Annotated in this window: 48 protein-coding genes and 4 pseudogenes; 49 read left to right on the top strand and 3 right to left on the bottom strand. The window is 40.9% G+C overall.

Going from position 1 to position 46,164, the window contains the following annotated elements; genetic code table 11:
• The 20 genes and pseudogenes from G5B06_RS13325 to G5B06_RS13235 all read left to right on the top strand — a co-directional run.
• Window positions 1–96: pseudogene (locus G5B06_RS13325) on the top strand (type II toxin-antitoxin system antitoxin, RelB/DinJ family); the annotation flags it as partial.
• A gap of 216 nt (window positions 97–312) precedes the next feature.
• On the top strand, window positions 313–1,275 hold the full coding sequence (locus G5B06_RS13320; RefSeq protein ID WP_110925766.1) for a S1 RNA-binding domain-containing protein: 963 nt from the start codon (window positions 313–315) through the stop codon (window positions 1,273–1,275).
• 91 nt (window positions 1,276–1,366) lie between these two features.
• Window positions 1,367–1,819 (top strand): zinc-finger-containing protein, encoded by a 453-nt coding sequence (locus tag G5B06_RS13315; RefSeq protein ID WP_055066318.1) that lies wholly within the window; start codon window positions 1,367–1,369, stop codon window positions 1,817–1,819.
• Between the two features lie 18 nt (window positions 1,820–1,837).
• On the top strand, window positions 1,838–2,494 hold the full coding sequence (locus G5B06_RS13310) for a hypothetical protein (RefSeq protein WP_117592333.1): 657 nt from the start codon (window positions 1,838–1,840) through the stop codon (window positions 2,492–2,494).
• A 68-nt stretch (window positions 2,495–2,562) separates the two neighbouring features.
• The gene (locus tag G5B06_RS13305) at window positions 2,563–3,252 is read left to right on the top strand and encodes a hypothetical protein (RefSeq protein WP_173772259.1); all 690 of its coding nucleotides are present in this window, start codon (window positions 2,563–2,565) and stop codon (window positions 3,250–3,252) included.
• A complete protein-coding gene (locus G5B06_RS13300) occupies window positions 3,212–3,715 on the top strand; it encodes a hypothetical protein (RefSeq protein ID WP_049940373.1) in 504 nt (167 codons plus the stop codon). The genes G5B06_RS13305 and G5B06_RS13300 overlap by 41 nt, the downstream gene beginning before the upstream one ends.
• A gap of 113 nt (window positions 3,716–3,828) precedes the next feature.
• On the top strand, window positions 3,829–4,056 hold the full coding sequence (locus tag G5B06_RS13295; protein ID WP_005423033.1) for a cold-shock protein: 228 nt from the start codon (window positions 3,829–3,831) through the stop codon (window positions 4,054–4,056).
• A 476-nt stretch (window positions 4,057–4,532) separates the two neighbouring features.
• Window positions 4,533–4,664 (top strand): hypothetical protein, encoded by a 132-nt coding sequence (locus G5B06_RS19265; RefSeq protein ID WP_005423021.1) that lies wholly within the window; start codon window positions 4,533–4,535, stop codon window positions 4,662–4,664.
• Between the two features lie 18 nt (window positions 4,665–4,682).
• A complete protein-coding gene (locus G5B06_RS13290) occupies window positions 4,683–5,795 on the top strand; it encodes a hypothetical protein (RefSeq protein ID WP_055066314.1) in 1,113 nt (370 codons plus the stop codon).
• Between the two features lie 56 nt (window positions 5,796–5,851).
• On the top strand, window positions 5,852–6,370 hold the full coding sequence (locus G5B06_RS13285) for a hypothetical protein (protein ID WP_055066313.1): 519 nt from the start codon (window positions 5,852–5,854) through the stop codon (window positions 6,368–6,370).
• Window positions 6,371–6,386: 16 nt separating this feature from the next.
• Window positions 6,387–7,100 carry a hypothetical protein gene (locus G5B06_RS13280; RefSeq protein ID WP_055066312.1) on the top strand — a complete coding sequence of 238 codons (714 nt, stop codon included), beginning with the start codon at window positions 6,387–6,389 and terminating at the stop codon, window positions 7,098–7,100.
• Window positions 7,101–7,136: 36 nt separating this feature from the next.
• Window positions 7,137–8,297 carry an ERF family protein gene (locus tag G5B06_RS13275; protein ID WP_161284353.1) on the top strand — a complete coding sequence of 387 codons (1,161 nt, stop codon included), beginning with the start codon at window positions 7,137–7,139 and terminating at the stop codon, window positions 8,295–8,297.
• Window positions 8,298–8,361: 64 nt separating this feature from the next.
• The gene (locus G5B06_RS13270) at window positions 8,362–9,627 is read left to right on the top strand and encodes a hypothetical protein (protein WP_173772257.1); all 1,266 of its coding nucleotides are present in this window, start codon (window positions 8,362–8,364) and stop codon (window positions 9,625–9,627) included.
• A gap of 155 nt (window positions 9,628–9,782) precedes the next feature.
• On the top strand, window positions 9,783–16,301 hold the full coding sequence (locus G5B06_RS13265) for an LPXTG cell wall anchor domain-containing protein (protein WP_244094572.1): 6,519 nt from the start codon (window positions 9,783–9,785) through the stop codon (window positions 16,299–16,301).
• Window positions 16,302–16,369: 68 nt separating this feature from the next.
• Window positions 16,370–17,158 (top strand): class B sortase, encoded by a 789-nt coding sequence (srtB, locus tag G5B06_RS13260; RefSeq protein WP_173772255.1) that lies wholly within the window; start codon window positions 16,370–16,372, stop codon window positions 17,156–17,158.
• Window positions 17,159–17,267: 109 nt separating this feature from the next.
• Window positions 17,268–17,450, top strand: coding sequence for a hypothetical protein (locus G5B06_RS13255; protein ID WP_173772253.1), 183 nt, complete (start codon window positions 17,268–17,270; stop codon window positions 17,448–17,450).
• Window positions 17,451–17,567: 117 nt separating this feature from the next.
• Window positions 17,568–18,470 (top strand): hypothetical protein, encoded by a 903-nt coding sequence (locus G5B06_RS13250; RefSeq protein ID WP_173772251.1) that lies wholly within the window; start codon window positions 17,568–17,570, stop codon window positions 18,468–18,470.
• 132 nt (window positions 18,471–18,602) lie between these two features.
• A complete protein-coding gene (locus tag G5B06_RS13245; RefSeq protein ID WP_026649345.1) occupies window positions 18,603–18,992 on the top strand; it encodes a BlaI/MecI/CopY family transcriptional regulator in 390 nt (129 codons plus the stop codon).
• A gap of 6 nt (window positions 18,993–18,998) precedes the next feature.
• Window positions 18,999–20,747, top strand: coding sequence for a M56 family metallopeptidase (locus G5B06_RS13240; protein WP_173772248.1), 1,749 nt, complete (start codon window positions 18,999–19,001; stop codon window positions 20,745–20,747).
• A 57-nt stretch (window positions 20,748–20,804) separates the two neighbouring features.
• Entirely contained in the window at window positions 20,805–21,671 is an 867-nt protein-coding gene (locus G5B06_RS13235; RefSeq protein WP_059085782.1) for a DUF2971 domain-containing protein, read from the top strand.
• Between the two features lie 274 nt (window positions 21,672–21,945).
• Here G5B06_RS13235 and G5B06_RS13230 read toward each other — a convergent pair whose 3' ends face one another.
• The gene (locus G5B06_RS13230; protein ID WP_059085783.1) at window positions 21,946–23,388 is read right to left on the bottom strand and encodes a DUF4367 domain-containing protein; all 1,443 of its coding nucleotides are present in this window, start codon (window positions 23,386–23,388) and stop codon (window positions 21,946–21,948) included.
• Entirely contained in the window at window positions 23,385–23,864 is a 480-nt protein-coding gene (locus G5B06_RS13225; RefSeq protein WP_055056121.1) for a sigma-70 family RNA polymerase sigma factor, read from the bottom strand. The genes G5B06_RS13230 and G5B06_RS13225 overlap by 4 nt, the downstream gene beginning before the upstream one ends.
• A 506-nt stretch (window positions 23,865–24,370) precedes the next feature.
• On the opposite strand from G5B06_RS13225, the gene G5B06_RS13220 reads away from it, so the two are divergent.
• From G5B06_RS13220 to galT, 13 genes and pseudogenes are all read left to right on the top strand, one after another.
• Entirely contained in the window at window positions 24,371–24,895 is a 525-nt protein-coding gene (locus G5B06_RS13220; protein WP_244094571.1) for a hypothetical protein, read from the top strand.
• 245 nt (window positions 24,896–25,140) lie between these two features.
• Entirely contained in the window at window positions 25,141–25,473 is a 333-nt protein-coding gene (locus G5B06_RS13215; protein ID WP_055056119.1) for a DUF3784 domain-containing protein, read from the top strand.
• 100 nt (window positions 25,474–25,573) lie between these two features.
• Window positions 25,574–25,777: a PF20097 family protein gene (locus G5B06_RS19820; RefSeq protein WP_055056118.1), complete on the top strand. Its 204-nt coding sequence runs from the start codon at window positions 25,574–25,576 to the stop codon at window positions 25,775–25,777.
• A gap of 85 nt (window positions 25,778–25,862) precedes the next feature.
• A complete protein-coding gene (locus G5B06_RS13210) occupies window positions 25,863–26,840 on the top strand; it encodes a hypothetical protein (RefSeq protein ID WP_055056117.1) in 978 nt (325 codons plus the stop codon).
• A 58-nt stretch (window positions 26,841–26,898) separates the two neighbouring features.
• Window positions 26,899–27,087 (top strand): hypothetical protein, encoded by a 189-nt coding sequence (locus tag G5B06_RS13205; RefSeq protein ID WP_055056116.1) that lies wholly within the window; start codon window positions 26,899–26,901, stop codon window positions 27,085–27,087.
• Window positions 27,088–27,146: 59 nt separating this feature from the next.
• The gene (locus G5B06_RS13200) at window positions 27,147–27,479 is read left to right on the top strand and encodes a DUF1648 domain-containing protein (protein ID WP_055056115.1); all 333 of its coding nucleotides are present in this window, start codon (window positions 27,147–27,149) and stop codon (window positions 27,477–27,479) included.
• A 92-nt stretch (window positions 27,480–27,571) separates the two neighbouring features.
• Entirely contained in the window at window positions 27,572–27,952 is a 381-nt protein-coding gene (locus G5B06_RS13195; RefSeq protein ID WP_055056114.1) for a DUF4825 domain-containing protein, read from the top strand.
• A gap of 80 nt (window positions 27,953–28,032) precedes the next feature.
• Entirely contained in the window at window positions 28,033–28,227 is a 195-nt protein-coding gene (locus G5B06_RS13190) for a zinc ribbon domain-containing protein (protein ID WP_173740084.1), read from the top strand.
• 61 nt (window positions 28,228–28,288) lie between these two features.
• The gene (locus G5B06_RS13185; protein ID WP_059085791.1) at window positions 28,289–28,768 is read left to right on the top strand and encodes a hypothetical protein; all 480 of its coding nucleotides are present in this window, start codon (window positions 28,289–28,291) and stop codon (window positions 28,766–28,768) included.
• A 25-nt stretch (window positions 28,769–28,793) separates the two neighbouring features.
• Window positions 28,794–28,892, top strand: a complete 99-nt coding sequence (locus G5B06_RS19815; protein WP_158565314.1) for a hypothetical protein — start codon at window positions 28,794–28,796, stop codon at window positions 28,890–28,892.
• Window positions 28,893–29,319: 427 nt separating this feature from the next.
• Window positions 29,320–29,499, top strand: a pseudogene (locus G5B06_RS19645) (AraC family transcriptional regulator); the annotation flags it as partial.
• A 1-nt stretch (window position 29,500) separates the two neighbouring features.
• Complete coding sequence (locus tag G5B06_RS13170) at window positions 29,501–29,851, top strand: DUF2500 domain-containing protein (RefSeq protein WP_173738945.1); 351 nt, start codon at window positions 29,501–29,503, stop codon at window positions 29,849–29,851.
• Window positions 29,845–31,335: a UDP-glucose--hexose-1-phosphate uridylyltransferase gene (gene galT, locus G5B06_RS13165; RefSeq protein WP_015524999.1), complete on the top strand. Its 1,491-nt coding sequence runs from the start codon at window positions 29,845–29,847 to the stop codon at window positions 31,333–31,335. The genes G5B06_RS13170 and galT overlap by 7 nt, the downstream gene beginning before the upstream one ends.
• Before the next feature lie 110 nt (window positions 31,336–31,445).
• On the opposite strand, the gene G5B06_RS13160 is transcribed toward galT, so the two are convergent.
• Window positions 31,446–31,859 (bottom strand): hypothetical protein, encoded by a 414-nt coding sequence (locus G5B06_RS13160; protein WP_044961941.1) that lies wholly within the window; start codon window positions 31,857–31,859, stop codon window positions 31,446–31,448.
• A 531-nt stretch (window positions 31,860–32,390) separates the two neighbouring features.
• On the opposite strand from G5B06_RS13160, the gene G5B06_RS13155 reads away from it, so the two are divergent.
• The 16 genes and pseudogenes from G5B06_RS13155 (at window position 32,391) to G5B06_RS13085 (ending at window position 45,889) form a co-directional block, all read left to right on the top strand.
• Window positions 32,391–33,839, top strand: a complete 1,449-nt coding sequence (locus G5B06_RS13155; protein ID WP_173772244.1) for a L,D-transpeptidase family protein — start codon at window positions 32,391–32,393, stop codon at window positions 33,837–33,839.
• A 97-nt stretch (window positions 33,840–33,936) separates the two neighbouring features.
• The gene (locus tag G5B06_RS13150) at window positions 33,937–34,116 is read left to right on the top strand and encodes a hypothetical protein (RefSeq protein ID WP_015525005.1); all 180 of its coding nucleotides are present in this window, start codon (window positions 33,937–33,939) and stop codon (window positions 34,114–34,116) included.
• Between the two features lie 126 nt (window positions 34,117–34,242).
• The gene (locus tag G5B06_RS13145) at window positions 34,243–34,572 is read left to right on the top strand and encodes a hypothetical protein (protein WP_015525006.1); all 330 of its coding nucleotides are present in this window, start codon (window positions 34,243–34,245) and stop codon (window positions 34,570–34,572) included.
• Between the two features lie 33 nt (window positions 34,573–34,605).
• On the top strand, window positions 34,606–35,622 hold the full coding sequence (locus G5B06_RS13140) for a PDDEXK nuclease domain-containing protein (protein WP_110103119.1): 1,017 nt from the start codon (window positions 34,606–34,608) through the stop codon (window positions 35,620–35,622).
• 43 nt (window positions 35,623–35,665) lie between these two features.
• Window positions 35,666–36,043: an SdpI family protein gene (locus G5B06_RS13135; protein WP_015525008.1), complete on the top strand. Its 378-nt coding sequence runs from the start codon at window positions 35,666–35,668 to the stop codon at window positions 36,041–36,043.
• 45 nt (window positions 36,044–36,088) lie between these two features.
• Window positions 36,089–36,589 (top strand): GNAT family N-acetyltransferase, encoded by a 501-nt coding sequence (locus tag G5B06_RS13130; RefSeq protein WP_110103120.1) that lies wholly within the window; start codon window positions 36,089–36,091, stop codon window positions 36,587–36,589.
• Between the two features lie 24 nt (window positions 36,590–36,613).
• The gene (locus G5B06_RS13125; RefSeq protein ID WP_173772242.1) at window positions 36,614–37,009 is read left to right on the top strand and encodes a DUF6483 family protein; all 396 of its coding nucleotides are present in this window, start codon (window positions 36,614–36,616) and stop codon (window positions 37,007–37,009) included.
• 119 nt (window positions 37,010–37,128) lie between these two features.
• Window positions 37,129–37,242: pseudogene (locus tag G5B06_RS19810) on the top strand (helix-turn-helix domain-containing protein); the annotation flags it as partial.
• Window positions 37,240–37,509: pseudogene (locus tag G5B06_RS13120) on the top strand (AAA family ATPase); the annotation flags it as partial. The pseudogenes G5B06_RS19810 and G5B06_RS13120, both read left to right, overlap by 3 nt.
• Window positions 37,510–37,782: 273 nt before the next feature.
• The gene (gene tnpA, locus G5B06_RS13115; protein WP_192925805.1) at window positions 37,783–38,193 is read left to right on the top strand and encodes an IS200/IS605 family transposase; all 411 of its coding nucleotides are present in this window, start codon (window positions 37,783–37,785) and stop codon (window positions 38,191–38,193) included.
• Between the two features lie 54 nt (window positions 38,194–38,247).
• Entirely contained in the window at window positions 38,248–39,504 is a 1,257-nt protein-coding gene (locus tag G5B06_RS13110) for an RNA-guided endonuclease InsQ/TnpB family protein (protein ID WP_244094570.1), read from the top strand.
• 103 nt (window positions 39,505–39,607) lie between these two features.
• Window positions 39,608–40,387 (top strand): CPBP family intramembrane glutamic endopeptidase, encoded by a 780-nt coding sequence (locus G5B06_RS13105; protein WP_243006113.1) that lies wholly within the window; start codon window positions 39,608–39,610, stop codon window positions 40,385–40,387.
• Between the two features lie 170 nt (window positions 40,388–40,557).
• A complete protein-coding gene (locus tag G5B06_RS13100) occupies window positions 40,558–41,217 on the top strand; it encodes a response regulator transcription factor (RefSeq protein ID WP_015525013.1) in 660 nt (219 codons plus the stop codon).
• Between the two features lie 2 nt (window positions 41,218–41,219).
• Complete coding sequence (locus G5B06_RS13095; protein ID WP_118069960.1) at window positions 41,220–42,479, top strand: sensor histidine kinase; 1,260 nt, start codon at window positions 41,220–41,222, stop codon at window positions 42,477–42,479.
• Between the two features lie 110 nt (window positions 42,480–42,589).
• Window positions 42,590–43,972: a DUF6034 family protein gene (locus G5B06_RS13090; protein ID WP_173772239.1), complete on the top strand. Its 1,383-nt coding sequence runs from the start codon at window positions 42,590–42,592 to the stop codon at window positions 43,970–43,972.
• Between the two features lie 123 nt (window positions 43,973–44,095).
• Window positions 44,096–45,889 carry a DUF4209 domain-containing protein gene (locus G5B06_RS13085; protein ID WP_173772237.1) on the top strand — a complete coding sequence of 598 codons (1,794 nt, stop codon included), beginning with the start codon at window positions 44,096–44,098 and terminating at the stop codon, window positions 45,887–45,889.
• Window positions 45,890–46,164 lie beyond the last annotated feature (275 nt).

The raw sequence follows: 46,164 nt of genomic DNA, 5'->3' as shown, positions 1-46,164 counted from the left end.
GTTGCTGCCATGCTGGAAGCGGAAAGGATTGCAAAAGACCCGTCTGTAAAGGGCTTCAATGACCTTGACGAGTTGTTTGCTGACCTGAAAAGATGAAAGAAACCGATATGCGACGCTATTGCAATTAAGGTAATATTGACATAGAATTCCATGTATTATAGAATGGTATCTGTAAAAAGAAGGCATGAAGAAAGCAGCTTTAAACGGGCTGCTTTTTTTGTGTCTTCTTTTGTCTTTCCTGAGTACCGGAGGAAAAGGAGTTTTCTGGATGGAGCAGAGAAGACAAAAATAAATAAGAACAGGAGGAAGTATATGGAGGATACCAAAAAAACAGTTTTGGCGGGAAACGGGGAAAAAGATGTTCCGCGTGCAGTCTACGATGGTGTTTTGACAATCGATGTAGACGCGCAGGTTGAAAGCATGGAGGAACAGGAAGAAGCCAGATGGCATCAGCTTTTGAATGCACATCGTACCAGAAAGATCCTGACGGGCCAGCTTGGGGGCATTGAAAAACTGGAGAGTGGATGGATGGTTGCTGTTACATACTTTAATGGTTTCCGGATCATTATCCCAATGAATGAAATGATGATCAACCTTCAGGGAGACGGGCGTGAAAACGCGGATACCTTAAACCGTCAGGTCCGTATTGCTAACAACATGCTCGGCTGTGACATTGATTTCATCATCAAAGATCTGGATAACAAGAGCCGGAGTGTTGTAGCATCCAGAAAAGATGCAATGCTTAAAAAGAGGCAGACTTTTTACCTTGGGGAAGATACAGAAAAACCAATGCTTTATGAAGGCAGGATCGTAGAAGCAAGGGTTATCGCGGTAGCTCCCAAGGCAGTCCGCCTGGAAGTCTTTGGTGTAGAAGTATCTGTCCGGGCCAGAGACATGGCCTGGGAGTGGATGGTAGATGCCGGAGAAAAATTCCAGGTAGGTGATCTGGTGCTGGTCATGGTCAATAAGGTGGAAGCAAGCTCTGTTGACCAGATCATTATAGAAGTGGATGCAAAGAGTCCGACAGCCAATATCAATAAAGATAACCTCCGGAAATGCCATAAACAGGGAAAATATACAGGGATCATTACGGAAGTCTATAAGGGAACCTATTTTATCCGCCTTGATATCGGAGTCAATGCCGTGGCACATTCCTGCAATATGTCCGCACTTCCGGGAAAGAAAGATAAGATCGGATTTGTGGTGACCCGCATCAACGACAACTATGAAGTGGCAGAAGGCATTATCACAAGGCTTATCAAAAGAGCTTCCTGAAAATGTTTTTATGATTTTCAAAGAATTCTGTTGACACAGAAAAAGGGATTTCTTTAACATCGGAGATAAAGATGGAAAGGAGTGACGTCAGATGGCAAAAAAGAAGAAAAAACAGATGCGGGAAACCTTGTACTGTCCATATTGCAAAAGACCCGGGGTACTTAGGCCGGCAGCCTATGTCTATGGGGATAACAACCTGGATCCGGAGAAATACCTGTATGTATGCAGCGGCTATCCTTCCTGTGATTCATACATTGGGGCACACAAAAAAAGTATGCGTCCCATGGGAACCATGGCTGACAGCAATCTGCGTAATAAGCGGATCGAAGCACACAGAGCTTTGGATGCAATCTGGAAAAATGGTTATATGACCAAACACAGCACATATATCTGGCTTCAGAACCGTTTGAATCTCCGGGAAAAGGACACACATATCGGGAAGTTTTCTTATTACCTGTGTGAACAGACCATCCGGGAATGTACAGACTATATAAAAAGCCGAGAGGAAAAAAAGAAATCCCCGGATAAAATAAGCGTGGCATGACGGAAAGGATGGATGCCCTTGAGACTACAGGCGACAGAAGATGATGTATATCATCTGATGGACCTTAAAGAACAGTATTTTATTATGACAGCAATATGCAGTGTGGCAGAGGGAATCAGCGCATACTTTTTCATATACCAGAAAAGATGCTGGGATCTTGCATATTTGTGTACTGCACTGGCGCTTGCGATAATCCTGCTTCTTCGTCAGGCCATAAAAATCAGCCGGAGGATCATGGAGGCAGAAAACTGTTATATGGCACTTGAAGAGGACAGCCTGGCAGTCTGCCAGCCGGAAAAAAACGGAAAATATGAGTCCTGCAGGATCTTTTACGATGAGATGGATAAGATCGTAGAAGGAACCAGACGGGGAGTTCCGGAATTTTATATCGTGATCCGAAAAGAAGGGAAAGAACAGAAAAGCTTTTTCCTTTTGGATGAAGAAGAACAGGAACGGGATGTTTTCTGTGTACGATCCTTTGGCTTTGACAATCAGGGATTCATGGAGTTTTATCGGAAACTCAGGTGGATCGTACCGGGAAGAACAAGGATTATCGGGACCAAAACACAGGAAGTATGGAAACTGCGACGGCCGAATATCGGAATCTGTACGGCAGCAGGCATGCTTTTGGGGTATGTACTTCCAAAACTCCTGGAAATGATGATGTATGGGTAACAAGTTATGAAAGAAAACAGATCAGAAGCAGAGATTAGAAAGAGTGAAAATGACAAGGAGGAAATGTCATGAGATGGTATACAGCAATCGGAATGAAAAAAGATGATGCAGATGGAAGGTTTTGTGTCTGGGTAGATGGGGAAGAAAAAGTACTTACAGAAATGGAAACTATTTTGTGGGCTGCGCTCACCTGGTCTTTCTGTGAAGAGGATAAGGTCCATTCCCAGATGCATCGTCTTCTTGTATTTAGCCTTGGAGAAAAACAGGCACAGGAATGGGCGGACAAAGAGGATTTTCAGTTTTGCCTGAACCGTCTGGTAAAGCGGGGCCTGGTTGTGCTGACAGAAGGATGTACCAGAGAGGAAGCTGTATACAGCATTATCAGCCGGTCAGTCATGTCTCCCATGGCCTTTTCACGGACAGAACGCATGAAGCATTTTATGGAAGCCCTTTCCATGGGAAAAGGACTGAAGTTTTCACTGAGGGCTTTTAAAAAGCCGCTGCTTACAGAAGAGGAATACCAGATACTTTCCAATCTTCAGAGAGAAGGGGATGTTTCCTATCATCTGAAATGCTTAAAAGAAAAGGCAAAAAGCAGGGAACCCAATTTGGCAGATTCCCTCCAGGAGCAGATACAGAGGGAATTTATAATCCGCGTAGCGCAGCTTTACTATAAGAAACAGCTTGTGATCGACTACATAAGAAGGGAGGACTGCCTTGAAGCAAACGGAACATCCGTATTGGCACAGGCTGTATAGATGCTTGGAAGATTTTGGAACACGTTATCAGAATATACCGGATTTTTTTAAGGACAGGATCCAGCGATATGGTATCCTGTCTCTTTTTATCCTGCTTTTCGGATCATTTATGGGAACATGGATGAAAGATAAAACTTTTATTTTCTGGTCTTTTCTGCTTGGGATTATCGGGTTTATAAGAACATATCTTATTTTCCGCACCGCGGATAAAAAGACCTATGAAATCGTGGAAGGGCTGGTAACCGGGATAGACGGGAAAAATCCCTTTGCAAGATTACGGAAGATCCGGGTAAGTGATCCGACCGGACGGCAGAGTGAACTTTTGCTGGATAAAAACGTAAAAGTTTTGGAGGGAAAACGCTATCGGTTTTATTTTGGCATAAATGAAAAGAAGCTGGTAGGAATCCGCCGGGTGGATGCAGCGCTCAATAACGGGACTTTTTTGGGAAACGAAGAAATATAAGAGGAAGAGATTCCTTTTATAGCAGGGAGGGGAGCACCAGGCATGGTTCGATTCCATGCTGCCCTGTTTCCGCAAAAGATTATTGCGGGAAATACAGCAAAGGAGAGAAGGATATGTCAGAAACACTACAGGGAACCGTGAAATGGTTCAGCGCACAGAAAGGATACGGTTTTATCACCGGTGAAGACGGGATTGATTATTTCGCCCACTTTTCGGAGATCCAGATGGATGGATACCGGAAATTAAGCGGTGGCCAGCCGGTCCTTTTTGAAGCAGGGACGGATGCCAACGGGCGAAGCCTTGCCAAAAATATTTCCCCGGCGGATCCAAACGCTGAGTAAGACGTTTTCATAGTGCATGTACAGATTACCTATTCCCCTCAGATACATGCATTTATGCAGACGGATGAAAAGACAGGCGGTATCATGCCGCCTGTCACAACATGTAGCAGAATAATAAAGATAACTCACGCAATAACACAATATATAGTTAAAATTAATTGACAACCACAAAATGTTGTGGTAGTCTTTAAATGAAAAATAATTTAACAGTCTATAAAAGACTGTGGTTATTCTTTAGTTCCGGACATTCCGGAAGAAACACTTTGGGGCGGTCTTGCCCTTAATGAGAAAAAATGGATATGCAAAATATAAGGAAGATGCAAGAAGGAAAGAAGATTCTTTTTGTGTCTTTTTTTATTGCATAAAAAGCAGAAAGGAGGAGCACGAATGAAACTGTCAGTTAAAGAAACTGCAAAAAGAAATACCTTAAGAACATCAAAAAAAGAAAACACATTGTAAAATCAGGAGGGTCGATTATGGAGACAATTAAATGGGAAAACGCAAATGCACTGGAAATTGGAATGCTTATGGAGATGGCAGAAGACGGCTATGTATTTTGCATCGAAGATGGAAAGATACAGGCTGTTGAAGTCCGGATTTTCAGCTAGCGTGGAAAGGCGGACATTATGTATTATAAAGATGACTTTTATAAGGAGTTCCGGACAGAAAAGGAACTGTGCGAGTGTCTGGAAGAGATAGACAGCCGGGCAGAATGGATCCGGGTCACCAGTAAGAAATTAAAGGTGGCAGCTGCAGGAGAGGAAACCTGTACAGAGGTTCCGGGCATTTCCCTGGAAGCACTGGAAAAAGATACCTTATCTCATTCCAGGCTGGTTCTTATCCTGCCCGAGAGGATCTGTTATATAGGAAATTCAGCAATCAAATCGTTGAAAGGACGGGCCAGGATTGATGGCAAAGCCCTGGCAGATGTCGATAAGAAAACACTGGCAGAGATCTTGAATAAATGCCTGAAGGTTGCAAGAGGAAGAGCACTGATCCGTTTCTGTGAAGGAAAAGTAAGGGCAGTCCTGTCTGGTGATGAAAAAGATTATGCCATCATATCCATGCCGGATATGTACATGGTTACCTCGGCATATATCCATGGGGACTATGAGAAGGCAACGTTTTTAAACGGCTATGCAGATCATTATTCTGTTACGGCGTCCTGGCAGCTGGAAGATACGAAACTTACAGATGTTTATAAGGAACTGATGCAGAATTATGGAAGAAAGACTGATAAGGACATAAAAGCAGTTGTACGGATCACTACGTCAGACGTTGGTGTGTCCGGAGCGAATATTTTTTATTCCCTGCAGGAGCCGACAAGAAATGTGATCCTTGGCAATGCCCTGAAGGTTACGCACAAAAACTGTAAAGGAATGGAAGATTTCACGGAAAACATAGAGTCGATCTTCGATTACTACCGGGAAGTCTTAAAAGGGGTCATGCGGCTGTGTGATATCTGGATCGAGCATCCGGCAAATGCCATGGCAGGGATCATGAAGCAGGCAGGATTTGGCAAAAAACTGCTTGCAGAAACCGTGGAGCAGTTTAAGGCTACTACTGGGGATGAGCCATGCAGCGCATACGAGATCTACTGCGGGATCTGTGAATCCATTACCATTGCAAGGCAGGAAAAGACGAATGAGAGAGGACTTTTAGCTCTGGAAGAAAAAATTGCCGGCTGTGTGTCAAAACGCTGGCATGAATATGATATTCCTGGCACTGTAAAATACTAACAGGATTTAAAAGAATGGAGACAGCATGGACTGTCTTTTTTTGATGGGAGGAAAACATGAAGGTTACGAATGGAAAAGATGTGGCAAGGCTGCTGGTAGATGAATACTTGAACTGCCATCCCACCGGACACAAAAAATTTATGGAGTCCATGGCAAAAGAGCAGCAGGAAATAAAAGACAATTACACTTATCTTGGGTTTGCCTGGCTAAAAGGTCTTTCAGAGGTCAGATATTACGACCTTCGAAACGAAGCATCGAAACTGATGGCCGATGATCTGTGTCTGCATGTAAAGGAACAGCCAGAAAGGGTGCGCCTGGTGTATGAAGGTGCAGAGGAAATGGAGATCAATCCTTCAGATGAAGAGCAGATGGCAAAAATGTTTACCTGCTACCTGCTTGCAGGAAGTATGGACGGATATGGGGAATTTGTGGATTATGCCCTTGATACCCACCGGACACTGCAGCAGAACCTGACACGGTTTTTTGTGGAATGGTTTGCAAAAGCAGAAAAAGGCTCTGCATTTTTAAAACGGGCAAAGATAGTGTATTCCAGGTATTCCCTGCCATATATCTAAATTACGGAGGTATGTGATGGATAGAAAACTTCCGGACTGGTTAAAAGAGAGCAGGGAGGCAGAAAAACTGATCGCATGGCTGAAATCGCCGGATTGTGAAGTAAAAGAATTTTCCGGACAGCTGTTTATAAAGGCAAGATATGGAAACTGTTTCTTTTTCTTTGACTGTTTAAAGGAAAACAGAAAAACAGACCGGAACTGGTGTGCCGTGATCCACATGCCGGAGTATTCCCTTTATGAAGCAGAAGATCTTTTTCTGAAGCCGATCGGGATACCGGATGATTTTGGTTTTCCTGTGCGTGAGGATCTGATCCCGAAACTGGAAACACAGATAAGCCGCATTGGAAAGAAACTTATCCGGGAACAATGGGATGAACTTTTGTTAAAAGGCGGGTATGCAGCTGCACAGATGATCCCGGAAATCAGCAGGGTTTATATCCAGCTAAATGCAGACCGTTTTATTAAAAAAGGAAAGCGGCCGGAGGATCTGATCTATCAGCCGCAGTTTCATTTTGCGGATATGAAGTGGGAATTTTCTGACTGGATGTTTTTGGAATATTTAAGCAACCCACAGCGGGCAGCAGAGCTTTTCGCCCAGAAGTGGCTGCTTGAAAAACTTCCGGAGATCTCAAAAAAGAAGATCTGTATCGGATGTATCCGGGAGGAAATGGAAGAAATGTTAAATAAGACTGGGACAGGGCCGGAGGCAAGCCTTCCGCGTTCTGCTTAGTATAAAAAATGAAAAAATCAGGAGGAAACGAATAATATGGGTAAATACAATTACATGAATCTGAACCAGAAGATGATCAGGATCCGGAAGAAAGTGCCGAAGCTGATCCGCAAAAGGTACAGTGAGGACGTTACTTATGATTTTGTAAAACTGGATGATATCTATGAATGCCTGACACCGGCCCTTAATAAATACGGGGTCGATTTTGACATCTTAAGTGAAAGGCCGACACAGATGGACGAACAGGGCAATTCCGTGTTTTTAAAGGAAATGGGAGCACTCTGGAGATATGAGGCTGACCTGGAGCTGTGCTGGACCAATGCAGACCGTCCGGGAGACAAGGTACGGAGCTTTTTGCATGTCATTGGAACCAATGAAGCACCGGATAAAGCAAAAGGTGCGGCATGGACGTATGGCCTGAAGTATTATTTCTTAAATAAATTCAACATCATGCAGGCATCCGGAATAGACGATCCGGACATGCGTGGGACGGAAAAAGAAGAAATGCCGAAGCAGGAAGCTTCCGTAAAACCGGAAAAACCGAAAAAGAAACAGGAAAAGGCAGAAAGAAAAGAAACCGCAGCAAAGCAGGAGCAAACGGAACCGGTCAGGGAAAAGAAAACGGACCGTAAAAAACTGCGTGATGGAAATGCCATATCAGAAGGTACTGTAAAAGTGGAATATGCAGTGACGGATACAGAAGAAAACCTTCCTGGACAGATGACTTTTGGAATGGAAGAAAGTGAAAGCGGACTGGAAGAATTTTCCGCTGAAGAAACCAAAGCGGAAGATCCGGTTCAGACCGAGGAAATCTCCGTAGATGAGGAAATTACTGCCGAGACGGATGCAGACGGTTTCCGTGCAGTAGAAGAAACGGATGAAGTTCCATTTGATGAAGATGATGAGATTTCTTTTGATGCAGAAGAAGAGGAAGAAACACCAGAAGAGACTGCAGAGGAAGTGTTGGAGGATATGGCTCACGAAGAGGATGCAGAGGATGAAGTGAAATGGGCAGGAAAGGTTATCTGCAATTTTGGTGTCTATGCCGGGACCCCTCTTGGGGAAATGATGCAGGATGCCAGAGGTTACCAGACGATCAAATGGCTGGTACAGCGTTACAAAGGCCAGAATCAGGAAATACAGAAAGCTGCGAAGATTCTTTTGGATCATGAAAAGGAAATGCAAAAAGCAGCCTGAAAACAGAGAAATAGTTTGAGGTGGCTCCGGGAACGGGGCCATCTTTTATGAAAAGGAGGAAGGCATGTATGCCAGAGAATCGTTTACGATCGCAGAAGTAGCAGATCTTTTATCAATCCGAAGACTGAGTGATTCTTACCAGGACGAATTTCCGGTGGAATGTCCTTTTTGCGGGGATTTAAGAGGAAAATGCAGTTTTTGCATCCGCAAAAATGGAGAACTGAAAAATGTTTACCATTGCTATCATTGCGGAGCATCCGGAAACATGCTGACACTGTATGCGGAACTATCCGGCATTTACGGGAGAAACCGGTATAAAGAAGCCTACCGGGAGATAAAGCAGGCATTTTCTTTTTCTGGAACGGATAAAAGGCAGCAGTCCACGACACGAAATGGGTTCGCTTCTATCGTTCCTAAAAAGAAACGCATTTCCCTTACGGAAGAGGAATGGGATTACCGGGACCATGTATATAAGGAAATGCTCACTTTTCTTAAGCTTAAGGAAACACACCGGAGGAACCTTCTCCTGCGTGGGCTGACGTTAAATGAGGTCAGACAGATGGAAGAACGAGGTTTTTTAAGTACGGATGAGGAGAATTCCGTGGCCATTGCCAGAAAGCTCTTAAAAAAGGAATTTCGCCTGGATGGGATTCCTGGATTTTTCATCAACCGGGATGGTGACTGGGAAGCTGCTTTTTATAGGAAGAATAACGGGTATCTTTGCCCGGTCCGGGATGGGAAGGAACGGATCATAGGATTCCAGATCCGGCTGGATGTTCCTTTAAAAGAACGGAAGTACCTCTGGTTTACCAGCAGCGGCTTAGAAAAAGGCACATCAAGCGGCAGCCCGGCAGGAATGTTTGGGGAAATAAAGGATGGCACGGTTTACGTAACGGAAGGGATCTTAAAGGCAGAGATCGCATGGATGTGTACAGGAAATCCTTATATCGGAGTCCCTGGAGTTTCCAATCATAAAGGACTGGAAACTGTCTTGCGAAAACTGAAAGAGCAGGGGTTAAAAAGAGTTTACGAATGTTACGACATGGATAAAATGATGGAATTGTCCTGTAAGCACGATGAAAAAAGTGCGTGCCGGCAATGTGAACATGGAATTTATCTGTATCATGGAGAATGCCCCAGAAAGCGCAGAAAGCGGGACATGATCCGAAAAGGCTGTATAAAACTATATGAGATCTGTGAGGAACTGAACGTATCCTGCAAAAGAGTCACCTGGGATACCGATGCATCCGGTACCTGGATGGAACACTACAAAGGCGTGGATGACTGGATCCTTCGAAAAGAGGAAAAAGGAAACAGAAAGACGGCATAAAATGGTTTGGTCAGATAAAAGGGAAACTGGAATTTTTTTCAGTTTCCTTTTTATCTGGCTGAAAAAGCCGGAAGAAAGGAGAAAGCGATGCAGATAAGAGACGGACCAAAAGAAAACTGCAGGGAAAAAAGCGATCATGAAAGGAGAACGTGCACTTGGAAAAAAACTGGAAGAAAAGATGGATGGCGGGTGCGATGGCTTTTGCTCTGTGCTGCACTACGCTCTTGCAGACGGGAGCTTCTGCAGTATCCGCCGCTGAGGTGGGAGGCGTTTCCGCACAGAGCGAGACACAGATCGAGGTACAGACAGAAACGCAGACAGAAACGCAGACGGAGAAAAGCGAGGAGGAACTGATCGAGGAAACCGTTGCTGATCCGGAACTTGCGCTTATGGTTACCGAAGGGGAAGCCTTTGATATCCAGAATGATTTTACAGGACTGAAACTCTCTGACGGAGACCATGTGGAACTGAAAAAAGCAGCAATGGAAGACGGGACTGTATTTGATTATAACCATGCGGGGACCTATAAATGCGTATATCTTGTTACGCCCGCATCGGGGGAAGCCTATCTGGTTGCCAGAAACATTACGGTGACACCAAGGGAAGCAGAAACAGACGGATCCAATGGCGGCCAGGAACAGGAAACCGGCGATGACGAACCGGAGGCAGACCCCGTCCTCCCGACCATAAGCCCGGAAGATGCCCCGGAAACTCTGGAAGAGCCGGAAGAAACGGAGGAGCCAGAAGAAGAGGAAGCAGAAGAATTTTCCGATGAGGAAACAGAGGATGGAAGCCATCAGGTTGACATTGTACAGGGAAATGAATTCAATATTGAACTGGACCACGAGGACGGACGTTACCAGACGGGGGAGACGGTCAACTTTTCCGGTGATATCCCGCAGGGAAGCCTGATCGCAGTGGGAACAAGTCTTGTCGAAGCAAACCAGACAGAGAATACCGAAGATCTTCTGTATGCAGAAGTAAGCTACGATGAGGGAACAAATTCCTTCAGCTTTGAGATGCCGGAAGATGATGTTGCATTAAGTGTGCTATATGACCAGGCTGAGGGCGGTATTAGTACCATGGCAGCTTCCGATGGAGACTTGTGGGATGATTCAACAGACATTGAAGCTAATACCTATTACTATTATTCAGATGGAAAACTGCATCCTTTTGATTCTGTAATGGGACAGGGCGGAAATGATTCCTATAAGTATATCCGTTACAAAGCAGGCAGAAAGACTTATACCGTCTATGCATACTGCATGCAGCACAGTAAACAGTCCCCGCCAAGTGGAACGACTTATAAAAATATGGTCGAACTGGATGAAGGCGGCGATGACCGTTATTTAAGGAAGGCCATGTTTTACGGATATGGCGGTCCCGGATGGGGCGGCACATTCAACGGCTATAATATCAAATCCATCATGGAAAAATACGGCTGTTCCTCCGAGACCCGTGCAATGCAGCATTATCTGGTCGATTATTTATATGACGGGGAATCCGGATTTGGAGGATCCCTTTCGACAACTGCCAAAAATATGTTAAAAGAGATCAAGGCAGCCCTTGCAAAGATGCCGGATCCAACGACCATGGAGCTGACACCTGGGCTCAGTGCTTCTGCAAATGGAAACCAGAGCCCGACCTTCACATGGAAGGCAAACGCAGCTTTTGTGATCACAATCCATCTTGAAAACGGGGTCTCCCTTGTAAATGAGACGACAGGAAAAACCGGGACCGGAAATGTGAGCGTAAAGGGCGGTGAAAAATTCCATCTGGAAGCAACCACCCAGAATATTGAAAGCCTGAAAGGAAAATATGCGATCACATCCAACTATCCGCTTAATTTCCATGCCATGCTCTTAAAGCTGGCGAACAGCCAGGATATCGGCTTTGGATATTATACAGATACACTGGAGCTGAATCTGGAGGTAGACTGGCCGGATGAAGCAACGGTCAAGATCATCAAAAAAGATAAGGGAAGCAACGCGCTCCTTGCAGGTGCCGTTTACGGCATCTATGCAGATGAAGCCTGCACGAAACTTATCAAAAAAATGCCGGCAACAAATGCAAAAGGGGAATCCGAAGTAAAGATCACCAAAACACAGGATACCGTTTACCTTCGTGAAATCTCAGGCCCATCCGGATATGTGCTGGATACGAAAGCCTATGGGGTAAAACTGGTCGTGGGGCAGACCGCTTCCAAGAACTTAACGGATAAAGAGCAAAAAGGTGCACTCACCATTTATAAAGAAGGAGAAGTGCTTACCGGAGCGACCGTCACGGAAGATGGTGTGACCTTTGCCTACGAAAAACGGAAATTGAAAGGAGCCGTTTACAGTGTTTATGCAGGTGCAGATATCAAGGCGGCAGATGGCACCCTCATCTATAAAAAAGGTGCACTTGTCAAGGATAATCTGGTTACCGGAGATGACGGAAGCGTTACGTTAAAGGATCTCTATCTTGGCACCTACACAGTAACCGAGACGAAAGCTCCGGATAATTATGTATGCAAAGGAGAGTCTAAGACTGTTGAGCTTGTGTATGCAGGCCAGACCGTAGAAGTGCAGACTGTCAGTGCAACATTTTTAAATGAACGCCAGAAGGCTACAGTCCGTGTGGAAAAGCAGGACGAAGAGACAAAAAATCCGCTCTCCGGAGGCATCTACGGGCTGTATGCAGCAGAAGATATCAAAGTTGACGGTAAGACCGTTGTTCCCAAAGGAACCCTGATTGAAAAAGCAACGACCGGAGCCGATGGAAAAGCTTCTTATAAAGCGGAACTTCCGATTAATTACAGCTACAGCATCCGGGAGATCCAGGCACCGGAACTTTACCTTAGAAACAGTGAGGATACTTACATCTTCACTTTTAAGTTTACCAATGATAAGGAAGAAAAGGTAAACTTTAGCCATACCTTTACAAATAAGCGTGTAAATGCAACAATTGACCTGGTAAAAGAAGACAGCGAGACAGGAAACAGCGCACAGGGAGATGCCGTATTTGAAGGAGCCATTTACGGGCTCTATGCAAGGGAAGACATTAACCATCCGGATGGCAGGAGCGGAGTCCTTTATAAAAAGGACGAGCAGGTAGCTACCCTGATGACCGATAAAGAGGGAAAAGCAAGCGTAAGCAACCTGTATCTTGGAAAGTATTATTTGAAGGAGATCACGCCTCCAGTAGGTTATCTTCTGGACGAAGAGGAGCATGATGTAAACTGTGACTACGAAGGAGACCAGGTAGAGACGGTAAAACGAAATACCGTTTCCAAAGAAGACGTGATCAAACAGCCATTCCAGTTGATCAAAGCAGCGGATAATGATAAGACCGATGCGGATCTTTTAAAAGGTGCCGGATTTTCTGCTTATCTGATCAGCAGCTTGACTGTAAAAGACGATGGAAGCTATGACTTTACAAATGCGACCCCGATCGTTCTTACGGAAGACGGAAAAACAGAAATGTTTACCGATGAACGCGGCTATGCGTGCAGCATCCCGATTCCTTATGGACGCTACATTGTCCGTGAGACTACAACACCGCATAATTTCATGCCGATAGATGATTTTATCGTAACCGTAACTGAGAACAGCAGTACACCGCAGGTATGGAGAGTCCTTTTGGACGATGAGTTCAAAGCAAAGCTTAAGATCGTGAAACAGGATGATGAGACCAAACAGCCGGTCCTCCTTGCCAATACAGAATTCAAAGTGTATGATCTGGATGCGAAAAAGTATGTGGAACAGGTAACGACCTATCCAAATACGGTTGTCCATAAATCCTATTTTACGGACGAAAATGGTTACCTGATTCTTCCGGAATCCTTAAAATGCGGAAATTACAGGATCGAGGAAGTGAGCGCGCCGGATGGCTACACCCAGAATACCCAGTATGTGGAGATCAAAGTTGATAAGAATACAGCTTATCAGATGGATTCCGTCAGCGGGGATGCCATCATTACCGTGACCTATGAAAACCATCCGGTCAAGGGCAAACTGGTGATCCATAAATCCGGTGAAACCTTAAAATCCTTTAAAAAGGATTTTGTATACGAAGAAACTTCCCTGGAAGGGGCAGAATTTGAAATCTACGCAGCAGAAGATATTTTCACACCGGATCATCAGGTGGACGAGCAGGGAAACCGTCACGTGATCTATGCAAAGGATACCCTGGTAAAAACAGTGACCACTAATAAAAATGGGGAAGCTGTTATCAAAGACCTTCCGCTTGGAAAATACCGTGTGAAAGAAACAAAAGCACCGGCCGGATTTGTCTTAAATCCAGACAATCAGGAAGTATCCTTTATCTATAAGGATCAGAACACACCGGAGATCGAAGAAAAACTGGAATTTTCCAATGAACGCCAGAAAGTAGAGCTGAGTGTGGAAAAACAGGATGCCGAGACCGGAAAGGCTTTAAAAGGTGCAACCTTTGGATTATACAATAAAGAAGCAATTTCTTCCGGCGACAAGGTGGTCGTAAAAGCAGATACACTGCTTCAGGAGATCACAAGCAACGAAAAAGGTAAGGCAGCGTTTACGCTGGATCTTCCGCTTGGCAGATACTATGTGAAAGAACTGCAGGCGCCGGCGGGTTATGTATCTTCCGATGAGATCCTGGAATTTGATGCCACATACCAGGGCCAGGACGTAAAAACGATCAAATTAAAATCCGTGAAGAAAAACCAGCCGACAACGGTAGAAGTAACAAAAGCAGATATCACGACCGGAACAGAACTTGACGGGGCTTCCATGAGTGTACTGGATAAGGATGGCAACGTGATCGATTCCTGGACATCCGTAAAAGATTCCCCACATGTGATCAAGCGACTTCAGGTTGGAAAAACTTACATTCTGCGTGAAGAGCTTGCACCATATGGCTACTTACGTGCAACAGACGTAGAGTTTACGATCTCTGATACTGCAGAAGTACAGAAAGTCAAAATGGAAGATGAAGTCCCGGTAGCAAGACTTCTGGTAAACAAGAAAGGGGAATTCTTAGACAGCGTATCCCTTCTTGACAATGCAAAAGGCATGATCGAGCACCTGTTCAACTATGTGACCGGAAACCTGACTGATGTAACCTTCAATGTTTACGCGGCAGAAGCCATTCGTGCAGCAGACGGGGTAAGTGCAGATTATTATGCGGCAGATGAACTGGTCGGCTCCATTACAACAGATGGAAATGGCATCGCCCAGATGGATAACCTTCCGCTTGGACGTTATTACATCGTGGAAAAAGAGACCTCACATGGCTACGTTCTGGATAATGAACCAAGATATGTGGATCTTACATACCGTGACCAGGATACACCTCTGGTTACTTATAGTGCCGACTGGCAGAATGCGCGCCAGAGGGTACAGGTGGAAGTCCTGAAAAAAGAAAAGGACAGTGACAAAGTACTTTACGGGGCAATCTTTGGCCTCTATGCAGCAGACGACATCGTATCTTCAAAAGGAAAAGTACTCCTTGCGAAAGACACCCTGATCGAACTGAAGACCACAGATGAGGATGGAAAAATCCAGTTTGTTGCAGATCTCCCGGTTGACAGCAGGTACTACATTAAGGAACTTGCCGCCCCGGATGGCTATGTGACAGACCAGGAACCGCAGGAATTCACTTTTGAGTACCAGGGCAGTGGAACCAGTGTTGCAGAGTATGCGTTCACCTTTGAAGATGAACAGACTACGGTAGAACTTTCCAAAGCAGACCTGACGGACAAAAAAGAACTTCCGGGAGCATCCTTAAAGGTAACAGATGAGGATGGAAATACGGTGGATGAATGGGTATCCAAAGAGGAAGCACATATCATCAAGGGTCTTATCGTAGGAAAGAAATACAAGATGACAGAAACAAAGCCGGCAGATGGTTATGTGACTGCGGAAAGTATTGAATTTACCGTTGAAAACACAAAAGAAGTACAGAAACACCAGATGCTTGATGATGTGACCAAAGTGGAAATCAGCAAGAAAGACATTACGGATTCCAGTGAGGTACCGGGAGCAAAACTGATCATCCTGGATAAAGATGGAAAGAAAGTTGAAAGCTGGACGTCCAAGGATAAACCGCATATGGTCGAAAAACTTCCGGTAGGCGAATATACCCTTCGTGAAGAGCAGGCCCCGGATGGATACCTCATTGCGGAAGATGTGAAATTTACGGTAAAAGATACCGGAAAAGTCCAGAAAGTCAAAATGAAGGACGCACATCCGTATGGAAAACTGGTCATCAAAAAGACCGATTCCACCAGTAAGGCAGCCCTTTCAGGAGCAGAATTTGAACTGCGTGAAAAGGAGAGCGGAAAAGTCGTAGAAAAACTGGTAACGGATAAGACCGGAACAGCGACAAGCGGCAAGATTCCGATTGCTACTTATAAAAATGGAAAAGTAGAGAAAACCGTGGAATATATCCTGGTAGAGACCAAAGCACCAAATGGTTATGAATTAAGCAGCAAAAAAGAAGAGATCCGCTTTGAATACAAAGACGGAAAAACCAAGGTGATCGAGATCGTAAAAGAGATCAAAAACACCAAATCCCCTTCCGGCAGCACACCGACAGGAAACAGCCCGAAAACAGGGGACAGCACCAACATCTGGCTTCCGATCCTTCTGGCAGTCCTTTCTGCCTGCGGCATTGGCGGCGTGATCTGGTATAAGAAGAAAAAAGGAAATTAAGGAATACGGTTCAGGGCTGCTCGATTTACCGGCAGCCCTTTTTCCAGGAAGAATAATCGGAGGTTTGTATGAGACACATAAAAGAAATCATGATCGTGGCAGTCTGCCTGATGGTACTCAGCTTTTGCATATGTACCGGTTTTGGCATTTACTTTATGTACCGGGAAGGTGTGCAGGAATATGAAGACCTGCGTACATACGTCAAGGAAACAGATGAGGATGACCACACAGAAGGAACAGACGGAAGCGATGGGAAACAGACCGTGGTTGATTTTAAGGCATTAAAAAAGATGAATCCGGATATCGTTGCATGGATCCGGATCCCGGATACCAGCATTGATTACCCGGTAGTCCAGGGAAACGATGACTCCTATTACCTGACACATACTTTTAAGAAGACAGAATATGTGGCAGGGGCCATTTTCCTGGATTCCGATAACAATGCCGATTTTTCTGATGACAAGAACATCATTTATGGCCACAATATGAAAGATGGCAGTATGTTCCGCGGACTTCGAAATTTCCTTGACGATGAATTCTTAAAAGAACACCATATCCTCTATCTGTATCTTCCGGATGAAGGGGTATGGATCTTTGTGATCGTAAAATGCGAGTATACACCGGCAGATGGAGATGCTTTTTTACTTGGAACGCAGGAAGAAGTTCCGACGCTTCTGCTTTCTACCTGTGGAACAGATGCCTCCAAACGCCTGGTGGTATGGTGTGAAAGGCAGGAAGATAATAAAGAAGTGCAGATGAAATATTCTGACGAGAAAACAGAAGTACAGAAAGCCACGGATGATCTTGCTTTCTTAGATGGGGAGTTTGTGGAAAACGAACCCCATGATTTTATTTAAATGTTTGCAGAAATTTAATGGATAATTTCTACAAAATATAACATTTTAATTTTCAGGTCTTTCTGGATGGACAGGAACAATCATGGTCTATCCGGGAGGGCCTTTTTTATTGCAGGAATGGCGTAAAATGGCACTTTTGATGGAAATACGATTGCAGAAAAATGAAAAAAGAAATGTTAGTTCTGACTATCATGTCCAGTATGCCGCAAATCATTTGGAGAAGGCGAAGGACGTGTTTATGAAAGTGATGAAGATCCTCTGGATTTACATAGCCCGGTGGAAGGAAAAATAGAAATTAAAATCAGATGATAAAAAAATATAGAAAAAAGAATTGACAATTGAATTCTACAGTTGTAGAATACAATTAACTTCTACAGATGTAGAAAATAAAATTCTAGGAGAATCCACGATGAAGACAAAATTTATGACACTTATGACGGTAGCAACACTTGGGATTTTTTCAGCTGCAACGGTTATGGCAGCAGGAAATAACGATTTCTATACACAGCCGCCGGCTGGATCTGAATGGGAAAAAGCAGATACGGAAGGTACCTATGCAAGCTATACGAACGGAAATGATTATGTAAATATCTATAAATATTCACTGGAGGATGTCAAAACAGGGATTGCCAAATGCAATGACACATACGATGCCTGCTATCAGACAATTTATTCAGAGGGAAACAGCCTGTATATGGCAGTGGGATATGCAAAAGATGCAGATGACATCAGTGACGTCAGAAAATTTGTAGAATATATTTCTTATCCTGGAAATCCTTCACTTACCAGACAGGAGAATGAAAACCAGACCGATGATTCTTCTGATGATTCTGATAAGACAACTACAGATACTGCCAGTCAGAAGTCAGGAGGAGATTCAGATTCCTCCGATACAGAAGAAAATGCTTCTGCAAAATCCTCGGACAGCAATGATGATTCCGATATCCTTTCTACCTCACCAATGACATTAGTTGACAGTGATGGAAATACCATTGAGATTAATTACATTCTTCACAAAGATTATTCTTGTGAATATCGTGGAGATGATGGAATGAACTATACCGATAATGGGGATGAAACTTATACCGACGAAAATGGAAATACCTACTCAGCTCTGAATGATGATACTCATCATCTGGGACATACGTTGGAACAGCATGACCTTCAGGATGCAAACGGTAATACTGTGACGGTTACAGAAACTACAAATGGTGATTATTATTTCCAGGACGAAAATGGTACAGGATTTACGGACAACGGAGACGGGACATGGAGTGATGAAAATGGCAGCAGTTATACAGAAATAGACTGATAGTGGTCAGTAGTTGCAGGAATGGCAAGGGCATTTGCAAATTGTGCAAAAGCCCTTGCCATTTCCGTGAACCGTGATAAAATAGAATTATTCCTACATTTGTAGAAAATATGTAACAGGAGGGATGAAAAAGTGAAAAAAACTTACCAGAGACTTCCGGAATCAGAGCTGGATATTATGCTTGTTCTTTGGAATAATACTCCGCCGATGACCAGACCGGAGATTGAGAAAGTGATCAATATGAAGAAAAAGCTTGCATCAACAACAATTTTGTCATTGCTGACCAGATTGGAGAACAAAAATTTCGTGGAAGTGACGAAACAGGGAAAAATGAATCTGTATACACCCCTGGTTTCGCAGTCAGATTATCAGGCACATGAAAGCCAGAGTGTTCTTGAGAAACTTTATGGGAATTCACTAAAAAAGTTTGTAACTTCACTTTATCATGGAAAGAAGATCAGCTCGGAAGAAGTCCAGGATCTCAGTGAATTTCTTAAGAACCTGGAGGACAGGGAGGAATAGCGAATTATGGAAGTTCTTATTCTGCACATTCTGAAACTGAATGTTATTGCAGCAGTAGTAATTTTACTGGTAAAAGTGCTTGCGACTCTGTTTAAAGGACGTGTATCAGCGAGATGGAAGTACCTTATCTGGCTGTTGATTACGATAAGCCTTTGTGTTCCGGTGCGCCTTCCGGCGAATCTGGCACTGGTGGATTTCAAAGTACTTAGAAGCAGTCAACAGAATACGCAAAGCCCGAAGATAACGGATTACGCAGTCAGACCAGAGGAAAGTCAGAAGATAACAGAAAACGTATCATCTGCGAGCAAAGACATGAAAAATCTGACAGAAATCCCGGAACAAAAGAGAACTGTCAGGTACGAATCAGATAAATGGCTGGGAATTGTGGCTTTGATTTTTGCTGCTGTCTGGCTGAGCGTAGCGGTACTTAAACTGACGGGAGAATTGCTGGCATATTATTTTTCTATAAGGAATCTGGAACGGATGAGTCTGCAGGTAAGTGATACGGTGAGTATTCAGATGTACCGTGCAGCGTGTCAAAAGAAGCACGTACGCAGAATACCGGAACTCAGGCAAAACGCAGGTCTTACCACACCGCTTCTTGCAGGACTTTTACATACAAAATTGTATCTACCAGCAACCGGGTATTCAGCAGAAGAAAGAAAACTTATCTTTTACCATGAACTTACACATTATTGCCATCGGGATCTCTGGTATAAGATGCTCCTTCGAATCTGTGCATCGATATACTGGTTCAATCCCTTTCTTCTTATCATGCTGAAAGAAGCGGATAAGGATATTGAGAATCTGTGTGATACAGCAGTTGTTCGCAGAGTTAATAAAAAGGAACATAAATTATATCGACAGCTGCTTCTCAGGACAGTAGCCATGGAAAATCAGATTCCATATGTGACAGCAAGTCTTAATGACAGCGAAATGGTGTTTAAAGATCGGATTCTGTATATGGTGAACATTCGGAAACTCCGCAAAGGAATTCTTCCGGGAATTCTTGTGACGCTGCTGCTTGCAGGCGGTAATCTGGTATTTAATGTCTCTGCCGGGACAGATACAGTTTCAGTAGAGACGGAGAAGTCTGGTATTGAAAAAAATGCAGATCCAGAGAAAAATAATGTACCGGATTATGCACCATTTTCTGAAATGGTAACTATGCAGAAAGCTGCTGAAACCCAGGACGAAGGAGGAGTGACAGAGAATACAGATACAGAGGATTCTGTAGACGAAGAGGAAAAAGCAGATGCGGAAACAAACGATGAACCTGCCATGGAAAACAGCGGACAGGTAAGTGAAACGACCGATGATGGAATTACCTCTGACAACAACGGGTCTGTTTCATCTTATGAAAATCTGCCAGCAGGCGTACCATATACCAGTGGATTCAGTACTACTTCCGGTGTAGCATCAATTGTAGCACCGGGTGGAGGAGATGAAGAATCCAGAGTTCTTTACGATAACGGAGATGGGACCTATTCTGATTATTATGGGAGCCGATACAGTTATCAGGGAGATGGAAACTGGGCAGATGCCAATGGAAATTCATATCGTACCTGGAATGACGAAGGTTATCATTTCGGAAACCAACTGGAACAGCATGAACTCCAGGGCAGTAACGGTACTGTTAATGTAATAGAAACAACAAACGGAGATTATTATTATTGTGACGCAGATGGGGTCGGATACACAGACAATGGTGACGGCACCTGGACGGATGAGAATGGGAACATCTATACAGAATAAAGGATTTGTCCGATCGATGCATATTCAAATGATATTATTTCAGAAGAGGTATTGTATATGACCTACAATTTAGTAGAAATTCAGAAAAGACAGGAATCTACTGACAAATTTGTTCAGAAAGTTGGTAAAACTTTATGGCATTACACTTCTTTTCCAGCCTTGGATGGAATTTTAAGGAAAAAAAAGATTTGGTTTGGCAGCGCAACGAATGTGAATGATGCAAAAGAAGTGATTGGGTTTATTGATAACCTGAAGCAGAACATTGAGAACGGTCTTACCCAAAACAATATAAAACCCAAATGTGATGTTGATAAAATATTTAAAGAAATATATGACAGAACATCGCAAAAACACCTTTTTATGTTCTGTTTGTCACAGGCATTAGACGATGCAGCTCAATGGGACCGCTATGCCGATCATGGACGTGGTGTTGCAATAGAATTCAATACCGAAGCATTGCACAACCTGTTATATTATCATGGGATGATCATTGGCGAACAGTATTATACTCAGGAGACCAGGGATCATGAATTATACAAATTATTGTCTTCATATATTTCCACTGGAATTCTGGAAGGATTTTCCAACTTAGATGGATTCATTGATAATTTAGCATTATGTGCCCTTATTCACAAACATCCTACATTTACTGCTGAAAAGGAAATCCGAATCGCACCATATTTTGTAACGGACAACGATCCTCATATCGAATACAAAACATTCAATATAATAAAAGAGTTCTACATTTTAGATTTACAAAAAGTCTTAGAAACAGAAAATATGCACAGGGAAGATATTATCAATTCAATTATTATCGGACCACGTTCATCCCAGAATCCAAAAGATTTGGAAAACTACTGCAGACATCTTGGGTTGCATAAACTGGCTCAAAATATAAAAGTATCTGATTGTCCATTGCGTTAATAGATAAGAGGTTCCACTTACAGTGTGGAATCTCTTTTTCTGTCGAAACTCATTTAATGATTTTTGTTGTTGTCGGTTGCTTCATATAGTACACTGTCGTTATAATTATTAACCGGCAATGGAAAGAATGAGGAAATCGTATTGGATACCACAGATTACACTTCATGTGCAGAGATCGAAGAAGCAAAGAAAGCGTTTTTCGAAACCAAAAGGAATCGAAAAACGCTTTTTCATATATGACATATAAAAAAATGGGATCATAAACGATAGCATATTATTTGCGAATATCTACTAGTCCCTTTTTCAGTATATATTCAGAGAACTCATATGAAGCTCCGTCTCCAGTCACATTCAGATACAGATTTTTGAGGTCGCTTTCATTTACGATCCAGGCCATGTTCAGCTGTACACTTTCGCCTGGTTTTATAGAGGAAATGTAGTTTCCACCATTGCCATAATTTTCAGAGACACTATAATATACCATTCCTCCAGTCTTTGCCACGCCGTCCCAGCTAATGTAGTCATAGCCATCGCCGGCCTGTTCTGTTGGAATGTAAAGCTGTACTTTTCCATTTTCCTTAGTCAGGGTCAGTAAAGCACCAAGATAAAGCATATGGTCGATTTCCTCATTTGAATGATTGGTATAGGTAACTGTAACATAGACCAGTTTCTGATTCACTTCCTCTGACTTCACAATTTCATCCAGGGAATCGATTCCGTCGCCAGATTTCACATAATTCAATGTGTTTGTAGATAGCTTTCCATCAGCATCAATGGCTTCCGCCCATTCTTGTGGTATTTTGTCCGGATCGAGAAGCTGAAGATCATCAGAAATTTGAACAGAATCTACCTTTGCAGAAATCGTTTTTTCCAGATATTCACCATTTGTGTTTTCACCAATCACATCCAGATCAAAGGTGTCACCAATTTGGTAAATGGGTAGTTTTTTCTCATTTACAGAAGTACTTATTTCATCATTATCATCTTCTGTCTTTTCAGATATCATCTCTCCGCTCCATGTAGGCAATCCGGCGGTCTTTACCATAGTCGTGTTTCCCTCAATCACCAGATTTTCTGCAACTTTTATGGCTTCATCCTTTGACACATCATCTCCGATGTAGATCATAAGCACACGATATAAATCCGGGCAGACAAGATAAATTCTCTGGTTAAGAGCCCCGTTTTCGGTAATGCTATTATATTTGAGATATATCCCCTGGTATTTTCCAAATGTACGCTCTTCACTATCAATAACATTCTGATCCTGTACTACCTGTCCCAGATCATTTTTATCCAACAGGACAAATGAAAAACTGAACCCGCCAGTCATGCCATGCTCAGGATATTGGAGATGGTACTCGTCAATCCAGCTCATGCCCTCCGGAACATATTTAGCAGACAGATCTACCTCTGGGACCTCATCTGGAAGTACGGTCTTCTTTGCTGCATCACCAGCATCAATTTTGACTGAAACACCATAAGAACCCTGTTTTTCCAAAAACCAGTGATACAGATTTACTCCTGCATATACTGCCGTGGAAACTGCCAGTGCACACGCAGCTGCCACTGCGGCAACTTTCGGAGCTGTCCATCGTTTTCTTCTTCGCAGATTCGCCACTTTATTATCCGCCAGCTGCTTTGCTACCTCATTTTGAATCATATTATGGATAAAATCCGGTGTTTCGGGAATATCGTTTTTCATATCTTCTAATCTCATATTGACACCTCCTGTAATTCCTGCCTTAATTTTCCTCTTGCCCTTGCAAGTCTCTTTTGAACGGCACCTTCCGATATTTCAAGGATCTGGGCGATTTCTTTTACACTGAAATCTTCTATATAGTATAGAATAACGGGTAAACGCAGTTCCTCTTTTAAGGAATTTACGGCTGTATATAATTCACTGTAATTCTTTGTTTTTTCTAATTCCGGTTCCTGTCTGTCAGCTAGATTTTCCAATGGGATAAATTTACTGGATTTACGCACAAGACTGTAACATTCGTTGATTAAGATACGGATTAACCAGGTCCGGGCATAGTTATCGTTTTTTAATGTACCGACGTTGGAAAAAGCCTTCACAATTGTTTCCTGAATAGCATCTGCACAGTCATAGTCACTAAATAAAATTGTTTTTGCAGTTGAGTATAATTGTCTTTCTGAATCTAGGATCAGAGATCCAAGTTGTTCCTTTGTCATTTAAACACCACCTCTTTTTTTGCCAGCCAGCATTTTCTTTACATCTATTAGACGTGCAGAAATCAAAAATATCCCTAATAATTTATTCTTTTTCTTATAAATGGACAAGTTCGTGGTTTTGCACAAAAAAATGTCTACTTTCAATAGTATTCCATAATGAATGAGATAACTACCAAAAAGATTAATCATTTGTTGGACATTCTTTCGCTCTCCGATGTGAAAAAGAAAAAAATCTCCAATCTGTCAAGCGGATTGAGGGCAAGGTTTGGAACTGCATAATTCCGACCTCAAAGCTGCCGGAATGTGAAATGCGGCTGCGCATTATCAATCAGCGAGGCGAAGATCACAATCAGGTTTCTATTCGTTATCTGTCCGAACACTTGGAAATTGATGAATCTGTTACAACGGAACCACGATTGGAAGATCTGTATCTGTGGTTGTTTCCGCAGACAGATTTGGAAAAGGAGGACAGATAATATGCGACCCCGGATAGGATCAAATCGGCTTTGGAAACTTATCAAAGCTGCGGTCGAGAATATGGGCCGGTCGAGGAAGATGGCTTTCATCTGGCTGTATATATTGGAAAAATCGTCCCGATCCGTCCCTTACTGAACGGTCTGTCCGAAGCGTTTGCTGATCCATTAACAGACATTGGTGCTGATTTAATGGATATTGACCCGAATGACATTAACGGAGCCTATTATGAAAAGTGCGCAAAACATTTACAGGATGTCATGCGGAACGAGCAAAGAGAAAACGAAACCGCACAGCAGAAAGCTCTTGAAAAATATTCAGAACTTGATACGCCATTTTATCTTCATTCTGGAATTTCTAAAGATGCCTTTGATTATATTGAGTTTTATATTTTGTTCCTTGCTATTTTGTGCGTGGCAATCGCAGTACCTACTTTCGCTGGAGAATATCAAACGGGCGGTGACAGCATCCTGCGAACCACCGAATACGGGCGTAAACAATTAGCAATTACCAAGATTCTGGCGGCATTTACACTTTGCGTTTACACAAACCTATGATGAATTTTACGGAAATATTGTAGCTAATAGCATTGTTTATGCGTTGAAAATATCTGAAAAATTGATGATAGTAGAAATATAATATTAAAATAAAAAATTGTTTTACTATAGAGAAATATATAGTATAATACAACCATAAGAAGTGATAAAAAAATAACAAGTTGACCTAGCCAAACATAATAAGTTTTACTGTTGTGTTTGGCTTTTTTTATTTGATAGCCAGAGCGGGAAGTGAGGTGTCTGCAATGCTAATTTGTGTTATCTTTGATTTGGGAATGGCAGTGATTATGTTTTTATTCGGAATCTGCTTTGTAAAATCAAATGGAAAGGCCGCTGCATTTTTGTCTGGCTATAATATGAAATCTAAGGAAGAACGAAAACAGTATGATGAAAAAGAAATGTGCAGAGTATATGGAAATCGGATGATGTGGATGGCACTGCCATTTGTAGCCGGGGCAGCCATAGATTTATTATACAGTGGAATCGGGTGTCTGGCAGCGTGTGTAATATGGACCGTTCAATTTGTTTTATTGATGAAAGAACGTATGAAACGAGAAAAAATAGAAAAGAACATTTAGGCAAAAATTATATGCGAAAGAAGATATACAAGCTATCCAGGAACAGGATAATTCTCGGGAACAAGAGGAACTTTAATTACTTAAAGGAGATGACGTGAATATGAGATGTCCATATTGTGAAGGAAAAATGCGAAAGGGTCAGTTGCATGCGGTTGGTGCAGGGGCAGGACTGGAGTGGAAAGAAGGCTCTGAGAGTTTGCGGTTAAATACGGATCCAGAGTTGGCAGCAAGGATATCTGGAGACCGCATAGCTGCATATAATTGTGATTTTTGCAGAAAGATTATTGTCCCTTACGAATATTGAGATTTTCAATTCTTTGAAAAATATGCTTTAAGTAGAGATGGGAACCAATTGAATTCGAATACGATTAATTGCGAGGAATCAGGCGATGAAGATAAAACGTGGAGATATTTACTATATAGAGTTGTATCTGGAACCTGGAAAAATTTCTGACCACAATAAAAGAAGCAATGGAACATTGTCATTTACCGGAGTGGAACTAATGGATGCTATTGTGTCAGCTGGGATGCCAGATATATATTTGAACAAGGCGAACAAAAGAAATCGTAAAGAGGAGATATATTTCAAAATTAAATTGTTTGAAACATATGTTGCTTTATTGCCAAACGGAGAACTTTTATTCGATCCTGCAAGAAAAGTCTATTTGGATAGTACAGAAATTGGTGCAATTAATTATTGGATTGGAATGATACTTATCACTGTACTGGGAAAGAAAAAATATGGTTATGAGTATATGGTTCACTTATCGATGATATCAAACTTTAGTTCACATCCACGCATAAAAAAACATCGATTTTTTTCAGTTAATGGCAAAACTACATACAAATCACCGGATCTAATAGCAATAAACAATTCGAACCGTTATTATGGTGTTTTCGAATCAAAAGGTTATAGCGCTTATGATTCAAATGCTATGGAACGTGGTTATATTCAAGCAAAATCAATAGATAAGATAAATGGAAAACCTCCAAAAAATTCTTTAGTTGTAATGACCGTAACAGGAAAGAGAATAGAGATAACGGAAAAAGACCCAGAGGGTGGAATGGAACAGATTGAAGTCAATTTAAGTTTCCTGCAAATATATCATTATTTGCCGATTGTTGAGTTGATTGTGGAATTAGGCCCAGAGGAACAGGAAGACTGGACATTTGGTTCTCTCGTATATGAGGAAGAAAAGTATTCTATTGGAATTCCTACGGTTTTGTATAAGGAACTTCTGCCAATAGCAGAAGGTAAGGAAGAAAATTTACTGGATGAGTTTCTTGAAAAAATTTCTTCTAAGGAAACATATTTATTAGATATCGTTCCGGATGAGGCAAGGCAGCATATTCTTCATGTAAAATAGAAATATGGAACCTTAAATCTTTATCAACAAATTAATGTAGATGTGGGAGGAAAGGGATATGAAAAAAGAATATAAGGTACTTATTTGTATTCTGGCTTTGATATTCAGCATAGGTGCGACTTGCATAGGTTTTGGATTGATTGGGAGCTCTTCTATGAAATTTGGAATGAAATATGTGTGTGATTTCGTTTTTCTGATGCAAACAATAGCTACATGCTGGGTTGTTATAGAATTGCTCAAAAAGTAAGCTTATTAGAGGGCTTTGAGTAAGTACCAGTATCTGACATATGAGAGGAAGGCACTGTTATGGATGGTATAAGCAGCAGGAAATTAACATGGGGAATTTGCATCGTTGGAATTGCGATTGCGATAATAAGCTTCTTTTTCTTACCGGAGATTATTCCCGTTCACTTTGCTGGGAATGGAGTCGCAGATGACTTTGGCAATAAGATAGAAATTTTTTTAATGCCGATACTCCTTCTGGCTGTTACAATCTTGAGTGGTATAAAAAGTATAAAGTATGTTCTGATGCATTCGAAGACTTGGCTAACAGTTGGTCAATATAACCTGATGATTGATTGTGTTTTAGGAATTATATTGATCGCAGAAATTTTTATGATTTATGCTTCGTTTGTTTAAAGGCTGATCTATAAATAAAGAAGCAGATATATGGCAGTTTCTGGTTCATTGGGCAGGCTGTTTTATATCAAAGTGTGAAGAGGAGCTGGTTCATGATGAAAAAAGTAATTCCAATTATTTTATTTACGGTATCAGCAATATTGCTTTCTGCATGTGGCAGAAAAGAAGAACTGTACGAGATTCCTGACCTGTCACAGTACAAGACAGATTATGTAGGAGATTCTTCGAATGTTATAAATATTGTAAGTGGGCAAGAGTATCCGGAAGGATATTCTTATGATAGCATACAGATACAGTCTGAAACGAAGCCTTATGGATTAACAGTATTTCTAAAAGTTGAGCCGTCTGCAGTTAAGATTGAAGATGAATTGCAAGTTAATGCGGATATGACATTTGATTTGATTGGTAATTTGGAAACACTTGATTATAAAATAGCGGATAGCAAGGAAATCATTGCATCGTATGAACGGTAGATCATTCAGTGGTTAATATTTTGTCTGCTATTATGTAGTAAGAAAAATAGGAAAGCGAAATATGTATTTGGAGGACAGCAATGAGAAAATGCGAAAAGTGTGGAACAGTCATGAGAGCGGATTTAAGACTTAAAGTTAATGGCGGTGGCTATGCGATCGTTGTAGATGTAGATGAAAAACAAAAAACGACAACTATAGATGATGTTAAAGTTGCAGTCTGTCCAGAGTGTGGACATACAGAAATGTATTTAGAGGATTTAACTAAATTGAAGTAAAATTAGATATGATTGAAACAGGATAAAAAATTTTGATGGAATGCTTGTGGAGAAAATAAATATGAAAAAACTTAATTATACAGAAGATTTATTGAGAGTTATCTTCTTTTGGATAGGAACATTCTTTCTTGTTTCCGGTATCTTAAGTTTTCTTGGGATATTAAAACCAGCAGTAAACTCAGGTATTCAGAATCCAGATATGTTGGGAACTGTGTTTTCTATAACCGGGGTGCTTTTGTGTATAATAAGTGCTGCTCTTGGAATTTATACTGCAAAGCTTGATAAATTACATTTACAATTAATCGAAAATGGTACAAAAGTGAAGGGCTTGGTAGAAAAAGTATATTTGCAAAAATACACAAGATATAGAAGACAGATTCCATACAGGATACTATATAGTTTTACATATCATGATAAAGTGTATTATCATAAAAGCCGTTTGGTATGGGAAAAGCCGGATCTTAAGAAAGGCGACTTGATTACCGTATATGTAAATAATCTTGGTAAATCAACAGTTTATAATTGCAATGAAGCGGTCTGATATCTAGCCTCTATATTTCGGAAAAATACTGCACGATTTGTGGTTTACAGAAGAGCAGCTTCAAAGAATGCTGAGGATGAAAAATGCAAATCCATCAGATGTATGGAAATTCAGAGATTATTAATTGGACAAATTGAAAGCTGAAAGGAAAACTGCCTATCCGTTTTCAGCATTGGCGGATCCGTCTGCTAATAAGTGGTTTAAAAATCAAAAAACGTGGTAAGAGTATTTTCATAATTCTGTTCAATTTTGTCTATGTTTTCGAGAATCCTGTTCATGTACAAATGCAACTAAATTAGAGTATAATAAGGGAAACCATTGAAACTGGGTTTCTGTATTGGACATTCCTGTGATGGCAGGAGTGTCCTTTACATATAGCGGTAAATTCTGAAGTAGTTGGCATAGAAGTTCATGAGGTAGTTGACGTATGCTTTAAATCTTTTCATTTCGTTTTCCTCCTTTCTTTATCTTACAAGCACATTATAATATCAGAAGACGTATATTACTTGCCAAATGGGAAGAAAAAGTAGACAAAATTTGCAGGAGATTAATTGGAATGTACTGATAAGAGCATCACAGACATTTGTCTGGATGCAGGATTTGAGAGCCAAAGGACATTTAACCGGGTATCTCGTGATAGATATAAAGTAACGCCAAGGGAATATCGGAATCTTTATCGTGAACAATATATAAGTCAGACCCAGGATGAAATATCTGGAATGGAGAAATAGGATGGCATTTATAATCTGTATAGCAGCACTCATAATCATGATGTTTGTATTTACCAAAATGTTGTTAAGTTTCAGCAATAACAGCAGTGCGGCAGTTGAATCTGTTGATGCGACTGTAGTTGAAAAGAAGCAAGGAATCTATACCCATATGCAGTCTGAAGCACATGTACCTTGGTTTCGCGTTGTATTTGAGATGACAGATGGAAGTTTGATGGAATTTCAAATGCAACAGGGAGATTTTCGTGAATTGGAAAAAGGCGATCGAGGTATGCTGACTTATCAGGGAAATCGGTATATATGTTACCAAAAATATAAATTTAAAAGTGAAGCACAGGAGGAAGAAAAATGTTAAGTGAAAGCATTGCAAAACTGGTACAGTATGGGATTACAACAGGTCTGACACCGGAATGTGAAAGAAACTACACAACAAATCTTCTGCTGGATGTTTTTCATGAAGATGATTATGAAAAACCGGACAACATTGAGGAACCTGTTAATCTTGAAGAAACATTGGACGAATTGCTGGATGAAGCCGTAAAAAGAGGTCTGATTGAGGACAGTATTGTATACCGGGATTTATTTGATACCAGATTGATGAACTGTCTGATGCCACGTCCGGGTCAGGTACAAAAAGAATTCTGGGACAAATATGCAGAAAGCCCGAAGAAAGCTACTGATTATTTTTATAAGCTGAGTCAGGACAGCAATTATATCCGCAGGTATCGTGTAGAGAAGGATCAAAAGTGGAAGGTAGACAGTCCATACGGTGAGATTGATATTACCATCAATTTGTCCAAACCGGAAAAAGATCCAAAAGCAATTGCCGCGGCAAGGAATGTAAAATCCGGAAGTTATCCGAAATGTCTTCTTTGCCCGGAAAATGAAGGATATGCGGGACGTGTTAATCATCCGGCAAGGCAGAACCACAGAATTATTCCGATCACAATCAATGATACTCCTTGGGGATTCCAGTATTCTCCGTATGTGTATTACAATGAGCATTGCATTGTGTTTAACTGCCAGCATACTCCAATGAAAATCGAGAGAAATGCATTCATTAAACTGTTTGATTTTGTAAAACTGTTTCCGCATTATTTCCTTGGATCTAATGCAGACCTGCCGATCGTAGGTGGTTCGATCCTAAGCCATGATCATTTCCAGGGTGGACATTATACATTTGCAATGGCAAAAGCACCAATTGAGCAGCACGTGGTACTTCCGGGATTTGAAGATGTAGAGGCTGGAATTGTAAAATGGCCATTATCTGTGCTTCGTATTCGACATAAAGATTTCAACCGTTTGGTAGATCTGGCAACACATGTGCTGGAAGTATGGAGAGGCTATACCGATGAAAAAGCATTTATTTATGCTGAGACCAATGGAGAACCACATAATACAATTACACCAATTGCACGTAAAGTAGGTGATACCTACGAACTGGATCTGACATTAAGGAACAACATCACAACAGAAGAACATCCGCTGGGAGTGTACCATCCGCATGCAGAATATCATCATATTAAGAAAGAAAATATCGGTCTGATCGAAGTTATGGGACTTGCAGTTCTTCCGGCCAGATTAAAAGGTGAGATGGAACTTTTGGAAGAGTATATTCTCGAAGGCAAAGATATTTCTTCAAATGAACAGATTGAGAAACATGCAGAGTGGGTTAAGAAGTTTCTTCCGAAATATTCGGAAATCACAAAAGAAAACATCCATGGCATTCTTCAGAAAGAGATTGGAATCGTATTTACCCATGTTCTGGAAGATGCAGGAGTATACAAATGTACGACCGAGGGAAGAGAAGCATTCATGCGTTTTCTTGAAACATTATAAAAATTGAAATAAAAGGATTCTTTGGGAAATGGGAGGTAAGTGAAACCTCCCATTTTTTTTTTAAGGAAGATGATGAAAATAGAATATTTTTTATAAGGTGTGAAACCTTCCTAGGCTTTTCTTTTAGATGTAAGAAGAAGTAGCAGTGGAACAAAAATAAAGATCCTCCATAGTGCAGGAATGGTGATATTGTTTCGGAATGCAAATGCACTGCCAGAAGAATCTGCCGGTATGTAAATGCGAAGATCTACAGTACAGGATGAACTTTCATCTCGTATATCTAAAGGAAGCTGAGAATGATATACTTTGCCTTCATGGGTGAATTTAACAGGCAGTGCCCAGTAATAATGACGCGGACTACCAAAATTATAAAGATAATATCCGTCTGCTTTGATTAAATTTGGATTTTCATGGTAAAGAAAATAGTTTTTATTGGCATAAAAGAATGTCCCGCCCATTAATAGAAGCCAGATCAGCACCAGTGCAGCTTTATTCAAAAAAGGACTATCAAATACTCTTTTCAAAAAATCCCCTCCTGTCAGATAAGGACATTTTACCAAATGAACCAGGAAAATTCGATAGAAAGAAAAAATTTATTATTATGAGAACCGATTTGCTTGTATCTGCATCTGATTAGTGTAAAACAAACACGTGTACAATCCAGCCGGACAGAAGGAGAAAACAGAGAAGCGATTTTGTATAGAAGAAAATAAGTGAGATCTGATTAGGTGCTGTCGTGAATCAGTCAAGGATGAAAAATCCCTGACCGGTCATGGCAGCCCTTTTTTTCCTGTTTTCAGGGTTCTGTTCACAGAGAAAAAGGAAAGTGTCTGAAAGTACCCCAAAAGTGCTAAATGTGAGATAAATGATGATGCGGTGTTCCTATCCGTAAAAGAGCAGAGGGAAAATATTTTGTAGAAATCAGCTTACTGTTTGTAAAAGAAAATGTTTTTTCCGGCAGCCTTGGTTATTTTTTATTAAATCGGAGATATTAACATCAGACGATTTAAAAAATTTGTCTGAATGCTGTTTATCGTTAAAAACAGGGGGCATGGATGGGAAAAAGAAAAGAGATAACCGGTAAGGATAATGGAAAGCAAAAAATATGGATAATAATCACTGTCATCATAGTGTTCTTTGCTATGGCTGGCTATGCAGGAATGTCTTATTACTATTCAGACAGATTTTTTCGGGGAACAACGATCAATGGAATTAACTGTTCTGGAAAAACATCGGAAGAGGCAGAACAGGCGGTTGCTAAAAAAGCAGAGGACTATCTGCTGGAAGTAAAGGCAAGAAATCTGAAATCACAGAGTATCAATGGAAAATTGATCGAATATCGTTATGTTTCGGATGGCAGTATTTCCCAATATCTGGATGAACAAAAACCATATAAATGGGTTCGGGGATTTTGGAAAAAGCAAAATTATACAGCCAAGGAAAATATGACCTATGATAAAGTGAAGTTAAAAGAACAGCTGGAAAAACTGGAATGTGTAAAAAAAGAGAATCAGACAGCACCAGAAGATGCTTATATAGCTTATAAAGATTCGAAGTTTGAAATCGTACCGGAAACAGAAGGGAATACCATGGATTTCAATGGAGCTTATCAGGCACTGTCAGAAGCGGTTACTGACAAAAAAAGAACGATTGACCTGAATAGCTGTCCGGCTGTTTATGTAAAAGCGGCAGTAATGAAAGATGATCCAGATCTTAAAAATTCATTGGAAGAATGCCAAAATCTGATCCGGACCAAAATCGTATATATATTTGGAGAAGAAACGGTAACATTGGAGGGGGACGAGATCAGAAACTGGCTCATTTTTGATGAGAGAGGACGGCTGCAAAAAAATGAGGATGAACTGAGACAGTACGTGGCAGAATATGTGGCAAAGCTGGCTGCCACACATGATACCGTAAATACAGAGAGGGAATTTTGTACAACAAGCGGACGTACTGTTCAGGTGTATAGTTCCGTTTATGGATGGAAGATCGATCAGGAAAAGGAAATAGAAACCATTATGCAGGAAATGATTGCAGGAGTACAGATAAACCGGGAACCGGTATACGCTATGCGGGCAAATGCACGGGGTATGAATGATATAGGCAGCACGTATATTGAAGTGGACCTGTCTGCACAGCATTTATATTACTATCAGGATGGTTCGATCATTTTGGAATCGGATATTGTGTCAGGAGATATGCAGTATGCAGAACGGCAGACACCACCGGGAATTTTTCAACTGTATTACAAGAAAAGTCCATCTGTGCTGAAAGGAAAGATGTTGGAAAATGGGAAATATGAATATGAAAGACCAGTAACTTACTGGATGCCTTTTAATGGGGGGATTGGATTTCATGATGCTTCATGGCAGCCATACTTTGGAGGAAATCGTTTCCGAGAAGGTGGTGGATCCCATGGATGCATTAATCTTCCGGCGGACAAAGCGGCAGAACTTTATAATAGGATAGACGAAAGTGTGCCGATTGTCTGTTTTTATTAAAAATGGGCAGGATATATAGTTTTATATAGAGGTTTGTTTATAAAATGGAAGATCTTAATTGGTCTTCTGTTTTTTTATAATTATCAGCAATAGTTTCATGGAAGAAAAGTGTGTATGTTCCATCCAGATATGGAAAGAAGTCTTTGACCATTTTGACCGGCAACCGAAAAAAATCGAGATAAATGAGAACTATTCGATTGATGATGATGCAAAGGAAACCTTGCAGGAGAAAAGCAAGAGGATGCTGGTTACAGAAGCAAGCCAACGGGAAATGTAGCTGAGCGAAGTGACTTGCCTAAGTAAATTGAAATGGAAATATGGCTGATAGTGTGATATGATTTGAATGGCAAAAGATATTTTAAGGAACAGACATATTAGCGTTAAGTTTGCTAAGGAGAATAATATGGAATGGTTTGGAATTGCAGCATTATTGCTGCTACTTTGTTATTCGGCGTATCCGGGAAAAGTAAAGCGTTTGGAAACGAAAGTAAAACGGTTAGAGAAAAAGCAGAGAGGAGTGGCATATATGTCAAAGCTGATTAATGATCTTGTAGGAAAACAATGTATTATCAGATCAGAGTTCATTTTTAGTTTTGCGGGAAAAACTGAATTATCCTGCAAGATAATAGACGCAGATGATGAATGGATAAAAATTTGTTATACAGAGAAAAAAGATAAGCAGGTAGTTAAGCTGATGCGGATTGAAAATATTGAATCAATAGAAGAACAGTAAGTTCTATTTTGGAAATTCAGAGGAGTAAAGAGCATGGATTATAATTTACAAAAAAATCAAAATGCAGAACAGACTTATCATTCTATTCGTAATTCTATTGTGTCTGCACAACATCGTTTAAGCACAGCGGTAAATTCTGCTATGGTAACAACTTATTGGGAAATTGGAGAACAGATTTTTAAAGCATGTGGAGAAAATGATCGCGCAGAATACGGAAAGAAATTATTGGAATATCTTTCTGAGCAGCTGACCGCAGAGTTCGGAAAAGGTTTTGATAAATCGAATCTTCGTAAGATGAGGCAGTTTTATTGCACTTTTCCAATTCGAGACACACTGTGTCCTGAATTGAGCTGGTCACATTATCGTGTCTTGATGCGTATAAATGATGAACAGGCAAGAAGATTTTATATGGAAGAATGTGCAAAAGCAGCATGGAGTGTTCGTCAACTGGAACGGCAGATCAACACGATGTATTATCAGCGTATTTTAGCAAGCCAGGATAAGATAGCGGTTGCAAATGAAATTCAAATAACAGAGCCAAAACCAGAATATGAGAAAATAGTGAAAGATCCTTATGTTATGGAATTTCTGCAGATTCAGCCTGACACACATGTATATGAAGGAGATTTGGAACAGGCATTGATTGATCATCTTCAACATTTCCTTTTGGAACTTGGAAGAGGATTTTCATTTGTAGCACGCCAGAAAAGATTTACATTGGATGGACAGGACTTTTTTATTGATCTGGTATTTTACAACTATATTTTAAAATGTTTCGTTCTCATTGACTTGAAAATGGGTAAACTGACCCATCAGGATCTAGGACAAATGCAGATGTATGTGAATTACTATACTCGTGAAATGATGAATGAAGGAGACACGCAGCCTATTGGAATTGTACTTTGTGCAGATAAGGGAGATTCTATTGTAAAATATACGCTTCCTGAAGATAATCACCAGATATTTGCATCGAAATATTTCACCTATCTGCCGTCAGAGGAAGAATTGAAACGTGAATTAAATTTGAAAGAATTTTACAAAAAAGAATAAAAACGAAAATACAAAGCGGAAGTTATAGTAAAGGAGATTCACAATGAAGTTTTGGATTTTTATGTTGATTATGGATTTGCTTCTTCCATTTACGATGATTGGTTTTGGAAGATATTTTATGAAAAAGGCTCCAAAGGAAATAAATTCAGTATTTGGATATCGAACTTCGATGTCTATGAAGAATAAAGACACATGGGAATTTGCTCATAAATATTGTGGTAAAGTCTGGTATGTCTGTGGAATGGTTATGTTGCCGATAACAGTAATATTCATGCTTTTAGTAATTGGAAAAAATGAAGATTGTGTTGGGAGTATGGGAGGAATTATTTGTGGTGTTCAACTTATTCCTTTAATTGGGTCTATTCTCCCAACAGAAATAGCATTAAAAAAGAATTTTGATAAGAATGGAACAAGACGATAAAGTTTGCAGAATCAAGAAAATCGGAATTTATAGGAGAACATAGATATGAATATAGAATTAAGAAAGTGGTCGGTTGAAGATAAAGAAGTATTAATAAAAATGTGTAATTCAATTGATAGAAGTTTTTTATCTGATAGATTACCTAATCCATATACAAATGCATCTGCTGAGTGGTGGTTAACCATGGTAAAAGACAACGAAGGTAAAAAAGGTGTCTTTCGAGAGATTGTTGTTGATGGTAAAATTGTAGGAACGATATCTGTTGAACAGAAGGACGATGTGTATCGCAAGGATTCTGAAATTGGTTATTATTTATTGCAGGAAGTATATTCAAAAGGCATTATGAGTGAAGCAGTAAGACAGATTTGTGAAATTGCATTTGAAACATTAGACATTATCCGTATTACAGGGCTTGTATATGAAGCAAATATCGCATCAAGAAAAGTGTTAGAAAGAAATGGCTTTTTACTTGAAGGAAAAATGGAAAAAGCAGTTATTAAGAATAACAATATTTTTGATTTATGTATTTATGGGAAAGTAAGATAAATTTAGAATTTGAGGAGGTGGAAAATGTATTTCACGGATGAGAAAGATTACATTATGCGAATGATAAAAGAAATGGTGAGAATATTATTCTCTTTAATATATGGGAAAAAGTATGTTTCTGTTGAGCTTGAAAAAGAAAACAAATATGAAGTGTCAGGGAAAAATTTGAAAAGTTTTCTTGATATGATTGATTCAGGGCAAATTAACGAAGCAGAGAATATACTTTTAGATAACATTGATTATGCAAATAATGATGAAGTGATGGCGGCAGCTCTTTTCTATCAATACCTTAATGAGAAAGATAGTGAGTTTTTGATTAACAACAATTATACAAAAGAAGAAGTGCTTTCTGGCTTTAAGCAATTACTTGTGCAGTCAGGATATAATAATTTGTTATATATGATTAAGGATGATGAGTAATGCAGAAAATCCAGTTTGTAGAATTCAAAAATTTAATATGAAATATGAGATAGAGCGTATGGAAATAATCTATACGTTCTATTTTTTTTTGCCTTTTTGAAAAAAGTGATTAAAAAACTATTGACATTTTGTTACCGGAAGAACTAGCCAATCAGTTGGGCGTATCCAAACAGGCAGTATCTAAGTGGGAAAGTGCAGGAGCTGTTCCAGATTTGCAAAGAATTTTACAGATGTATCTTTTTGACGAACCGGAAGCTGCATTATCCCCACAGAGACAGCTTACATTGTTGATGCAAATATATAGTTGTGCAAAAGAGGGAGCACAGTTTATTATAGTTACGCATTCGCCAATTTTGTTAGGAATACCTGATGCAGATATCTATTGTTTTGATGATGGACGAATACATTTATGCGAATATGAAGAAACAGAGAGCTATCGGGTAACAGAAATGTTCATAAATAACAGGCAGATGCTGTTGGATAAATTGCTAACAGATTAGACAAGAAAGGAATCGACGGATTCAAGTTTGTGAAATTAAGAAAATCAGGATTGTAGAGGAAAATATTACATGAAGAAATTAGGACAATAAGCGGGAATCCTCGGCAATTCAATTACCGAGATGAAAGCGCAGGAGTGTGCATGGCTGCACATTGAAATAATCTGATAATATAATAATCTCCCTTGATATTAATGCCATAACTGGCATATAATCAATCGAAAATATGTTTGATTTTTTGTTGCGTATTTCCGCTCATCATGTTATACTATATGTATGAAAGAAAATCTAATACATTACAGGACTTGTGTATGTAATATCAACTACCATATGGTGTGGTCGGTGAAATACCGGCGGAAGATATTAAACCCAGAAATTGAGGAATACCTTCAGGAACTGGTGCAGCAGATTGCTGAGGATAAGGGGTTTACCGTTCATCTATTCGAATGTGGTGAAGGTGACCATGTCCATTGCTTTGTATCAGCTCCGCCAAAGCTGTCCATAACAGCAATTGTCAAGTATCTGAAGGGGATCACCGGCAGAAAACTGTTCGAACGTTTTCCGGAAATAAGAAACCAGCTATGGAAGGGAGAGCTGTGGAATCATTCCTATTATGTGGAAACAATCGGATCTGTATCTGAGGAAAATATCCGCCGTTATATTGAACATCAGAGCAAGTCGTATTGATTTAAGACGGACTGTGAATAGCGGTCCGCATAACTGTCTGAAGGGGGAAGAGGAATGCTGCTGTCACACAGAACATCTGTAAAAATCCGGCCGGAATATTCCAATATCATAGGGCATATGTGTTATGCAGCATCCAAACTCTGGAATATCTGTAACTACGAACGTCACCATTATAAAGAACTGGGACTGGAAAAGTATCCTGACTGGTATTACCAGAAAAAAGCACATAAAGGAAATCTGTGGTATAAACAGCTTCCGTCACAGACAGCACAGGAGACCTGCAAGCAGCTGGACAAAGCATGGAGATCCTTTTATGTCCTTAAAAAGACCGGAGGGATCAAAGATCCAAATCCACCTCATTTTAAACAGGGAAATATACCGGTCACATACATGCAGATGGGGCTCCGGCATGAGAAAGGTTCGGACCAGCTGCGGCTGTCTCTGCCAAAGGATCTGAAAAGCTACATAGAAGAAACATATGGGATCCATGAAAAATTTCTATATCTTGAAAATAAGATTTTCAGGGACATGGATCATATAAAACAGCTGCGGATCTATCCACCGGAAAACGGAAAATGCGACCTTATTGTTATCTATGAGATTGAAGAACCAGAGCAGCTCTCTCAGAATGAACATTATTTATCTGTTGATCTGGGACTTCATAATCTGATGACCTGTTATGATTCCGAAAATGGCAGGACTTTTATCCTTGGAAGAAAATATCTTTCATTGGAAAGGTATTTTAATAAAGAAATCGCCAGAGTGCAGTCAGTATGGTATGCGCAGCAATCGGAAAGAGGAATAAAATATCCAAAATCATCGAAACATATCCGGAGATTTTACAGGAAAAAGCAGAATGCAGTAAAGGATTATCTTCACAAAGTGACCAGATGGATTGCAGAATACTGCAGAAAAGAAGATATCCGCTGTGTGGTTGTGGGAGACATGCGAAATATCCGCAAAGAAAAAGATATGGGGCATAAGACCAACCAGAAGCTTCACAGCCTGCCGTATAATAAGCTGTATATCATGCTGGAATATAAGCTGAAACTGTATGGGATTCCATTGATAAAACAAGAGAAAAGCTATACCAGCCAGTGCAGCCCATTATCACCGGAAGTATCAAAAAGATATGCAGAAGCATCAAACCGAAAAGAACGGGGCATGTATATAACTGATGGAGTAAGATACAATGCAGATGCAGTAGGAGCATTTAATATCCTGCGGAAATATCTTTCCGTATCCGGAAAGCAGAAAGAACTGTCCGTAACCGGACTAAAAAATCCAGAAATAATAAAAGTAGCTGCATAGCCGAAAGGCAAGCAGTATTGGTGTCATGGACGCACCCTGAAAAAAGGCAGTATCCCGCCAGATTTCAGATGCTCTGATAACTCAGTTGCCGAGTAGTTCACTATTGGTATCATTAAAAACGTTTGCCTTTTTTGTAGGCTGGGCTATATGTGTTTCAATTTTGCCTATACCAGATACAAAAAGTGCGGCAGTCTGGAGATTTTGGGCAGAATTGATTCCATTATTGTCAGTTATTGGTTTTACAATTATTTTCTGGTTAATAGATAAAAGAAACATACGATTACATCTGACTGGAAAACCTGTTTATAATATCGTACTTGGGTGTATCACAGGAGCTATTTGGTTAGGAGTATCTGTTGTAATATTATCTTTAACAGGGGTCATACATATTAATGGCAGAAACCAAATTTCTATGCTTTGGTTATGGTTATTTTCAGCTTTTATCAATAGCGTTATGCAGGAAGTGTTAGTTCGTGGTTACTTATATCAGATGATAAAAAATAATTACAACATCGTTGTCGCTGTCCTTATATCTACCGGATTATTTACATTTGCACATGGTGGGGCTTTTGAGGCAGGAATACTTCCTGTACTAAACGTTATAACGATGAGTCTTTTCGTGACGGCAGTTTTGGAATACACGGAATCCTTAGTTGCTCCGATTGTAATCCATTTTTTATGGAATGGAGTTGGTGCAATTATTTTGGGTGGAGTATCATTAGCAGAAGATTATCCGCATTTGTTCAACATGGTAATTAGTGGAAATTCAATTTTGTCGGGTGGCAGCTGTAAAATTGAAGGTAGCATAGTTGTACTGTTTATGAACTTGATTTTAATGTTTGGATTCGTAATGGCAAAAAAGAAAAGGGACAAAAATCTATAATTTCAGTTTTATTGTACTTTTCTAATTCGAGACACACTGTGCCCTGAATTGAGCTGGTCACATTATCGTGCCCTGATGCGTATAAATGATGAGAAAACAAGAACAAATGCAATGTAGACTTGGGATATAAAAAACTATACTATAGAAAAGCGTTAGAGGTGGCAACGGGAATGAAAAATAAAATTTTGGTGATAGAAGATGACCGTGCAATTTCAGAATTGCTGTGCATGAACCTGGAGGCAGCAGGGTATGAGACTGTGGCAGCGTATGATGGGGAAGAAGCCCAGAGGCTGCTCTTATGGCAGGAGGACGCGGACCTGGCAGTAGTGGATATCATGCTGCCGGGAAAAGACGGGTTTGCATTGATGGAGGATTTTAAAAAGAAGGAGCTTCCGGTGCTCTACCTGACTGCAAAGGATGATGTGGCTTCCAAGGTGAAGGGATTAAAGCTGGGTGCGGAAGATTATATGGTAAAACCTTTTGAGATGCTGGAACTTCTGGTACGCATTGAGAAGGTGCTGGAGAGGACGGGACGGGCCAAGAAAGTCTTAACGGTCCGGAACATCCTGGTGGACATGCAAAGCCATCAGGTCTACAAAGACGGGCTTCCGGTAAGCCTAAAGCCAATGGAATATGACCTCTTTGTGCTGCTCCTGCAAAATAAGAATATTGCGCTTGGAAGGGAAGAACTGTTAAAACGGGTCTGGGGAGAAAACTACCTGGGAGAAAGCAGGACGGTGGATGTCCATATCGGACAGCTCAGAAAAAAGCTGGAACTTTATGATGAGATCAGGACGATCCCGAAACTTGGATACCGTCTGGAGGAATAAGGATGAAGCTGTGGAAACGAACGGTACTTCTTATGCTGGTAACGCTATTATGTGCCCTGATCCCAGTGGGAACGCTAAGTCTTTATATCACAGGAAAACGAAGCCTCAATAATGCTGCAGAGACCTACGGAAGACAGCTGGAAAATGGCAAGATACTCCTGGAACAATTTTGGGATAACAGCAAATATGAGCAGATGTCCGAGACTGGAAAGCAGGCTTATATGGGCTTTCAGTTCCAGCGATGCTGTGGGGAAGGCATGGCCCTGATCGACCGAAAAAGCAATGCCGTCATTGAAAACCTGACAGATTATAAAGTGGTGGGGCTCGAAAACTTAGGCTTAAAGGATGAAGGAGATCCGTATGCCTACAAGATACAGAAACTGGGACAGAAATACCTCCTTCTCCAGCTGGAACCATTATCCAGACCGGAAGGATACGAAGTCCTCTCTGTCCGGGAAGTCACAGGGCTTTTTGCAGAGCTGAGACAGACCGCTGTCTGGTTTTTGGGAATTTATCTGGCTGTGTTCCTGATCGCCGGCCTTTTTATTTATATGATGATGCGAAGAACTGTGGAACAGATGGAGAAGTTACAGGAAGTGGCAGAGAAACAGGAGCTGCTCATGGGGGCACTTTCCCATGAAATGCGTACCCCGTTAACGTCCATTATCGGGTATTCGGATACCCTGCGCCATGTAAAGCTGAAAGATGAACAGAAAGACCGGGCACTGGAACATATCAACCGGGAGGGAAAGCGCCTGGAGGCTCTTTCTGGGAAGATGCTGCAGATGCTGGGGCTTTATCAGAACCATGCCATACAGATGGAAATGACCATGGCAGGTGACCTTTTAAACCATGTCATAGACATGGAAAAAGAACAGGCAGAAAAGAAAGCGGTGCACCTCAAGATGGAATGTGAAGCCTTTTCCATGAAAATGGATCCGGCCTTGATGGAAAGCCTTCTGATAAACCTGATCGACAATGCCCTAAAGGCTACGGATGCCGGTGGAAGCATTTGGGTAAAGGCTTATGAGAAAGCTGGAAAAAAGATCTTTGAGGTGTCGGATACCGGAATGGGGATCCCGGAGGAAGAACTGGGAAAGATCACAGATGCATTCTATATGGTGGACAAATCACGAAGCCGAAAAGAAGGCGGATCCGGACTTGGGCTGGCACTCTGTGTGAAGGTGGCTGAAATCCATGGCGGATGCTTGAAAATCGAAAGCAGACAGAGAGAGGGGACCACGGTAAGAGCCATCTTCTGATTTACAATTTGTTTACATCTTGATGAATACATCGGCAAAGCAATATGGTACTCTTTTCTCATAAGAAGAGGGTACCTTTTTTAATACCGAAAGGAAAGGATGGAAAAAGGATGAAGAAAATAAAAATGTTTATGGGAGCCGTTCTGTGTATGAATCTTTTGACATTATCCGGATGTGACCGTATTGTCCAGTCTGCTGTTGTGGAAGAAAAAGATCAGACAGAACAGAAAAAAGAAGAGAAAAAGGAGACAGTTCAGAAAATCGTTGCCGAACAGGTTCAGGCACCGGAAACATACCAGACAACAATCCAAGCAGATCTAAGATCAGCGGACCGGGAGGATAAAGAAACCCCGATGAATTTTACCCTGACAGCGGATGCACCGGTAAAAGTCCCGGATGTAGATGCAATCTGTTTAAAAAAAGTAAAAAGGGTGGCGATTCCTGAAGAAGAACAGAATAAAATAAAAGACACATTCGGAAAAGGACAGCCCATGCAGGAAGAGAAGAATGAGAACGAACAGGCGGGGACATATACAGTAGATGGACTGACCTATCGGTATTCTTATACACAGAGTGAGCAGGTATCGGATGTGGAGGAACTCGGATTTGGGATAGCGAAGTTTATCTTTGACGATTGTGGAGACATGACCCTGGAATCGAGTGAGAAAAAAGAAAGGGAAGAACGCTTTCAAAATTATATAAAGGCAGGAAGCGGGAAAGTATCTGAAAAGGAAGCAAAGGAGAAGGTTTCAGGTCTTGTGTCCGGAGACTGGGAGATATTTGAAAGTTCCTCAAAAGCACTTACTGAAGGAAGCACTACCCTGGAAAAAGATGATTTCATTTTTGAACGGATGATAGACGGGGTTCCGGTTAATTATGTGAGGGAAACCTCTCTGCCTGTTAATGAGCAGGCTCTTGAATGGGAAAACGAAGATGGAACACTTCATGAAGGACAGTCTGAAGGATGGGAAAATGAAGTACTGACGATGGACTTTTGCAGTGGGACACTTCAGAGTTTTCTGCACCGAAATCCCATAGAAGCATCGAATGCTTCCGATGAGAGGCTGTTCTTACTTCCTTTTGATGAGGTCAAGGATATCTTTGAAAAAACGATCACTTTGCAGGTCATGACAGAAGACAAGAATCGGCTGATCTCTGTTGATGGAGGAAGCCACTACCGTTATCCGTCCATTGATGCACAGAGTGCGGAGATAACCATAACAAAGGTACAGCTGGGTTATATGTGCATGCCAGACAGTGAAGGCAGCGATACCGAAGCAGTCCTGATCCCGGTGTGGGATTTTTATGGAACCTGGACATCCAAAGAGCCAGAGTATGAGTACGGAAATGGGGAGGATGGACCGGTCATGGGAGACGTGACGATGGATAATGCAGGTGTTCCACTCCTTACGATCGATGCACGGGATGGAAGCGTAATACAAAGGATTCAGGCTGGATGGGCGACTTCTATGGGCTCCAAGGATATAAAATAGAGTGTGAATTTCAATTTCTAATCAATGATGACCGAAAGACCTGGAATTTCAGGTCTTTCTGCTTTACAGGAAAAAGAAAAATACGTTATACTTTTCCTATAGAAAAAGGTTGGAGGAATATGTATGGCAGAAAAAATGGCAGAGCGGATCGCAGAGATTTTAAAAGAACCTAATTTTCAAACGGCAGAGAAAGCACTGACAGATTTCTGCGGACCGATGGATGGGGAATTCAGGAATCTTCTGGTGGATATTATTGTGGAACGATGGATTGATACGCCTAAAGACGTACCGTTTTCCTATGCCCGCAGCATTTGGAATCGGAAAGATATAAATAGAGAAGAGTATCAGGCATTGCTGGAGGAAATCCGAAGCTATCCCATCGCACCGATCAACAAGGCAAAGATATCGGATTTTTTATGGGTTGTGGAAAATGATTTTTCAAATGCTAAAATAGCAGAAACGGCTTATTACGAACACCTGAAGAACACCGGTGCATTTGCAGATCATATCATGGCTATAAACCGGATCTTGTTTATCTCTAAAAAAATCCGAAGCAAGGAAATCAATGAAGAGGTGCGAAAGAATCTGCTGATAAAAGTATTAGAAGAGTATGATAACAGCAGCCACGCAAAAATTGGATATTTGATAAAAACTGCCATGGAGGAAAAAGTGGATACAGGATATCTGATCCCTTATGTGGAAAATATCTTGAAAACTTACGATGATAATAGCTGTGATGCACCGCTCATTGGTAAGTTTTGTGATCTGTTGGAAGAACTCTATTGCAGAAAAAATAACTGGCAGAAGAAAAAGTGTATTACTGAACCTAAACTGATTGCGATACGAAGACGTAAGATTCAAGCTATCCGGATGGAGGCTGAATATGCCGGGGCCTCTTCCAAAGGAAATTTAATGAGAAAGATTCACTATTTGAAAGAGGTTATTCAGTTGTTAAAGACCATACAGGGTACGGAAGAAGAAAGAAAGGCACTGTTGCAGGAAATAGCACAGATAGAAGAAGCTTCCCTTTCGGAGATGATGGTATGGAGTGATAAACAGGATGCCAGCGGCATTGTAAAAGAACTGTTCCGCCAACTGGAAGATCTTGATAAAGAAGAGGCATTATGTTATTTTGCTTCATTTCTTCCGATTCCGGTAAGAGAAAAGGTAAAGAATCAAGTATTAAATAGGACTGGGATCCTGAACACGATATTTCCAGCGGCAATCCTTGGAAAAGGAGGAAAATTAATTGCTAAAAGCGGGCCTGTGAAAAAGCCCGATGGAACAATCGATGAAGGTGCGCTTAAGGATAATATGGAGCGGACAGCAGCCATGGAGATGGATTATTTTGCACAGATCCTGGGGAGCAATACGTTTGAATATATTCGTTCCAGATTTTTGATCGAAGAGAGTGATATAAAAAAGATTGTAGATGTAAGTTGTGCGATTCCGGAGGGGAGAAAAGAATCGTATACCAAGGGTCTCATGTTTGGCTTTTCTGGAGATTTCTTGACGGCGCTCAGTATCCTGATTCCACAGATAGAAAATGCAGTAAGATATCTGGCAGTGGAATGTGGAGAACCTGTTTATAACATGAATGAAGAAGGGATTGAAGAAATAAAATCAATGCACGCTGTCTTAGAATTGGAAGGAGTAAAAGAAAGTCTGGATGAAGACCTTATATTTGCTTTAAATACGATTTTTTGTTCAAAATTTGGATTTAACATGCGCAACAATGTGGCACATGGAATGCTGGATGATCAGGCATTCCAGAGCTTTAAAGCTTTGTATATCTGGTGGTTTGCACTGAAATTTTGCTATCTATTCTGCGGAAAATTACAGGAGGAGAATAGAAGCAAAATAAATAAAAAGCTGAAACAGCTGATGGAGAAGAAAGATAATATGGATGAGAATTAATATAAAATGGTTGGACGGATGGTATGGTTTCCTTAAAAAGTGTTCGGAAGTATCTGGCAAGCATAGCGTTTGGACATCAAAACGCACTTTGGGGACGGCCTCAACCCCCGGAATGTGTAGCACTGAGAGTAAATCTATAAATATAATATGAATTATAAAAACACTCCAACTTAGTAGTCAGAGTGTTTTTCATAAGCATATATTTTTTTTATAAAAATAGAGCCTGCAAATAAAAAGTCAAGGCTAAATTGAAGAACATTGAAAATTTTATACAG

It is taken from the genome of Blautia luti (assembly GCF_013304735.1).
GTDB lineage: Bacteria > Bacillota > Clostridia > Lachnospirales > Lachnospiraceae > Blautia_A.
The sequence above is the reverse complement of the archived record's forward strand: the minus strand, read 5'-3'. Positions and strand labels throughout refer to the sequence as shown.

Coding starts and splice junctions, on each gene's coding strand:
- G5B06_RS13130 (WP_110103120.1), top strand. CDS start 36,089: ATGAATATAGAATTAAGAAAGTGGTCGGTTGAAGATAAAGAAGTATTA.
- G5B06_RS13270 (WP_173772257.1), top strand. CDS start 8,362: ATGTATGCCAGAGAATCGTTTACGATCGCAGAAGTAGCAGATCTTTTA.
- G5B06_RS19265 (WP_005423021.1), top strand. CDS start 4,533: ATGGAGACAATTAAATGGGAAAACGCAAATGCACTGGAAATTGGAATG.
- G5B06_RS13185 (WP_059085791.1), top strand. CDS start 28,289: ATGAAAAAACTTAATTATACAGAAGATTTATTGAGAGTTATCTTCTTT.
- G5B06_RS13110 (WP_244094570.1), top strand. CDS start 38,248: ATGCTGCTGTCACACAGAACATCTGTAAAAATCCGGCCGGAATATTCC.
- G5B06_RS13305 (WP_173772259.1), top strand. CDS start 2,563: ATGAGATGGTATACAGCAATCGGAATGAAAAAAGATGATGCAGATGGA.
- tnpA (WP_192925805.1), top strand. CDS start 37,783: ATGAAAGAAAATCTAATACATTACAGGACTTGTGTATGTAATATCAAC.
- G5B06_RS13235 (WP_059085782.1), top strand. CDS start 20,805: ATGACCTACAATTTAGTAGAAATTCAGAAAAGACAGGAATCTACTGAC.
- G5B06_RS13250 (WP_173772251.1), top strand. CDS start 17,568: ATGAAGACAAAATTTATGACACTTATGACGGTAGCAACACTTGGGATT.
- G5B06_RS13095 (WP_118069960.1), top strand. CDS start 41,220: ATGAAGCTGTGGAAACGAACGGTACTTCTTATGCTGGTAACGCTATTA.
- galT (WP_015524999.1), top strand. CDS start 29,845: ATGTTAAGTGAAAGCATTGCAAAACTGGTACAGTATGGGATTACAACA.
- G5B06_RS13145 (WP_015525006.1), top strand. CDS start 34,243: ATGGAATGGTTTGGAATTGCAGCATTATTGCTGCTACTTTGTTATTCG.
- G5B06_RS13275 (WP_161284353.1), top strand. CDS start 7,137: ATGGGTAAATACAATTACATGAATCTGAACCAGAAGATGATCAGGATC.
- G5B06_RS13290 (WP_055066314.1), top strand. CDS start 4,683: ATGTATTATAAAGATGACTTTTATAAGGAGTTCCGGACAGAAAAGGAA.
- G5B06_RS13100 (WP_015525013.1), top strand. CDS start 40,558: ATGAAAAATAAAATTTTGGTGATAGAAGATGACCGTGCAATTTCAGAA.
- G5B06_RS13240 (WP_173772248.1), top strand. CDS start 18,999: ATGGAAGTTCTTATTCTGCACATTCTGAAACTGAATGTTATTGCAGCA.
- G5B06_RS13230 (WP_059085783.1), bottom strand. CDS start 23,388: ATGAGATTAGAAGATATGAAAAACGATATTCCCGAAACACCGGATTTT.
- G5B06_RS13295 (WP_005423033.1), top strand. CDS start 3,829: ATGTCAGAAACACTACAGGGAACCGTGAAATGGTTCAGCGCACAGAAA.
- G5B06_RS13285 (WP_055066313.1), top strand. CDS start 5,852: ATGAAGGTTACGAATGGAAAAGATGTGGCAAGGCTGCTGGTAGATGAA.
- G5B06_RS13155 (WP_173772244.1), top strand. CDS start 32,391: ATGGGAAAAAGAAAAGAGATAACCGGTAAGGATAATGGAAAGCAAAAA.
- G5B06_RS13215 (WP_055056119.1), top strand. CDS start 25,141: ATGCTAATTTGTGTTATCTTTGATTTGGGAATGGCAGTGATTATGTTT.
- G5B06_RS13280 (WP_055066312.1), top strand. CDS start 6,387: ATGGATAGAAAACTTCCGGACTGGTTAAAAGAGAGCAGGGAGGCAGAA.
- G5B06_RS13315 (WP_055066318.1), top strand. CDS start 1,367: ATGGCAAAAAAGAAGAAAAAACAGATGCGGGAAACCTTGTACTGTCCA.
- G5B06_RS13150 (WP_015525005.1), top strand. CDS start 33,937: ATGGAAGAAAAGTGTGTATGTTCCATCCAGATATGGAAAGAAGTCTTT.
- G5B06_RS13125 (WP_173772242.1), top strand. CDS start 36,614: ATGTATTTCACGGATGAGAAAGATTACATTATGCGAATGATAAAAGAA.
- G5B06_RS13085 (WP_173772237.1), top strand. CDS start 44,096: ATGGCAGAAAAAATGGCAGAGCGGATCGCAGAGATTTTAAAAGAACCT.
- G5B06_RS13170 (WP_173738945.1), top strand. CDS start 29,501: ATGGCATTTATAATCTGTATAGCAGCACTCATAATCATGATGTTTGTA.
- G5B06_RS13135 (WP_015525008.1), top strand. CDS start 35,666: ATGAAGTTTTGGATTTTTATGTTGATTATGGATTTGCTTCTTCCATTT.
- G5B06_RS13225 (WP_055056121.1), bottom strand. CDS start 23,864: ATGACAAAGGAACAACTTGGATCTCTGATCCTAGATTCAGAAAGACAA.
- G5B06_RS13195 (WP_055056114.1), top strand. CDS start 27,572: ATGATGAAAAAAGTAATTCCAATTATTTTATTTACGGTATCAGCAATA.
- srtB (WP_173772255.1), top strand. CDS start 16,370: ATGAGACACATAAAAGAAATCATGATCGTGGCAGTCTGCCTGATGGTA.
- G5B06_RS13210 (WP_055056117.1), top strand. CDS start 25,863: ATGAAGATAAAACGTGGAGATATTTACTATATAGAGTTGTATCTGGAA.
- G5B06_RS13140 (WP_110103119.1), top strand. CDS start 34,606: ATGGATTATAATTTACAAAAAAATCAAAATGCAGAACAGACTTATCAT.
- G5B06_RS13090 (WP_173772239.1), top strand. CDS start 42,590: ATGAAGAAAATAAAAATGTTTATGGGAGCCGTTCTGTGTATGAATCTT.
- G5B06_RS19820 (WP_055056118.1), top strand. CDS start 25,574: ATGAGATGTCCATATTGTGAAGGAAAAATGCGAAAGGGTCAGTTGCAT.
- G5B06_RS13205 (WP_055056116.1), top strand. CDS start 26,899: ATGAAAAAAGAATATAAGGTACTTATTTGTATTCTGGCTTTGATATTC.
- G5B06_RS13320 (WP_110925766.1), top strand. CDS start 313: ATGGAGGATACCAAAAAAACAGTTTTGGCGGGAAACGGGGAAAAAGAT.
- G5B06_RS13190 (WP_173740084.1), top strand. CDS start 28,033: ATGAGAAAATGCGAAAAGTGTGGAACAGTCATGAGAGCGGATTTAAGA.
- G5B06_RS13200 (WP_055056115.1), top strand. CDS start 27,147: ATGGATGGTATAAGCAGCAGGAAATTAACATGGGGAATTTGCATCGTT.